At 60.3% G+C, this 42,472-nt stretch carries 33 protein-coding genes and 1 pseudogene (1 of these 34 only partly in view); 18 read left to right on the forward strand and 16 right to left on the reverse strand.

The features are described from left to right. Positions 1 to 475 precede the first annotated feature (475 nt). The 5 genes from FVQ81_04640 to FVQ81_04660 form a co-directional block, all read right to left on the reverse strand. Positions 476 to 1,222: a hypothetical protein gene (locus tag FVQ81_04640; protein MBW7995856.1), complete on the reverse strand. Its 747-nt coding sequence runs from the start codon at positions 1,220 to 1,222 to the stop codon at positions 476 to 478. 254 nt (positions 1,223 to 1,476) lie between these two features. Then, on the reverse strand, positions 1,477 to 3,537 hold the full coding sequence (gene metG, locus FVQ81_04645) for a methionine--tRNA ligase (GenBank protein ID MBW7995857.1): 2,061 nt from the start codon (positions 3,535 to 3,537) through the stop codon (positions 1,477 to 1,479). Between the two features lie 100 nt (positions 3,538 to 3,637). After that, positions 3,638 to 4,858 (reverse strand): methionine adenosyltransferase, encoded by a 1,221-nt coding sequence (locus FVQ81_04650; protein MBW7995858.1) that lies wholly within the window; start codon positions 4,856 to 4,858, stop codon positions 3,638 to 3,640. A 154-nt stretch (positions 4,859 to 5,012) separates the two neighbouring features. Next, positions 5,013 to 5,798, reverse strand: a complete 786-nt coding sequence (locus tag FVQ81_04655) for a glucosamine-6-phosphate deaminase (protein MBW7995859.1) — start codon at positions 5,796 to 5,798, stop codon at positions 5,013 to 5,015. Between the two features lie 63 nt (positions 5,799 to 5,861). Then, complete coding sequence (locus tag FVQ81_04660) at positions 5,862 to 7,253, reverse strand: hypothetical protein (protein ID MBW7995860.1); 1,392 nt, start codon at positions 7,251 to 7,253, stop codon at positions 5,862 to 5,864. 165 nt (positions 7,254 to 7,418) lie between these two features. On the opposite strand from FVQ81_04660, the gene FVQ81_04665 reads away from it, so the two are divergent. Both FVQ81_04665 and FVQ81_04670 read left to right on the forward strand, forming a co-directional pair. Continuing rightward, positions 7,419 to 9,506, forward strand: coding sequence for a family 10 glycosylhydrolase (locus tag FVQ81_04665; protein MBW7995861.1), 2,088 nt, complete (start codon positions 7,419 to 7,421; stop codon positions 9,504 to 9,506). A gap of 153 nt (positions 9,507 to 9,659) precedes the next feature. Further along, positions 9,660 to 10,613, forward strand: coding sequence for a sugar phosphate isomerase/epimerase (locus FVQ81_04670; GenBank protein ID MBW7995862.1), 954 nt, complete (start codon positions 9,660 to 9,662; stop codon positions 10,611 to 10,613). Between the two features lie 82 nt (positions 10,614 to 10,695). On the opposite strand, the gene FVQ81_04675 is transcribed toward FVQ81_04670, so the two are convergent. Both FVQ81_04675 and FVQ81_04680 read right to left on the reverse strand, forming a co-directional pair. Continuing rightward, positions 10,696 to 12,156, reverse strand: a complete 1,461-nt coding sequence (locus tag FVQ81_04675) for a cellulase family glycosylhydrolase (protein MBW7995863.1) — start codon at positions 12,154 to 12,156, stop codon at positions 10,696 to 10,698. An 85-nt stretch (positions 12,157 to 12,241) separates the two neighbouring features. Beyond that, positions 12,242 to 14,014 carry a DEAD/DEAH box helicase gene (locus FVQ81_04680; GenBank protein MBW7995864.1) on the reverse strand — a complete coding sequence of 591 codons (1,773 nt, stop codon included), beginning with the start codon at positions 14,012 to 14,014 and terminating at the stop codon, positions 12,242 to 12,244. 204 nt (positions 14,015 to 14,218) lie between these two features. Here FVQ81_04680 and FVQ81_04685 point away from each other — a divergent pair, with 204 nt between their 5' ends. Continuing rightward, a complete protein-coding gene (locus FVQ81_04685) occupies positions 14,219 to 16,126 on the forward strand; it encodes an ABC-F family ATP-binding cassette domain-containing protein (protein ID MBW7995865.1) in 1,908 nt (635 codons plus the stop codon). Between the two features lie 114 nt (positions 16,127 to 16,240). Here FVQ81_04685 and FVQ81_04690 read toward each other — a convergent pair whose 3' ends face one another. The 9 genes from FVQ81_04690 to FVQ81_04730 form a co-directional block, all read right to left on the reverse strand. Continuing rightward, positions 16,241 to 16,876 (reverse strand): hypothetical protein, encoded by a 636-nt coding sequence (locus FVQ81_04690; protein MBW7995866.1) that lies wholly within the window; start codon positions 16,874 to 16,876, stop codon positions 16,241 to 16,243. A gap of 54 nt (positions 16,877 to 16,930) precedes the next feature. Continuing rightward, positions 16,931 to 18,274, reverse strand: coding sequence for a hypothetical protein (locus tag FVQ81_04695; GenBank protein MBW7995867.1), 1,344 nt, complete (start codon positions 18,272 to 18,274; stop codon positions 16,931 to 16,933). A 211-nt stretch (positions 18,275 to 18,485) separates the two neighbouring features. Continuing rightward, positions 18,486 to 18,941 carry a GatB/YqeY domain-containing protein gene (locus FVQ81_04700; protein MBW7995868.1) on the reverse strand — a complete coding sequence of 152 codons (456 nt, stop codon included), beginning with the start codon at positions 18,939 to 18,941 and terminating at the stop codon, positions 18,486 to 18,488. A 119-nt stretch (positions 18,942 to 19,060) separates the two neighbouring features. Beyond that, positions 19,061 to 19,648 (reverse strand): 5-formyltetrahydrofolate cyclo-ligase, encoded by a 588-nt coding sequence (locus FVQ81_04705; protein ID MBW7995869.1) that lies wholly within the window; start codon positions 19,646 to 19,648, stop codon positions 19,061 to 19,063. 14 nt (positions 19,649 to 19,662) lie between these two features. Continuing rightward, positions 19,663 to 21,141 carry a glycogen synthase GlgA gene (glgA, locus tag FVQ81_04710; GenBank protein MBW7995870.1) on the reverse strand — a complete coding sequence of 493 codons (1,479 nt, stop codon included), beginning with the start codon at positions 21,139 to 21,141 and terminating at the stop codon, positions 19,663 to 19,665. 22 nt (positions 21,142 to 21,163) lie between these two features. Then, on the reverse strand, positions 21,164 to 22,129 hold the full coding sequence (locus FVQ81_04715) for a histone deacetylase (protein MBW7995871.1): 966 nt from the start codon (positions 22,127 to 22,129) through the stop codon (positions 21,164 to 21,166). Between the two features lies 1 nt (position 22,130). Then, the gene (locus tag FVQ81_04720; GenBank protein MBW7995872.1) at positions 22,131 to 22,781 is read right to left on the reverse strand and encodes a lysine transporter LysE; all 651 of its coding nucleotides are present in this window, start codon (positions 22,779 to 22,781) and stop codon (positions 22,131 to 22,133) included. Positions 22,782 to 22,785: 4 nt separating this feature from the next. Next, complete coding sequence (locus FVQ81_04725) at positions 22,786 to 24,009, reverse strand: divalent metal cation transporter (GenBank protein MBW7995873.1); 1,224 nt, start codon at positions 24,007 to 24,009, stop codon at positions 22,786 to 22,788. A 38-nt stretch (positions 24,010 to 24,047) separates the two neighbouring features. Then, on the reverse strand, positions 24,048 to 24,383 hold the full coding sequence (locus FVQ81_04730) for a DUF3467 domain-containing protein (GenBank protein MBW7995874.1): 336 nt from the start codon (positions 24,381 to 24,383) through the stop codon (positions 24,048 to 24,050). Positions 24,384 to 24,653: 270 nt separating this feature from the next. Here FVQ81_04730 and FVQ81_04735 point away from each other — a divergent pair, with 270 nt between their 5' ends. The 15 genes and pseudogenes from FVQ81_04735 to FVQ81_04805 all read left to right on the forward strand — a co-directional run. Next, positions 24,654 to 25,172 carry a hypothetical protein gene (locus FVQ81_04735; GenBank protein ID MBW7995875.1) on the forward strand — a complete coding sequence of 173 codons (519 nt, stop codon included), beginning with the start codon at positions 24,654 to 24,656 and terminating at the stop codon, positions 25,170 to 25,172. A gap of 4 nt (positions 25,173 to 25,176) precedes the next feature. After that, positions 25,177 to 28,002: a choice-of-anchor D domain-containing protein gene (locus FVQ81_04740; protein ID MBW7995876.1), complete on the forward strand. Its 2,826-nt coding sequence runs from the start codon at positions 25,177 to 25,179 to the stop codon at positions 28,000 to 28,002. Between the two features lie 229 nt (positions 28,003 to 28,231). Further along, entirely contained in the window at positions 28,232 to 29,656 is a 1,425-nt protein-coding gene (locus FVQ81_04745; protein MBW7995877.1) for a 4Fe-4S binding protein, read from the forward strand. 84 nt (positions 29,657 to 29,740) lie between these two features. Then, positions 29,741 to 30,805, forward strand: coding sequence for a hypothetical protein (locus FVQ81_04750; protein ID MBW7995878.1), 1,065 nt, complete (start codon positions 29,741 to 29,743; stop codon positions 30,803 to 30,805). A 343-nt stretch (positions 30,806 to 31,148) separates the two neighbouring features. Beyond that, positions 31,149 to 31,622, forward strand: a complete 474-nt coding sequence (locus tag FVQ81_04755; protein MBW7995879.1) for a DUF386 domain-containing protein — start codon at positions 31,149 to 31,151, stop codon at positions 31,620 to 31,622. 225 nt (positions 31,623 to 31,847) lie between these two features. Continuing rightward, positions 31,848 to 32,225 (forward strand): ACT domain-containing protein, encoded by a 378-nt coding sequence (locus tag FVQ81_04760; GenBank protein ID MBW7995880.1) that lies wholly within the window; start codon positions 31,848 to 31,850, stop codon positions 32,223 to 32,225. 3 nt (positions 32,226 to 32,228) lie between these two features. Beyond that, positions 32,229 to 33,587: a PFL family protein gene (locus FVQ81_04765; GenBank protein ID MBW7995881.1), complete on the forward strand. Its 1,359-nt coding sequence runs from the start codon at positions 32,229 to 32,231 to the stop codon at positions 33,585 to 33,587. 293 nt (positions 33,588 to 33,880) lie between these two features. Further along, on the forward strand, positions 33,881 to 36,427 hold the full coding sequence (locus FVQ81_04770) for a carbohydrate binding family 9 domain-containing protein (protein MBW7995882.1): 2,547 nt from the start codon (positions 33,881 to 33,883) through the stop codon (positions 36,425 to 36,427). A gap of 114 nt (positions 36,428 to 36,541) precedes the next feature. Beyond that, complete coding sequence (gene queA, locus FVQ81_04775; protein MBW7995883.1) at positions 36,542 to 37,567, forward strand: tRNA preQ1(34) S-adenosylmethionine ribosyltransferase-isomerase QueA; 1,026 nt, start codon at positions 36,542 to 36,544, stop codon at positions 37,565 to 37,567. A 29-nt stretch (positions 37,568 to 37,596) separates the two neighbouring features. Continuing rightward, on the forward strand, positions 37,597 to 38,736 hold the full coding sequence (gene tgt, locus FVQ81_04780; protein ID MBW7995884.1) for a tRNA guanosine(34) transglycosylase Tgt: 1,140 nt from the start codon (positions 37,597 to 37,599) through the stop codon (positions 38,734 to 38,736). Between the two features lie 103 nt (positions 38,737 to 38,839). Further along, positions 38,840 to 39,169 (forward strand): preprotein translocase subunit YajC, encoded by a 330-nt coding sequence (gene yajC, locus FVQ81_04785; GenBank protein ID MBW7995885.1) that lies wholly within the window; start codon positions 38,840 to 38,842, stop codon positions 39,167 to 39,169. A gap of 13 nt (positions 39,170 to 39,182) precedes the next feature. Beyond that, positions 39,183 to 39,713: a peptide deformylase gene (def, locus tag FVQ81_04790; GenBank protein MBW7995886.1), complete on the forward strand. Its 531-nt coding sequence runs from the start codon at positions 39,183 to 39,185 to the stop codon at positions 39,711 to 39,713. Beyond that, entirely contained in the window at positions 39,710 to 40,633 is a 924-nt protein-coding gene (locus FVQ81_04795; protein ID MBW7995887.1) for a methionyl-tRNA formyltransferase, read from the forward strand. The genes def and FVQ81_04795 overlap by 4 nt, the downstream gene beginning before the upstream one ends. Positions 40,634 to 40,712: 79 nt before the next feature. Then, on the forward strand, positions 40,713 to 41,882 hold the full coding sequence (locus FVQ81_04800) for a WG repeat-containing protein (protein ID MBW7995888.1): 1,170 nt from the start codon (positions 40,713 to 40,715) through the stop codon (positions 41,880 to 41,882). 2 nt (positions 41,883 to 41,884) lie between these two features. Beyond that, positions 41,885 to 42,472: pseudogene (locus tag FVQ81_04805) on the forward strand (thiamine phosphate synthase); it runs 75 nt beyond the window's last position.

Genomic DNA, 42,472 nt, shown 5'->3' on the forward strand with positions numbered 1-42,472 from the left:
CGTATCCTGGCTGCTGTGGCGGATGCTGAGATCCAGCCCGGCGCGCACCGTGAACCGGCGGCCGTCCCAGCGCGAATTTTCTCTTATCACGCTGAGCATAAACCACCCGTAGCGATTTATCCGCACCGTGCCCGTGCTGCCGTTGACCCAGTAGTAGGAGTAGGCGTAGCTGTAGCGCCAGCGCGCGCCGCGGGCCAGGGGGAGCAGCTCGAACGGGTTCAGCGCCGCCTCGGTGATTACAAATGCCAGATTGCTGTTCTGCATCGTGCTTGCACCTTCCCGGGGGATTTTTTATCGTTGCGTACATTGTTACTACCCATGAACCGCTAAGGGGGTTCCAAGCAGGATACGTGCCAGAGAGGGGTGTGCGGTGTAAGCGCTGTGATTTATGAAGATAGAAGGTTAAAGGCTGAAGCTTATATTGGTGGATTAAATATTGCGCCAATTACTGTTACTCCGTGAGTAACAGTAAATTTTACTTTATGCCGGGAGTATAGGAGAGCAGATTAATGTGGCTTCCATGTTTACCGCCGGATATTTCACCCTGAGTAGAGGCAGATGATAACTTTGTTAATCCTCCACTGTCTGGATTGAAAAATGCTTTTATCGTATGCATCCCCATGGAAATGTGGCGTTCTAAATAGAAGACATAACTGGAGTTATTTTGCCTAAGGAACGGCAAATCATAGCCGAAAGCAGTAAGATAACCGAAATTATAAAAATCGAGATATACGTGCGAGTTTTCTCCCGGAATTACAGGTAAGAAGTGTTGAAGAAAAATGGCGTTCAGCCGGCGTATTTCTCCATCGCGTTTTACCAGCGTGGCTACATAGGAGGTATCGAATATATTCAGTTGAACAAACGTTGTGTCCGGAGCATATCCCCAGTGGTAGATCGAGCGGCAACTGTCGATCAAAAAACTTACAGATAAGGAATAAGAATTCCCCTGCTGCTGGCTGCTGACTTCCATTACTTCCAGAAAAGCTTTTCCGTAGCGGGTATTTTGCGCGGTTTGTTCATATCCCCAGGAATAATCCGTATCGATCACACTGTACTCCCACTTGGCTCCAACCTCCAGAGGGAACATTTCAGGTGGAGTATAAACCGGTTTTGCCGGTGGCCCGCCGTCATCATCAGTAACCGGCCGCGTCGGTTCGTCCCCGCAACCGTTCAGCAGCAGAAACAGGACAAGCATGCCGATTTTGAATACTCTGGATTCCATTACCCCGCCTGCGTTGAATGTTCATGAAATAATATACGCAAGGTGGATGCCAATGGAGAATGAGAATGTAACGTATTTATTTTAAACGAGATAAGGCTTGGTTGAAAGCGGGAGGGATAATATATGTTACTAACACGGTAACAGTGGCGCAAAAAAGGGCGGACACATAGGTCCGCCCCTGCAACGAAATTTCGGATAATAAAACACCCGTAGGGGCGACGCATGCGTCGCCCGCCACAGAATTGGATTAAAATCTAGCTGATCCGCGTCCCCGGCGGGAGGTCCGCCTCCGGGTCGATCGTGGTCAGGCCGAGCAGCTCATCCTTGCCCTCGCCGGCAACCGCCGCCAGCACCATCCCCCGGCTCTCGATCCCCATCACGGTGCGCGGTGCCAGGTTGGCGCACAGCAGCACCTTGCGGCCCACCAGCGCTTCCGGCGTGTAATGTCCCTTGATCCCGGCGCAGACAGTGCGCTCTCCCAGTTCGCCGACATCCAGGGTGAGCCTGAGCAGCTTCTTGCTCTTGGGGATTTCTACGGCAGCGGTCACCAGCGCCACCCGGATATCCACCTTGATAAAATCATCGAGCGCGATTTTTGCCGAATCTTCCTTTCGCTGTTCTTTGTTACCCTGGTAGGTGGCTTCCTGGGCGCTGACCGCCTCGTCATCGATCTTGGGGAACAGGACCTCTACTTTGCCGATCTTGTGGCCCTCGGGTAATTTTGCGGAAAAATCCTGGCTCCACGGGTGATCGTGCCAGTCGTCGCTCAGACCAAGCTGCCGCCAGATTTTGACCGCCGAGAACGGCATGATCGGGTACATCGCCACGCTCAGCGCATAGACCGCGTGGGCGCAGATATTGAGCGCGGTGGCGCAGTCGTCGATATCGCTCTTGCGGCTGGCCCACGGGGCTTTGTCGTTGAAATACTTGTTGCAGAACCGGGCGAAATCGCCGAACGTGTCCGCAGCCTGGCGGAAGCGGAAATTGTCGATATGCTCTCCCACCTCGGCGGTGATTTTCTCCTGCCGCGCCAGCATCTCCTCGTCCAGTTCGCCCAGTTTTTTTGCACCCTGGCCGCGCGCGGGGATTTTTCCATCAAAATAGCGGCTGACAAAAGTCAGGGTCCTGTTGATAAAATTCCCGACAGTGTCGGCCAGCTCGTTGTTGTTGTGGGCCTGGAACTCGCGCAGATTGAAATCGGTGTCGCGGTTCTCGGGCATGTTGCTGCACAGGTAATAGCGCAGCGGGTCGGGCTCGAAGCGGTCGAGATAGTCGTGCAGCCAAACCGCGAAATTGCGGCTGGTGCTGAACTTGAGTCCTTCGAGGTTCAGGTACTCGTTGGCCGGCACGTTCTCTGGCAGCACGTACTTGCCGTAGGCCATCAGCGTGGCCGGGAACATCAGGGCGTGGAAGAAAATATTGTCCTTGCCGATAAAGTGCACCAGCCGGGTATTCTCCTGATCCCACCAGTATTTTTTCCACAGCTCCGGGTCGCCCTGCTGCTCGGCCCACTCGCGGGTGCTGGATATGTAACCGATAGTGGCATCGAACCAGACGTAGAGCACTTTGCCCTCGAACCCGTCGAGCGGCACGGGGATGCCCCAGCTCAGGTCGCGGGTGACAGCGCGCTCGCGAAGGCCGTCGGCCAGCATCCCGCGGCAGAAATTGAGCACGTTTTCTTTCCAGTAGTCCTTGCCGGCCAGCCACTTTTCAAGGCGCGGCTGGAGCTTGTCCAGTTTCAGGTACAGGTGCTCTGTCTCACGGACCACCGGTGTTGTGCCGGAGAGCTTGCTGCGCACGTCTTTCAGCTCCAGCGGGTCAATCGGCTTGCCGCACTTCTCGCACTGGTCGCCGCTGCACTCCTGGAAACCGCAGAAATTGCAGGTGCCCTCCACGTAGCGGTCCGGCAGGAACCTCTCCAGCTTCTCGTCGTAGAGCTGCTTCTCGGTGCGGGCGGCCATCAGGCCCTGCTCGTGGAGCTTGAGGAAGATGTCCTGGCTGGTTTCGTGATGGATCGGCAGGCTGGTGCGGCTGAAATGGTCGAAACTGATCCCGGCGCGAGAGAAAGTCTCCTTGATATGGGGATACCACTTGTCGACAACCTGCTGGGGCGTGATTCCCTGCTTGTCGGCGGTGATCGTAATCGGCACCCCGTGCTCGTCGGTGCCGCCGACATAGAGCACGTCGCGGCCGCTCAGGCGGCAGAAGCGGACGAAAATATCCGCCGGCAGGTAAGCCCCGGCCAGGTGGCCCAGATGGATCGGGCCGTTGGCGTAAGGCAGCGCGCTGGTGACCAGTACTTTTTTCTGTTCCATGCTGATATTCCCCGGCTGCAGCTGGTGAAAAAAACCGCCGCGGCCTGAAATTCCCCGGTGGCGGGGAGCGGGCCGCGGCGTAAGTCTGATTGAATCGATATTACATGCCGGCTGCGGACTTGAGCGCGTCCACCTTGTCGGTGCGCTCCCAGGTGAACGTGTCTTCCGTGCGGCCGAAATGCCCGTATGCCGCGGTCAGCTCGTAGATCGGCCGCAGGAGCTGGAGCGTGTCGATAATCACGGCGGGCTTGAGGTCGAACACCTCGCGGATCGCCGCGGCGATTTTCTCGACCGGCACATTATTTCCCTCGGCCTGGACGTAGACACTCACCGGTTCGGCCACGCCGATCGCGTAGGCCAGCTCGACCTCGCAGACAGAGGCCAGACCGGCGGCCACCACGTTCTTGGCCACGTAACGGGCCATGTAGGCCGCGCTGCGGTCCACTTTCGAGGGGTCCTTGCCGCTGAACGCGCCGCCGCCGTGACGGCCCATGCCGCCGTAGGTGTCGACAATGATCTTGCGCCCGGTCAGGCCGGCGTCGGCTTTCGGACCGCCCTCGCAGAAGGCGCCGGTGGGATTGATATAGACCTGGCGGCTCTCGACATTGTCCTTCTCGGCGTGCAGTTCCTGCTCGCTGACCAGTCCGGTGGGAGCCAGGACCGGGATCACCACCTGCTCCAGGATGTCGGTGCGAAGCTCGGCGAGCTTGTAGTCACGGGCGTGATGGCTCGAGACCACCACGTTACGGATCGCCACGGGCCTGCCGTCCTCGTACTCCACGCTCACCTGGGTCTTGCCGTCGGGATAAAGCTGGGGCAGCGTACCGTTTTTCCGGACATCGGTAAGACGGCGCGCGAGCTTATGGGCCAGGAAAATCGGCACGGGCATCAGTTCGCAGCCGCCATCAAGCGAGTCGCCCTCGCGGGTGGCGTAACCGAACATCATCCCCTGATCGCCGGCGCCCTGTTCCTTGAACAGCCCGGTCCCATCCACACCCTGGCTGATATCGCCGCTCTGGGGTTTCATCCGCACATCTACCTTGACCTCGTCGGCATGGAAGCCGATCCCGCTGGCCGTATAGCCGATCTTGCGGACCGTCTCGCGGGCGGTTTTCTCGAAATCGATGTTATCGATGCACTTCTGGCTGACCTCGCCGGTAACCACCACCAGGCCCTCGGTGGTCAGAGTTTCGCAGGCAACCCTGTTGCCCGGGTCAAGCCGCTTGGCCTCGTCCAGAACGCTGTCGCTGACCTTGTCGCAGACCTTGTCGGGGTGCCCTTCGGTCACCGACTCGGAGGTGAAAATATATTTGTTCGCCATTGCAAGTCCTTCCAATCCCGCGGATTGCCGATTGTATTAACAGGGACCCGTGAACGGGCGCCCATGAATTTCAATTCAGCCGTAAAGATATAAAGATAAAAGCCTTACTGCCAATAGGCAACAGTTAGCTCCCGGATAGCGGTCAGCAGCCGTTTCAGCCGTCCACCTCGAATGACGCGGGCAGGCTGTCCGGTCCCGGTTCCGGACGAACCAGCCCGGAGGCCGAATCGGCGTCGAGGTACAGGTGGCTGTCCGGATGACGCCGCAGGATCGTCGCCGGGCAGTCGGGATTTATCGCTTCGGACAGGGTTCGAGATACCGCCGTCGCCTTGCGCGCCTCGCCCACCACGCTGATAACTGTATTACAACGCATGATCCGGGTGATACTGATCGTAATCGCCCGCGCCGGGCAGTCCCGCCAGGAGTCGAACCAGCCCTCGCCGGCAAGCTGCCGGCGGCTCCTGCGGTCGATATCGATTACGCGAAATGTGCGCGGCTCGTCGAAATCAGCCGGCGGATCGTTGAGCGCCAGGTGGGCGGTCTCGCCGATCCCGGCAAAACAGATGTCGACCGGCTCGCGCTCCATCAACCCGGCGTAGCGTTCGCATTCAGCTTCGGGATCGGCGGCGTTGCCATCGATCAGGTAGTACTCTCCGGGCCTGGCCTTGTCGATAAAGCGTTCGTGAAGATAGCGGTCGAAACTGGCCGGATGATCGGTCGGCAGGCCGAGGTAGTCATCCAGGTGGAACATCACGGTCCTGTTCCAGGGGACGTCGGGCATGGAGCTCAGCTCATCGAGAAACGCGGCCTGGCTCATGCCGGTGCTGAGGATATACACCGCACGTCCGCGCCGGGCCACTGCCTCGCTGATCAAGTCCGCACCGAGCTCCGCGGCCGCGCGGGCCATATCTGTGTGAGTCGCGTATGCATTGACTTTCATCTGTTTTACCTTGCTTTCCGATAATTTCAGACTCAGGGTAAGCCGGAATTATCTTACCAGTGATTATTTGTACTCGCCCTCATGCCATAGAAACGCCCGGCCGGAGTTATGGAGCCCGTCGGCCCCTGCGTGAATTTTTTGCTGGATACTCTCCGGGCCGGTCCAGCCGTAGAACAGCAGCCAGCCGTCAACCGGCTCACCGGTGGCCGTAACGACCGGTGTCGGGTTATTGTAGTGCAATCCAGGCTGCGGCTCCAGCTCGTTCGCCAGGCTCCATGATCCGCCGTCATCGGTCGAGACCCACTGCTGAAGCCGGCCGCCCCCGTAGATCGGTACATTCACCGTGTCCCGGCTTACGGTCAGCCAGGCGCTCCAGTTGCCGGGACCCGTGCGGCGAAGGTAAGCGGCGGACCAGCTGCTGTTTGTCCGGACGACAGGGCGCATTGCCCAGTTTCCCTGTTCGCGCTTGATGAAGTATATCAGGTAGTCGGCCGGGCTGGCTTGGGAAACGGGCAGCAGGAACGCAGGCCGGCCGTGTTCGTCGAGAGCCAGCGCAGGCATGTTGGTCAGCCGGAACCCGGAATCGAACACCAGGCATTTTTCCGCGGATTCCCTGGTGACCGGCCTTTGTATCGGCTCTCCATCGATATTGAACAACTCTCCGCCGGCAATGTCCACCCGCAGGTAGTACAGGTTGTAGCGCTTGTCCTTGGAAGCTCGCATTTTGTAGCGCGGGTCCGGACCGCCGGAATCATCCTTGTAGACAAAACCGATATGCGCACTTTTCCTGTCGGGTCCGGGAATGATCGTGTGGTAGGAGCCCGCGTACGGGTCGAGGTGCCGCTGCGGCTGCTGGTCGAAATCCGTGACCGGCAGTGATGGACCGGACCAGCTTTGACCGTTGTCCGAGGAAAGCCGGTATGTCCAGTAGCCCATGTGCCCGAACACCCGGAAGTAGGCCAGCATGCCGCCGGCGACAGGCAGGAACCTCGGATAGCTGATCGATGGCGCGACCGGGGAGTCTTCTTCCCACTCGAGGATTGATAGTTCACCGGTGGCGCTCAGGTGCGTGCCGCTGGAGCCGTGGCAGCCGAACAGGATGTGGAGACGCTCCTCGCTGTCGAGCCAGAGCACCGGGGCGTAGTGATGATCGAACCGGGAGACCGTCCCGACCCGCACCGGCTCAGACCAGCGTTCAGCTTTGGTGTCGTAGCTGATAATGTGGGGATGCCCCAGGTTTTCATCTCTTCCCGCCTGGTAGACAAGATAGATCACGCCTTTATGCAAGATGGCCTGGGGTCCCATCCGCACATCATAGATCATCTTTTCCGAGCCGAAAACCGCGAACGGTTCGCCGCGCACCGGGCTGGCTTGCAGCTTTTCTCCGCCGGTAAAACAGTACACAGCCCAGGCCAACAGCAGAACCGAAAGGATTTTGGTATTTGGCGAGTTCAAGAAGACGGTTTCCTGGAGCTGTTGGAATTGTTAGAGTGAATCAACAAAAAATATCTACTTCGAGGAAGACGGGCAAGAGTTCAGCCGGGGCAGTGGTCAGGCAAATCTTGACAGCGCAGACGGCGGCTAGTACGCTTTTCATATACCCAGAACAGGGACCGTTCCGTGAAAATTCCAAGCTCAATTACCACACTTTTACTGTCGGCGCTGCTGCTGTGCCAGCCCCCCGCGGATTGCACCGCCGCGGACAGTAGTGACCGGCCCGGATGGTGGCTGGAAAACGGGATCTGTTTCGCCGGACACTGGGAGCCGCTGATCTTCCGGGTCAGGCGCGGACCGATCCCGACCGGTTATCTCAGGCGCTACGAATACGAGCACAGCCCGGAAGCGGTGCGCGGCCTGAAAACGGCCGGGGTCAACATGGTGATAACCCATTTCTACAAAGGCCTGGGGATGGAGTACGAGGCCGGGGAGCTGGCCTATACTGAAAAGCTGGCGCGGCATTGCCGGGAAAACGGGATGAAAGTCGGCGCCTATATCGGCTCGACCCTGTTCAACGAAACCCTCTACGCGGAGAAACCGGAGAGCCGCGACTGGGTGCAGCTGGACGAGAAGCGTGAGCCGGTAAATTACTCCTCCAGCCAGTATTTCCGCGACCGCGCCGACTGCACCCTGCCCGGTTACCGCGAGCATATCAAGGGCATAGTCACCACGGCGATAGAAGATTACGGGATGGACCTGATCCATTTTGATAATATCAGTTCCATGTTCGAGTTCCGGGCGGGTACGACAGAGAACATCCGCCACCGTTTCCGCGAATACCTCGAACAGACCTACACTGCCGAAGAGCGCCGGGAAATATTGGGATTCAGCGAGCTGGAGCTGATCACTCCGCCCCGTCTGGAGCGGGGAGCGATGGAACCGGTGTACGATCCGCTGGCCCAGGAATGGACGCGCTTCCGCGTTGCCGCCCTGACGGATTACGTCCGGGAACTCAGCGAGCATATCAAGGCCCTCGATCCCGAAGTGGTGATGGAGACCAACCCCCTGGGCCTGGCCGGATCAAACCGGGCATACACGAACGGGCTCTATCATCCCAGCCTGCTCGAGCACACCGATATTTTCTGGAGCGAGGACCCCGACCACGCCCGTTATTACCCGTCGGAAAACAGGCTGCTGAGCAAGATCCGCTCGTATAAGCTGGCACGCCGGTTCGGCAACGCGATGTTCAGTTACTCCAACAACCGGCTCGACCTGGTCGAGGCGATGGCGTTCAACCTGATGTGCCTGGGCGATGTCGGGTTCAGGATCATCCGGGACACGCCGGAGGATATGGACCTCGATGATTCCTACCGCTACTATTACACGCCCGAGGATACGCTGGACGACAACGACAGGGCCGAACTCAGCGAGCTGATTCATTTCTTCCACGACAACAAAAAACTCTTCCGCGGCTTGGAAACTATCGCAGACGTGGGTGTGATGCGCGATTTCGAATCGATGACCTTCGGCGGCTGGACTCCGTTCCTGAACACGATCCAGGCCGAGCAGGTCCTGATCCAGAACCGGGTGCCCTTCACGCTGCTCTTCGACAGGGACTGGGAGCGCCTGGAGCGCTGGAAAGTTGTCGTGCTGGCCTCGCAGGAGAACCTGTCCGACCATGAAATCGCCAGACTGAAAGAATACGTGGAGCGCGGCGGCGCCCTGGCGGTCGTGGGTTCGACGGGCACTTACGATGAGCGCCGACGGCAGCGCGGCAGCCGGGACAGTTTCAGTAGACTGCTGGGCCTCGGCGCTGCCCCGGCTGGAAAAGAGAAAAGTCTGCACGTGAACTTAGGGGCCGGCAGGGTGTTTTTTCTCGCCGGATTCACCGACCACCCGTCGGTCCGCAAAAGCACCGCCCAGGTCCACCCCGACAACTGGTATCTGCCGCTCAATTGGGAGGAATTCCTGGAGGGCCTGCGCTGGTGCGGCGGCGGCTCGTTCAGCATGGAGATCGAAACCCGGCCTCATGTGGTTGCGGCCCACTACAAACAGGGGAAATCTTTGCAGTGCCACCTGCTGAACTACTGGCCGGAACGGCCTGTCAGGCACATCCCGGTCGTTTTCGACCATCAGGGCGGCGAACCAGCCAGAGTGCTGCTCCATACCCCCGGCAGGGCACCGGTGGAACTGACGCCGGGTCCTTACCGGGGCAGGTGGTCGGTGATCGTTCCGGAACTCGTCCTGTACAGCATAGTTACGATCGATTGATTTGCCGAACAGGGGACTAAAGCCGCATGGGACTTACCCCGCGCCGCAATGCTGTTTATCTTTGTACAATATGGCGATTCAACCGCCGGAAAACAGATAAGATATCCCAGGCAAATTCTTACCCGTTAAACCAACCTTGAACGAGGAGTAATCATGCAGAGGGATGGCAAGGCAGGAAACGGCAGGCTCAGCCGCCGTCAGTTGATGGTAACCGGGATTGCCGGCGCCGGCGCGCTTGGCCTTAACGCAATCGGCGCCTGTCAGGCGCAGCAGGGCTCCCAGGCCAAGGAGGAGGGGGCGCTGGGCAAGCCGACCCGCAACATGAAACTCTCGCTGGCCGCCTACTCGATGCGTCAGGCGCTGAGCGCCGGCGAGATCGACCTGTTCGATTTTATCGACTGGTGCGCCGAGCTGGACCTCCAGGGCACGGAATTGACTTCCTATTATTTCAGGGAAAATGTCGATAACGCCTACCTGCACCAGCTCAAACTGCATGCGTTCCGCCAGGGTCTGGCGATCAGCGGCACCGCGGTCGGCAACAATTTCTGCCTGGCCCCCGGCAGCGCGGAGCGCAAAGAGCAGATCGACCACGTGAAACAGTGGATCGACTACGCCGCCGAGATGGATGCGCCGCACATCCGCGTCTTCGCCGGCCGGGCGCCCGATAATGTCGAGCTGGACATCGCTATCGGCTGGGCCGCCGACGGGATCAAGGAATGCCTGGAGTACGCGGAGAAACACGGCGTGGTGCTGGGCCTTGAGAACCACGGCGGAATCACCGCCCGGGCCAGGGACCACCTGGCGATCTGCGACCGGGTGGGCGACCACCCGAATTTCGGCGTGAACCTGGACAGCGGCAACTACCGCACGGACTGCTACGAGGAGCTGGCGATGGCCGCTCCGCGCTCGGTCAACGTGCAGATCAAGGTGACGGTCAGCGACAACGACCGCAACAGAGTACCGACCGACATGGCGCGGGTCCGGGATATCCTGGTCAACGCCGGCTACCAGGGCTGGGTCGCGCTGGAATACGAGGAAAAGGAAGACCCGAAAGTAGCGATCCCGCGCTATATCGCCGAGATGAAGAAACTGTACCTGGGCGTGTAAGCGGCTGAAACGAAGACAGTTAAGTAGTGAGCAAGAGGGGGCGGGCGCCCCGCCTTTATCGGCGGGGCATTTTTTTACCCGGTTACCTGTGCAGGTAAAGCACGGCGTGGCCGCCGAACGGGGCCGTAAGACTTACCCTCCCGCCGCCGTCGATCCCGAACCGGTCAGCCGTCACGCCACAGGTGGGGTCGAACCATTCGCCCTCCAGAGTGCCGGGGATGCCGCCCAGGTCGACTTCCACCGCGCCGCCGTCGGGCAGGTAGACAACCAGCTCCTCGCGTCCAGATTCAAGCACGGCCAGGCAGTAACCCGTACTGGCAAGCTCCGGGACAGGCTCGGCTGCCGTCAGGTCGATCCGCTCGGCGAACATGCGGGTAAAGCCCATGTTCCGGCGGATTTCCACGTATTCCGGCCAGTCTGGAATATTGTCTTCGCGCTGCTGCTGGGCGAACAGCGGTTCGAGCGGGTCCATGAACATCGGCTGAACTCCCCTGGTGAAACAGCGCCAGACCCACTTTCTGTTGCCGCCGATTCCCCACAGGTGGTCCGTGTCGGCGAGAACAATCTTCGAGCCGTCGGCAGGGGACGGGCCTTGACGGTACTCCTGATCATCGCCTGGATTGGGCGAGACCGCCTCGGCCGGACTGGCGAACAGCTCCGAGTTTTTCCCGCCCTGGTAGTGGAACGTCATCACCACCGGATGCTGCTTGGGTTTGGTTTTCTCGTACTCGTGGATATAGTCGATCATCGCGTAATGCCAGCCGGTGGAGTTCTTGTTGCTCTCGTTGCTGATCTCATAGAGGATATTATCCAGGTCGTTGAGCGTATCGACTACCTTGCGGATATAGGCCTGCTGGATGGCGGTGATCCGCTCGTCGGCAAGCTGGTGGATTTCCTCGCCCTCGCCGTTGCCGTTCAGGTCACCGTCAATCCCGTTGACATTGTTCGCGCGGTTGAACGGGTGACCCCACCAGGGGTTGCCGTAAGCGGAATCGCCCTTGTGGTTCCCCTTGCGCTCGATACTCCAGCCTTGGAACAGCATCACCATCACGTACATCCCGCGCTGCCCGGCCAACTCAACCCGCTCACGCAGCCTGTCGAAATAGACCGGGTTATAGCTGGTGACGTCGAATTTGGGCAGGCTGTCGGCCGCCAGGCCCGGTCCCGTGCGGCGGTAGCGGAACATGGGTCCGATCCGCGCCTTGGCCGTAGCGGGCGCCCAGCTGGCCCAGGCGGCGTTTTCCCAGGTCCAGAGACGGATGAAATTGCAGTTGTTGCTTTCCAGCAATTCCAGGTAGCCGTCGTAATCGAACGGCCGTGTGGAGTCGTCGGAGAACTCCTGAAGGTTGGCCCAGGTATGGAAGCCGGTCAGGTAGATCGCCTTGCCGCTGTTGTCGGTGAAATAACGCGGGTTGTCCGGATGGACACGCAGCGGGCCGGGGGAAGCATTAACCGGTTCCCGTGCAGGTCCGGCGCAGGCGGAGAGCAGGGCGAGAGTCAAGACGGTGATCAACTGAAGGAGATGGGATTGGAAACGGAGCATGACTGTCTCCTGGCGAGGTGGGTGGATTCCGCAAGAAAGTATCCCGCCCCGGATAATACCGCAGGCGGGTTGATCTTTTAAGCGGTCAACTGCCGCCGCCCCCGTCGCCGTCACCGACTTCCCAGTCCTCGATAAGTTTATTGATAAACGTCTCCACCTTGGTCAACTGCTCGCCCTCCCCGCTGGTAACGAACGTGAACGCCTTGCCGGCCGCTCCCATCCGTCCCGTGCGGCCAACCCGGTGGACATAGTCCTCGGCGTTGTCGGGGATGTCGTAGTTGATCACGTGGCTGATCCCGGTGATATCCAGTCCCCTGGCGGCGACGTCGGTGGCGATCAGGTGCTCGATCTTACCGGTGCGGAAATCGTCCATGATCCGCTCGCGTTTATTCTGGCTCAGGTCGCTGTGGATACAGCGGGCCTTGAATCCCTGCTTGCCCAGCCGCAGCGCCACCACGTCGCTCATCCGCTTGGTGTTGGTGAATACGATCGACTGGGTGGGGTTCTGCTGACGAAGCAGTCTGGAGAGCGTGTCCATTTTCCGGTTGCGCTCCACCGGGATGTAGCGCTGCCAGATCGATTCGACCGTGATCTCGTCCTTGCTGACATAGAGTTTCACCGGGTCGTGCATGAAACGCCGGCCCAGGTACTCCACGTTGTCGTCCATCGTGGCCGACAGCAGCATGATCTGGCGTTTTTCCGGACAGGCCTTGATGATCTTGATGATGTCGTCGCGGAAACCGATATCGAACATCCGGTCGGCCTCGTCCAGCACCAGCGTGTTCAGTTTGGACAGGTCGATATTCCGCTTGGAGATGTGGTCCAGCAGACGGCCCGGTGTGCCGACCACGATCTGCCCCGGCGTCTGCCGCAGCTCATCGATCTCGCTCTTGACCGAGGTGCCGCCGTAGATGCTCATCACCTTGAAGTCGAAACTGCGGCTGAACCGCCGCGCTTCCCAGCTCACCTGACGGCACAGTTCTCGGGTCGGCACCACGATCAGCGCCTGCACGGCTTTCAGGTCGTGGTCCAGGTGCTGGAATATGGGCATCAGAAAAGCGACTGTCTTGCCTGTACCGGTCTTTGCCTGGCCCAGAATATCCCGGCCCGCCACTCCCACCGGGATCACCTCGTGCTGGATATCTGTCGGCGTGCGGAACCGGTTGCACGCCAGGGCCATGACAATCTCGTCGCTCAGCCCCAGCGGCCGGAACTCGTTGTTGACGAACTGCTCGCTCTCACGGTCCAGATCCAGCAGCTCCGGAAATTCGATTCGCTGGGCTACGCCGCCCAGGTCGCTGCGTTTGCGGCCGCCGCTGCGCCGTATCCGTCCGCGGCGCGGGCCGCGCTTGTCGCCGCTCCTGGATTCCCGCTGCTGCCTGTGCCGCTCCCGGGAGTCGTCTCCGCCTGCGCTTTGCCCGTCGCCGGAGTACGCGCGTCCGCTCCGGCTCCTGTCTCCCCGGCCTCGTCCACGGCTTTTCCCGCGGTCTCCCTGGCGGCTGTCGCTCTCGCCGCTGTGACGGCCGTGTTCGGTCTGTTTCTGGCCGCTGGCCGCCTGGCTTCCCTCTGCGCCGCTACTGCGGTTTCCGCCCTGATTTTCCCGCTCGCGGTCCTGCCCGCCTCCTCCGGCAGAACCTCTGCCGCGCCCGCGGTTTCGGCTTCTCCGTCCACTCCGTCCGCCGCCGCGTCTACTGCTGGCGCTTTCCTGTCCGCGGCTGTCAGCCGATGAACTCTGCCGGCCGGGCCGCCGGTCGCCCCGGCTGTCGGCTTCGCTGTCTTTCTCACCGCCGCTTTCCCCCGCAAAAATGCCTTTAAGTTTCTGGTAGATCTTCAAACCTCTCACCTCTCCTGCAATCATGTGCCGTTACAGTTTGTCAATAGCGATCAACTTCTAAGAAAAAATTCGATAAGCTACTATTATAATATAACATGCGGTTTTTTGCACTGATTATTTCATCTGCCGCTCTTCGCTCAGCACCCGCTCCGTTGACACCCGGACTGGTAGCCGGTAGATTGTTTCCCGTCAACCAGATGCAACGAAACAGGAGACCATGTTTCTGCGATGTACGTACTCAAGGCCGAAAACATCTGCCACGACTACGGTGTCCGTCCGCTGTTCGACGGGCTGGATTTCAAGCTCGACGAGGGCGAGAAAGTGGGCCTGATCGGCGCCAACGGCTCGGGCAAATCGACCCTGCTGCGAATCCTGGCCGGGTTGGAACGTCCGCTGGAGGGCGAGGTGAGCTACCCTGCCGAGATTCCGGTCGCCTTTCTGGCCCAGGAGCCGTCGTTCCGGCCGGGGACCACTATCTACCAAGCGCTCGAGAGCGGCCTTGCCCATCTGGCCGGGATGAAACGGCGCTACACAGAAGTGACCCAGCGGCTGGACAGCAGCCTTTCCAATGCCGCGCGTACCGGACTTCAGAGCGAGCAGCAGCAGCTGCACGAACAGCTGACCACCGCCGATGGCTGGGACCTGCGCCCGCGGATCGAGGGCATGGCCTCCCGGCTCCGGCTGCCGGAGCTCGACGAGATCGTGGACAACCAGAGCGGCGGGACAGTCAAGCGGGTGGCCCTGGGTCAGGCTCTGCTGGCCGGGCCGAAACTGCTGCTGCTCGATGAGCCCACCAACCATCTCGACACCACCACGATCGACTGGCTCGAGAACCGGCTGAAATCATTCCGCGGAGCGCTGCTGATGATTACCCACGACCGCTATTTCCTCGAAGCCGTCGTCAGCCGGATGGTCGAATTCTCGTTCGGCCTGCTGAAAAACTACCCCGGCAACTACAGCCACTTCCTGGTAGAAAAGAAAAAGGAATGGGAGCTGGTCCGCAAAGGCGACGAGAAACGGGCCAAACTGCTGGCCAAAGAGATCGAATGGCTCAAGAGCGGCGTCAAAGCGCGCACCCACAAGAGCAAGGCCCGGATCGAGCGGATCAGGCAGTTGGCTAAAGTGCGCAGGACCAAAAAAGATAAGCCGGTTGAACTGCTGTTCGATCCCGAAAAGCGGCTGGGCCGGACGATCATCAAGGCCCACCGGCTGCACAAATCATTCGGAGACAAAGAAGTGGTCCGGGATTTCTCGCTGGAGCTGCTGGGCGGCGAGCGGATCGGGATAATCGGGCCGAACGGCTGCGGCAAGACCACGCTGATCCGGATGCTGGTCGGAGAAATCGAGCCGGACAGCGGGCACGTCCATGAGGGGGTCAACACCCGGATCGCCTATTTCGACCAGTACCGCGAGCAACTCGATCCGGGCGAAACTGTCTGGGACACGCTGGTGCCCGGCGGCGACCACGTGCTGGTTTCCAGCCAGCGCCTGCACAAGAAAGCGTTTCTGGAGAGTTTCCTCTTTCCGCCGGAGATGCACCGGATGCGCGTGGAGCTGCTTTCCGGCGGCGAGCGCAACCGACTGCTGCTGGCCCGGATGATGCTGGCCGGGGCCAACGTGCTGGTGCTGGATGAGCCGACCAACGACCTGGACCTGCAAACACTCGAGGTGCTGGAGGAGCAGCTCAGGGAGTTCACCGGCTCACTGATCATGGTCACCCACGACCGCTATTTTCTGGACAAGGTGGCCGAGGAGTTGTACACGTTCGAGCCCGGCGGCACGATCCGGCACTGCCCGGGCAACTACAGTTTCTACCTCCAGCGCACTGCCGAGCAGCGGGAACGCAGCGGGCGGGACAAGCTGAAACCGGCACAGCGGGCCGCCGAACCGGTAACGAAGCCAGCCGCCCTGCACTATCTTGAAAAGAAAGAACTCGATACTATCGAGGAGCGGATTCTGGCGGCGGAACAGGAAGTTGAACAAAGCCGTCAAGCTATGGACGATAAAAAAATCGCCGCGGATTCCCACGCGCTGGGTAAGGCTTACGAGCGGGTGCGCGATGCAGAGACCGAGGTGGAGCGGCTCTACGCCCGCTGGGATGAACTGGAGCGCAAGAAAGCGGGGGAGGGTGGGTAGCTGACACACCCCGACGGCTTCGCCGCCACCCCTCTCGAGAGGGGATTTCTCTCCCAGCTAATTGAAATCGACCCTAGGGGCGAACCTAAGTATTCGCCCGAAATTGGTGGAGCGCTATTTCAGCCGCTGAGAAAATCGCACCGCCCACCGTGTCAGCAGGTATTGTATTCCCATCAAGACCGGCAGCAGCAGCACCGCGCCGGCCAGAATTGTCTCCCGCCCCCACTCCACTCCCAGCATTCGGCCGATATTGCCGGCCAGGCTGTTGTCCAGCGCGGCCATCAGGATCGAGCCCGCCCCGAACAATCCGCTAACTCCGGCCGCCAGCAACGCCGTGCTTTTTGCCTGTTTTTTTGCCTCTTCCGGCCCGGCGTTGCCATTAGCCAGCCGCCTGCCCATGTAAATCCCCAGCGCTATCCCGGGCAGGGGCACCAGCACCGGCACGCCCATCGCCAACGCGAACGACACCACCGTGCAGCAGAAATAAACCACCGGCACAACCGGCCTGCGCACCGAGTAGAACCGGCCGGTCATCCTGCGGCCGAACACCAGGCAGGCCAGCAGTCCGGCGGCCAGGCCGCCATAGGCGAAAAACGGGATCATCCCGCCGGGCAGGGGCAGCAGGCCGTAAATATGGACCGCCGCCGCTGTCCACCAGCAGAGGATTCCGGTCAGCAGGGGCAGGGCTGTCCAGAGCGCGATGCGGACTGTCACCCGCTCGGTGCGGTTTGGGATGGGATGGACGGACATTTTACTGCTCCTGTCCCCACAACGCGGGGCTTTCGGTATTCTGGCATTCGTCTTTCAACCGGCAAACTTTTTCCCGGCTACGTACACTTCGCGCGGCTTGAACGCCGCCTCCGGGCCACCGGAGACTTCGGCCACCACCAGGTCGGCCTCGAACCCCTGCTCGAGCGCTCCCACCCTGCGGCCCCAGGAACCGTCGTACATCCCGCTCACCCGCGAGGGGACAGTGGAGCACATCACCGAGGCCAGCCGCACCGCCTCGTCCAGCGGATGGGCCGGGTGTCGGCGGACCCAGTTGCCCTCCAGCTCCACGCTCAGCAGCCCGACCAGATTGGTGAACACGTCGTCCATGTTGGCGATCGCCCCGTAGAGCACCGAGACGTCACAGGTCCTGGCCTCCGGAACCGGCATCGGGCGCACGTTACCCTCGCTGTCGCGGCGGCCGGTGACATAGATGTAGTTGTGCTCGCGGTCGATTCTGCCGAGGATGCCGTTGATCTCGAACTCTCCCTCGGGGCCGTCGGTGGGGAACATGCTGTCGCTGATCGCGATCACCCGTTCGGCCCCCTTGCGGCTGATCACGTCGCGCACCACCCGGCCGTCGACGTGGACCAGGTCGACTATCAGTTCCACGGCCAGACGGTCGTCGCGCAGGCAGCCCTGGAGGGTGCCTCCGTTGTCGAAACTCTTGGTGCTGCCGCCGGTGGGTCCGTTGAGCAGGTGGATGAAATAGCGCAGGCCGCACTCGACAGCTTTTGTGAGCTGGTCGGCGGTGGGCTTGCAGTGGCCCGCGCCCACAACCACGCCCCGTCCGGCGGCGTACTCGATCAGCTCCAGGCTCTCATCGCCGAACTCCGGGGCGATATTAACAAACCGCACGACCCCGGTGTCCAGCAGGCGGTCGAGAATCTCCCGGTCCGGGGGGAAAATATAGGCCGGGTTATGGGCGCCGCAGTTGACGGGGTTCATGAACGTGCCCTCCACCAGCGCGCCGCAGAGTTCCGTACCCATCGGCGATTGTTCCCAGCGGCGGCGGAACTCGGCCATGCCCTCCAGGTAGCCTGTCACTTCCTCGACAGGCGCGGCTAGTGTTGCCGGGAAAATCCCGGTCACGCCCAGTTTAACCAGGCCGCGGCTGACTTTCTCCAGCCTGTCCGCATGTCCGGCGGGCGATGAAATCCTGTTTAGCAGGGCCACCCCGTCGTTGATATGCATGTCGATCAGGCCGGGGAGCAGGTACGCGCCGGCCAGGTCCACCACTTCCGCTCCGTCGCTCGCATCCGGCGGGAATTCTCCCGCGCGCACTATCCTTCCGTCCCGCACCTCGACCGATCCCTCGATTACCCTGTCCGGCGTGACAACTTTTCCGCCGGTAAAAATGAGGTGTCCCGCTGCCGGCATTTATTCTCCCTCCGGAATTGCCTTATCCTGCCTTATTAATAAAAGCGTCAACATGATGCTAAACCTGAAATCCCCCTCAATTCCCCTTTTTCAAAGGGGAAGGCCGCTTCCCCCCTTTACCAAAAGGGAGGCCGGGGGGGATTTCAACTACAGGGCTGAGTCGGCATGAAAACAAAGTCTATTGACAGTTCAGTGTACAGAGCTATCACGTTCAGCCCTGCTGCAGCCTCTCGCGGACCATCGCGCTCACGACTTTCCCATCGACCCGGCCCTGCAGCTCGAGCATCACCGCCCCCATCACCCGGCCCATGTGCTCCGGTCCCTCGGCGGCCAGGTCTTCCACCACCTGTCCGATCACCTCGCGGATTTCATCTTCGTCGGCCTGGGCGGGAAGGTAGCGTTCGACAATTTCCAGTTCCCTGGCGTGCTGGTCGGCCAGGTCGGTGCGGCCGCCATTCTCGAACTGCTCTTTCGCGTCCCGGAGTTGCTTGGCATAGGTGGCGAACACCTGTACCACGGTCTCCTCGGTGAGCTCTTTCCGGCCGCCCTTTTTGGTTTTCTCGTTCATCAACTGGCTCTTGAGCATCCTCAGCACACCGGTTGTCAGTTCATCCCTGGCCTTCATCGCCCGCTTCAGGTCATCCAGTAACTGCTGTTCCACCGGCATCACACACCCCCTGCTGAACTGAAATTTCTCGAAAAAGAGAATTGGTTTATAGCCTGGACTGCCCGGAAATTAATAGTAAACGGCGCTTTTGCGGTTGTAAAGGGCGATGGGGCGGGAGGTCAGGTGCAGCGGATCAGCCGGCGCTCGGTAACCAGCATGTCCAGCGGAATGTCATGGGGCAGCGAGGGTACCGAGTCCAGGACCTGGAACTCGAACGCGAGCGCGACCCGGGGCGCGCGTCGCACGGCAAGCAGGCGGTCGTAGTAACCCTTGCCGAACCCGATCCGCCCGCCGTCGCAACCGAACGCCAGGCCTGGCACGAGCGCCAGGTCCCAGCCGATTTCATCGGGTCGCCGGGGCGTGCCTTCCGACGGCTCCAGGATACCGAAGTGGCCGGCGACAAGCCTGAAATCGCTTTCCAGCTCGACCAAATCCAGCTGCAGGGTGGATTTATCGATCACGGGAACACAGACTTTCTTGCCGCTGTCAAGGGCGGAGCGGATGATTCCCCGCGTGTTCACCTCGCCGGTTTTGCTGCCGACAAACGTACAGATGAACGTGGCGTCGAGCCACACGGGGAGGGTGGTCAGGCGGCGCTGGATCGCGCTGCTCATCCGCTCCTGATCGTCGGGATCCAGCTTGTTTCGCAGGGTGCCTATCCGTTGGCGGAGAGCCTGCTTCTGCCGCAATGCCCGGTCCTGGTCCATCGCCACCCCCGGGTTCAGTCGTCGTTGACAACTCGGCGGCGCTTGTCCTCGACCGCCCAGCGGTAAACCTCGAGGTGGCGGCGCGCGGAAACTCCCCAGCTGAAATCGGCCTTGAAGGCGTTATCCATGATTTTTTTCCAGCGGGCCTGGTCGATGGAATAGATCGAGATCGCCCGCTCCAGCCTGGCGACCATCGCCGCCGACTCGAACTCATGGAACTTGAATCCGTTGCCACCGGCAGGGTCCTCGTCCGCGTCGATCACGGTGTCGTCCAGGCCGCCGATGGCGCGGACCACCGGGACTGAGCCGTACTTGAGGCTGTAGATCTGGTTCAGTCCGCAGGGTTCGTAGCGGCTGGGCATCAGGAACATATCGCTGCCGGCCTCGATCAGGTGGCTCAACCGCTCGTTGAAGCCGATTACCGCAGCAAACCGTCCCGGCCAGCGCTCGGCGAAATTAAGCAGTTTGACACGGAACTGTTCCGCACCCAGACCCAGCACGGCGAACTGGATGTCGTGCTCCATGAGCTGCTCGATACCCTCAGCCAGCAGTTCAAGGCCTTTCTGCTCCACCAGCCTGGTAACCATCCCAACCAGCGGGACACCGGGGGTTTCGGTAAGTTTCAATTCCCGCTGCAGCTCGATTTTACAGCGGGTCTTGCCCTGCGGCGAGGTGCGGCTGTAGTTGACCGGCAGGTGAGGGTCAGTCTCCGGGTTCCAGCGGCTGTAGTTCGCGCCGTTGATAATACCGAAGAGTTTATCGCTGTGGCTGCGGATAATTCCCTCCAGCCCGAAGCCGAACTCATCGGTCTGGATCTCCTCGGCGTACTTGCTGCTGACCGCAATCACGGCGTCGCTGAACACGATCCCGCCCTTGAGGAAATTCATCTGGCCCCAGAACTCCAGACCGTCCTGGTTGAACAGCTGCGGACCAAGTCCGGCGGTGAACATCTCCGGACGGGGGAAGATCCCCTGATAGCCGAGGTTGTGGATTGTCAGCACGGATGCGCTGCCGCGGAGCCGGCGGGCGATCTCCTGATCGCGGGCCATGTAGACCGGTCCCAGGGCGGTGTGCCAGTCGTGGCAATGGACCACATCGGGCCGCGGCCGCACGGCGGCGGCAAGTTCCATGACCGCGCGGGTGAAAAACACGAACCGCTTGGCGTTGTCGGGGTAGTCGCTGTCGGTCGAGCCGTAGATTCTGTCACGGTCGAACAGGGAGGGCTGATCGACGAAAAACATCTCGACTCCCTCGTGGGTGGTGCTCCACAGCTTGTATTTCTTGTTCAGTCCGCCCACCAGGACCTTGCGCTCGGCGTCCCCGTACAGTTTCAGTTTCAGCCGCTGAGGATCGATAAAGCCGTAGCGCGGCAGCACGACCGCCACCCGCGCGCCCAGCGAGACCAGCGCCGGAGGCAGCGCCCCCAGCACGTCACCCATCCCGCCCGTGCTGGCGAACGGTTCCATCTCTGTGGCGGCAAACAGGACGTACATCGGTTTCTCTGTCAACTACGGTTCAAGGCATTTCCAACATTGTGGCGACGTGGTGGGAAGTGCAGTCGGCCAGCACGTCCAGGTCGTACCCGCCCTCGAGCACGGTCAGCACCCGTCCATCGCAGATTTCCGCCGCCAGATCGAAGACCAGCACATCCATTTTGTAATACGTTTCGGTTTCCAGCGCAAGCCCGGCAAGCGGATCATCGGTGTGGGCGTCGAAGCCGGCGGAGATCAGCAACATTTCGGGCGCGAAATCTGTTATCGCGGCCAGCGCCGAGTTCTCGAAAAGATCCAGGTACTCCCTACCACCGGTACCCGGCGCCAGGGGAATGTTCAGCACCGTACCCAGGCCAGCGCCCGTTCCGCGCTCGGAAGCGAAACCGGTGCCGGGATAGATGGTTTCGGGGTGCTGGTGGAGACTGACAAACAGGATGTCCGGATCGCTTTCAAAGGCGTGCTGGGTGCCGTTGCCGTGGTGGACGTCCCAGTCCAGGACCGCCAGGGGCCTGATCCCTCCGGCTTCTTTCAGCCAGGCGGCCGCGATGGCGATATTGTTCAACAGGCAGAAGCCCATCGAGCGGTAGCGCTCGGCGTGATGGCCGGGGGGGCGGACGGCGCAGAACGCGCGTGCGATCTCTCCCCGGGCGATCATCCCGGCGGCGGCCAGCACGCCTCCGGCGGCCAGGCTGGCGATCCGGCGGCTTGCCGGGCAGACCGCGCTGTCGGGCGTATCGATAAACGGGTCTCCGCGCTCGCAGACCTGCCGCAGCCGCTCCAGGTATTCACGGTCGTGGACCCGCAGAACATCCTCCTCACCGGCCTCGACAGGCTCGATCCGCCGGCAGCGGCCGGCGAGCCCGCGTCTCTCTAATTCCTTCCTGATCCGCTCGGTGCGTGAGGGGCGCTCCGGATGGGAGGGGCCGGTATCGTGGAGTTCGAAGACCGGGTCGGCGAGCAGGCCGACTTTTTGGTCCCGGTCGCCCATCTCAGACCGAAATTCCGTTCAGCCCGTACCAGCCGAAATAGACGGCGAAGAAGACCAGGCTAACCGCGCAGACCCGGATCATCCCGCGGTAGAGGCCATCTGAGAGCCAGCGTTTGCCCCCGGCCACCAGCGTGCTGACGATGGTGTACCAAACCAGGTCGGCCATCACGTGGCCCACCAGGAACGCCGCCAGACCCGGAATGCCGAGCTCGCGGGAGATAACCATGTAGCCCAGCCCGATCGTGGCCCACCACAGAATCCAGTACGGATTAGACAGGCTGGTGAGAATACCGGCCCAGAACGGATGGACCTGGACCAGGCCGCCAGAACCGGCTCCAGCGGATTCAGGGAACAGGGTCAGCTTGCCCGCGCTGCGCAGCATGTCGACGCCCATCCAGAGCAGCATGGCCCCGCCGGCCACGGCGATCACGGACAGCACGGCAGCATTCTTGAGAAACTCGGCCAGGCCCAGAATCACGGCGGCCACCAGGACGCTTTCCAGCATGCCGTGGCCCAGCACGGCGATCGGGCCGGTCCAGGCGCCGCGATGGGGACTCTGGCCCACGACCGCCACAAACATCGGGCCCGGCATCAGCGCGCCCGAAAGCCCGATAATGAACGAACCGATAAATATTCCGGCAAGCGAATCCATCAGCCTAGCCCATCATCCTGCCGATCAGGTTCCAGGCTGTATTGACAGCCAGCAGGCAGACCGCTATCAGCCCGAGAATTCCCAAAACGTTTACCCACCAGGCTGGCCTGGTGCCGCCCATGATTTCGCGCTTGTTGGCCAGCCAGAGAATCATGAACGCGGCCAGCGGGACCATGATGACGGTGACCGCCTGGGCGATAATAATCGAATTGATGGGCGAGAACTTACTGCTGGCAGCGGCCATGGCGGTGCCGATCAGCAGGACCATGATGGCGAACCGCTTGGTCCAGGGACTGGAGATTCTGCCGCCCAGGCCCAGGCCATCGGAGAGGATAGTCCCCGCCAGGATTGCGTTACCCAGGAACGAGCTGAAACTGGCGCCCCACAGGCCCAGGCAGAACAGGTACATCGCCGCCCGCCCCAGCAGTGGTTCGAGCTGAGCGGCCATATCCGCGGCACTGCGGACCTCGATTCCCCGGCTGCCAAGCACCGTGCTGGCGGTAATCATCACAACCAGACCGATCAGGATCAGGGCTGTGATCCCGATCGCGCTGTCGCGGATCCCCTCGCGCAACTGCGCCGGTCCCCAGTTCTTTTCCTGGACCAGATAGCACTGGAACAGGGCCGCGCCCACGGAAAAGGTGGTCGCCACCACCGCGGCGATCAACGGGATATACTGCATGTCGATAGCGCCGGGGACAAACCCGCGGACCACGCTGCCCAGATCGGGCCTGGCCACGGCAAGGTTGCTGACGAAGGCGACAGTCATGATCACCACCAGAGCAATCATCAATTTCTCGACAGCCTGGTAGAGGCTGCTGAAAAAGAACAGAAAGCTGATGGCGATCAGGGTGAATAACGCCGCCCAGACCCAGACAGGCCCGCCGAACACGGCGTTCATCGCCATGCCCACGCCCAGGTTGTTGCCCACCTGAAACCCCGCGCTGCCCAGGAAAGCCAGGATGCCTATCGTCACCGAAAGCCACTTGCCGTAGCGCTCCTTTACCACCGTGAGGAACGTCTTTTCGTTCATCGTGCCGAACCTGGCGGCCAGGGCGGTGTAAGTCAGCATGAACACGCCGCTGACAACCAATATCCAGAGCACCTTGGTGCGCAGGATACTGCCGATCGCCGACATCGAGGTTATCGAACCCGGCCCGAGCACGATAGCGGCTACGATCAGGCCCGGTCCCAGGCTGCGGCCGATTTTTTTCAGCGTATCGAGCAATCTCGAACCCTCTCCGGCGGGGGCGTTCCGGCCCGTGGTCAATGCATTTTCTTGTCGTCGTCCTTTTTCAGCGGTCCGTCCACGCTAACCCGCGCCGGAAGCTGGTCGCCGCCGGGTATCTGCCCGTTCTGCGTCTCGAACTTGGCGATATTGTCGGCTATCGCCCGCTGCAGGTTCTTGAAATTCTGGGGCGTCATCACGATCCGGGCCTGAATCCGCGCCTTGTTGACTCCAGGCATGATCCGGGCGAAATCGAGGATAAACTCGCTGCTGCTGTGGGTGATCACCGCCAGGTTGGCGTAGACGCCCTCGGCTTCCTGTTCGCGGAGTTCGAGGTTGATCGTGCGTTCCTGGGGCGGCTGCTGCTTGGACATGGTTCCTCCGGCCAAGATGCTCATCGTTTGCGAATCCGGTAATGTCGACCCAAGATGGTTGCCGCGGCGGTGAAAGTCAAGAGGACAAAGAGGAGAGCGCGGCCGGGCCGGCCGGGTTGCAAAACGTGGTTCCAGGGGTGTAAATTGAACAATTCTTGCAGGACAATCGATATCGTCCGGGGTAAAATAAAATCAGGGCAGGGGAGCGTTATGCAGAGGGAGTGCGTCAGGCAGGGTCTGTTGAAAATTTCATGGCCGTCCGGAATCGTGATGGCGCTTCTGCTGCTCGCGTCGATCCCGGTTTACGCGACAATCGTGCGGCATGTGCCGCTGGAGGAGCAGGCGCGCTCGGCCGACGCGGTCGTAGTCGCGGTAGCCGGGAATCAGAGCTGCTCGTTCGGCGCGGGCGGCGGGATAATCTACACCGATACCCGGTTCACGGTCGAACGCTGGGTCAAGGGGCAGGGCGGCGCCCGGGTCACCTCACGCCAGCTCGGCGGCGTGGTGGGCGATATCGGCCAGAGCGTTTCCGGCTCGCCGGTGTTCGAGACAGGGTCGCGCTACGTGCTGTTCCTGGAGGCCCGGGGCGACGGGTTCTACCGGGTGGTGGGGTTCAGCCAGGGAGCCTACCCGGTGGTGAATGCGCCGGGCGGCGGGCGCAGGGTGATGCCCAGGCTGGCCTCCGCCGCCGGCATGGAGCTTGTGGGAGTGGACCGCGACGGCCAGATGGCGCCGCAGCCACTGGAGGAATTCCTGGCCACCGTGCGCGGCTACCTGGGGGAGGACTGAGGTGATGAGCGGGCGGAAACTGGATAAGATCACGGAAACGATACCCTGGGCAATCGCGCTGGCCGCGCTGCTGATGGTGGCGGTTAATCCGGCCGCGGCCTATGTCTATTTTTTCACCCGGGAAGACGGCTACCGTCAGCACTGGGACCCGGATATCGATTTTCCGCTGCGATATGCAATCCACGATGGAAACACAAACGACGGGTTGAGTAATTCGGTGGTTGTAACAGGAATTCGGAGCAGCTTTCAGGCATGGAATAATATAGCATACGCCAATCTAGATTTTGACTATGCCGGCACAACTTCTCAGACTAACGTAAGTACCGGTAATGATAATATTAATCTGGTGATTTTTGATTCCTGGGCTACTGATTTTTCTATCTCTGATGGACCCGCCGGTCCTTCTGTCGTAGGGATTACAATAAACACTTATAGCGCCACAAACGGGAGAATTCTCGATTCGGACATAATTTTCAACGACCTGGAATACGTGTTCAGCACCACCCAGCCAACCGACCTGAGCCAGAAACGGATCAACCTGCAGGATGTGGCCACCCACGAGATCGGCCACATGCTCGGGCTGGACCACACCTGGATCGAGCACGCGACAATGTACCCGTACACCCGCGACGGCCAGAGTTCGGTGTCCGAGGACGACCGCGCCGGGATCAGCAGCCTCTACCCGGCGCCGGGCTTTTCCTCGGCCTATGACTCGCTGACCGGCACTGTGTACAACGTGGACGGGGATAAGGTGTGGGGCGTATACGTCTCGGCGATCAACGATTCCACCGGGATAGAGGAAGTGGCCGCCCTCAGTGATTCCGCGGGCCGCTACAATATCCAGGGTCTGCGGCGGAGCACGGAGTATTATCTTCGCGCCCGCACGGTCGATCTCAAGCACGTGGGCCAGTATATCCAGAGCAACTCCGATCTGACGGTCTATATCCCGCAGTATTTCGACGGGGTCAGCTCGATATTCGGCGCTGTGCCGGTGCCAACGGGCGGGTTCCAGCCGGATTACGATTTTACCCTGACCACCGCTACCCTGCTGGCGCGCTATGACATGAGCAGCTCATTGAATGTTTTGCTGTATTTAAGCGGCAACACTACCAATCATTACCTGGCGGTGCGCTTTCCGGCATCCAGCCTGCCCGTGGCCTTCAAAGTCCACGGGATGACGTTCCACAACAACGACCTGAACACGGCCTGGCCGAAAATCATGCTCACTTCGGGAACCGAATCCGCTCCGGACGCCGCTAACCCGATCCGCCAGGTTGTAAACTACCTGGGGGCGGAACAGAGTTTCACTAATATTGAATGGGAACCGGTCCAGCTCACTGATTCCAGGCCGATCTGGATCGTGTTCCAGTTTCCGGACAAGCAGTTTCAGACAAACGGTGACGGCCCGGCGCTGGGTGCAACAACCAAAAACATCTATTCCGATATATTCTACAGCACAACCGGAATTAACGGCTTCGCCCCCTATCCGTTCGACAACCAGTACGACCTTGCGGTTTACCTCACCACCGAGATCACCGACATCGCCCTGGTGCCGGCTGTGGAACTGGATGTCGACAGTATCGATTTCGGCCACGCCAAGGTGGGCCGCACGACTTACCAGACCTACCCGATCGGCAATACGGGAGCCAGTACCCTGGAACTGCTCAACATGTACAGCTCGAACCTGGCCTACACGGTTTCAGCAGACAATTCGCAGGTGGGGCCGGGCATGGTGGATACTCTGCGGGTAGCGTTCCGTCCTGCCAGCGCCGCCCTCTGGCGCGGCACGATTACGATCGAGACCAACGATCCGGTCCGCGAGGTGATCCAGATCCCGGTCGCCGGCACGGGGGTGCACCCCTCGGTCCAGCTCGCCACCACCGCGGTGGCATTCGACAGCGTGGAGGTGGGCGAATCCGACTCGGCCGGAGTGACGATCCGCAGCACCGGCGAGGTGCCCCTGCTGGCCTGGGGCTGGAATGTGGACAGCGGGCACTACGGCGTCTCCACCGCTGACACCCTGGAAATAGCCCCCGGCGACAGCGCCTCTGTCACTGTCCGGTTCGCGCCGCTGGAGGGCGGCGAGCATCCGGCGGTATTCTCGTTCACCACCGATGACTCCGCCCGCACGCTCCACCAGGTGGCACTCTCAGGCACGGCCACTGTCGGCGGAGTGGTGCTGAGGTGCGACATGACGGGCGATGGGCGCGCGGACATTATCGACGTGCTGTTTTTCCTCCTGCTCTCCCGTCGCAGCCCCGCCGACCCCCGTCTGGACTGGAACGCCGACGGGAGTTATACTATCGCCGATGTTGTCGCGCTGCTGAGGGATATCCGCGACGGCGCCTGCCCGGATGTCCGGTCCGGGGCCGTGCTGGCCGGGCAAAGGGCGACAGACGGCAACGCCTGGCTCGAATCGTTGAGCGCGGAGGAAGTCTCCTGGCTCAGGGATTACCTGGCAAGCGCCGGCCTTGGGGAGGACGACTACCGGGAGGCAATGGCCGCACTCGGCTCGGCGGACGCGGGTCGTCCGGCTCTGCCCAATGCCTTTTCGCTGGCCCAGAACCATCCAAACCCGTTCAACCCGTCCACCACGATCTCTTTCAGCGTGCCGGACGGCGGGACGGAGGGCCGGGTGAGCCTGAAAGTCTACGATATCGGCGGGCGGCTGGTGCGGGTGCTGGCCGAGGGGGAGCGTGCTCCCGGCGAGCACACTGTTTTCTGGGACGGCACGGACGAACGCGGCCGCGGGGTGCCGAGCGGAGTTTATATCTATCGTCTGCTCGCCGGCGGGCGGGCGTTCACCCGTAAGATGGTCCTGTTGAAATAAGTCAGGATCTAGTTGAGCCTTGATCAGCAGGAGGCTTGTGAGAAAGTCGTCCCAACCGGACTTCATAGCTAAAAACTTTAAAGAAGCTTTAATGTTGTTCAAGCTGGAATTGCCACTCGGATGTATTACGAAGCCTGTTTAACTGGATAAGAATCCCAGTAGGTTTCATTGTCTCAAGGTAGAAGACCTTGTGCCTGAGGATCATATTCTCCGGCGATACTAATCCCTTTTGAAAGTTATCGGAAAGTGTCAGGCTATGGTTTCTTCGCGTCGTGAACTGGGCCTATTGACTTTTCTTTTCGGCCGCAACTGGTTTCCCCTGGTTATTCAACTGTTGTTTACGGCAGTTTTCATTCTCTTGATATTTGGTGGACTAGGCGCGAACACAACCGACATGAAATTTGCCGGAATTCTTCGCAATACAAATCTCGCCAACCTGGTGGTCTGGTCTTATTGGTGGCCCCTTGTAATAGTCTCTGCGGTCATATTCGGCAGAATCTGGTGCGCGGTCTGCCCGATGGAACTGGTGACTTCGGGGCTGAGTAAATTCGGACTTAAAAGAAAAGTGCCCGGTTGGATGAGAAGCGGATGGTTGATTACCGTATTCTATGCTTTGATCCTTGTAATCGGGATCCATACATTCGCCATCCACAGGGTACCCTTCAGAATGGCTCTTTATCTAATTCTGCTTTTTGGATTGGCTGTCGTTTTCGGTTTGCTTTTTAAAAAAAGAGCGTTCTGTAACCACCTCTGCCCGATAGGTCCGCTGCTTGGATTTTACGGATTCTGCTCACCATTTGAAATAAGAGTCCGCGATCGGCAAGTCTGTCACGATTGCCGTGGAAAAGAATGTATCTCTTCCGGAAATTATTACAACTTTGTGGGACGTTCATGCACCAGTGAACTCTATCCGGCGACTTTATGGCATAACCGTGATTGTATCACTTGCAGTCAGTGTTTCAAATCCTGTCCCTTTGACAACGTTGGTGTTTTTGCCAGGATGCCTTTCAAAGACATCTTTTCCGGCCTCAGATTAACAAGTTCTCAAACTTTTCTTCTGTACATTATTTCAGGGTTCGTGGTCTACGAAATACTCTCGGAATGGCAAACCACCAAGGACATTCTAGCTTTTATCCCAAACCAGGTAGCAGATAAACTGGGCGTTGCAGATCCACACCTGACCGGATTGTTGACGGCGGTTGTTATCTTCCTGGGATATCCACTGTTGTGGTGGATAGTGCCGGCCTTTATAAACCGGTTCAGCAATCCCGATACCGGGGTCTGGGAATATATGAAGAGCACGGCTGTCTTTTTCGTTCCGGTGGCCGCCGGGGCACACCTGTTTAAGTCCATGCTCAAAACAACCAGCAGAATACCATTTATTGAACACAGTATCGATGACCCGAACGGAATTGAAACCGCCAAAGCTATTGCAGCCGGAACACTGTTTCTGGACAATAGTTTCGTAAGTGCAGTCCAGCCATACTTAACGTTTTGCGCGATCACCCTGTTTTTAATCTCGATAGCTGTTTCTCTAGCGGCGCTGACAAGAAAATGCCATGCCGGAGAGGGCATATCTGTTTTTCCCGCCGCAACAGGTGTTCTGACTTACTGCCTTATCTTTGTGATTACCATTGTCTGGTGGCGGTTTTAGTGTCGAGCGCCAAAGTAAAGAGTGTATAATTGCCTGGATGCTCCAGTCGTGGCGGCCGGTAAATCTTACACGGAGTCTAAAAAGATGAGACATATGCGGATTCTGCTGACCGTAACGTTTTCGCTGATGTTGGGAGCGGCGACGCTCACAGCCGATGACGACCCGGTCCGGCCCGCCCACTCCGACAGCGGCCTGGCCTGGTACGACGTCTCGGTGATCGGGGTGGAGGGCAAGGGCTGGACCGACACCAAGGCCTCCTACGACCGTCTCCCGGCCCGCGCCGAGGGTGTGGTCCGCAAGCCGGTCTGGGGTCTCAGCCGCGACGCAGCCGGGCTGTGCGTGCGCTTCGCCACCGACGCGCCCTCGATCAGTGTCGCCTGGGACGGCGGCGGGGGGTTGCAGCACATGCCCGCCACCGGACGCAGCGGCCTGGACCTGTTTGTGCGGCGTGAGGGCCAGTGGCGCTTCACCCGCGTGGCCCGTCCCGAGCAGGAATGGACCGTGCGCCGGCTGTTCGAGGGACGCTCGCAGCAGAGGCGAGAGTACCTGATGTATCTCCCGCTCTACAACTCGGTGAGCAAAGTGGAGATCGGCGTGCCGGACGATTGCACTCTCTGGCGACTGCCGAAACCGGAGGGCAAGCCGGTCGTGTTCTACGGGACCTCGATCACTCAGGGCGGCTGCGCCAGCCGTCCGGGCAACGTCCACACGGCGATCCTGGGCCGCTGGCTGGAGCGCGAGGTGATCAACCTGGGATTCAGCGGCAACGGCAGGATGGAGCCTGAGATGGCCGAACTTATCAGCGAAATCGACCCGGCGGTGCTGCTGATCGACTGTATCCCCAATGTCGGCGGGGATATCGGCACGCTGACCGAACCGTTCATGGAGATTTACCGCAAGCGCCGCCCGGATACGCCGGTGCTGCTGGTGGAGAATATCCGTCCCTCCGATGCCGCCGCCAACCGCCTGATGCGCGAGGCCTGGCAGCGGCTGATAGCCGCGGGCGATGAGCATATCCACCTGCTGGAGTGTACGATGGATGTCTGGCTGAACGGCGACGCCACGGTGGATGGGGTCCACCCCACCGACCTGGGGTTCCTGCTGATGGCCAAATGGATGCAGGGTCCGATTGGGGTGTTGTTGAAGTAATATTAAGTTCCAAAGGTGGTTGTACGAGGAAAGCATGTACAAGTATTTTTTAGAAATGGGAATTGTAAATAAAATCAGAGAGGGAAAATAACTTTACTAGTGTGGAGAGCTGTAAATAATATAAAAGACAACTGATGATAAATCCCCCTCGATCCCCCTTTACGAAAAGGGGATAACAACCCCCGCCTGCTACGCAGGCACTAAGGGGGCCTTGCTTCCCCCCCTTTGCCAAAGGGGGGCCAGGGGGGATTTCAGCTTGAGTTGATCGAACCATTACCAGAGCGTCGTATTTCTACATTTACGTCCGGGACACAACAGTAGCAACTTATATGAGGATACCACCATGATCACTGCCCAGCTTTCGACCCACCACCGCTACGAATCCCTTGTCCCCGGCCTGGCCCAGGCGTTCGCCTGGCTGAACGAGATCAAGGACAACCCGCCCGGGCCGGGCCGCTACGAGATCGACGGCGAGCGAGTGTTCGCCATCGTCTCTGTCTACACCACCGCCCCGCGCGTGGAGAAAATCCTCGAGGGCCACTACAACTACCTCGATGTCCAGTACCTTGCCAGCGGAGGCCCCGAGGCGATATATTACACGCCCGCGGAGATGGCCTCGACCCTGGAGGAGTACGACCCGGAGAAGGACTTTATCACCTACGAGCCGGACGCCGCCGACAGCATGCTGGTGCTGCACCAGGGCGATTTCGCGGTTTTCTTCCCCGAGGACGCCCACATGCCCGGCGCCGCGTTCGACCAGCCCGCCGCGGTGACCAAGATCGTGGTCAAGGTGCGGCTGCCGGAAGCGCGGGGCTGAGTTGCATGCGGTAACAAGAAGCTGTTTCATAACCTTGAAACGGGACAACCCCCGCCTGCTTGCGCAGGCACCCCCTTTGTTAAGGGGGAATTGTCCGGTCTCAGGCTTTTTCGTACGGTGGCTGGGGTTATCCGGTTTTAGTCCCCCTTCATTAAGGGGGGAAACAGGGGGTTGTGTTTTTGGGCTTACCTGCCAATGGGCGAAAGTTTGAAATAAAATCCAGTTATGAAACAACTTCTAATGGCTAAACGGGAAATCGGGAGGGAGCAGATGCAGGGAACCGATCCGCGCGACCTGAACCCGCGCGAACTCGACCAGGAGAATTCCGGCAAGGAAATCTCGTTTGTCACCGTCATGGGCCGCGACCAGCAGGGCATTGTCGCCCGGGTCAGCAGCCTGCTGTTCGAGCACAGGATCAATATCGAGGATATCGCCCAGAAAGTGATGCGGGGCAATTTCGTGATGATCATGATGGTCGATTTCAAGGACAGCCCCAGTGATCTGGAGGACGTAAAAGCCGCAATGGAAAAGTTGGCGAAAGAAATGGGTTTGATCGTGCAGATCCAGCACGAGGCCCTGTTCAAGACCATGCACAGAGTGTGAGCGATGACGATCAACGTCCAGGAAGTATTCGAGACAGTGCGGATGACGCTCTACCAGCATTTCGACATCCGCACCACCACGCTGGGAATCAACCTCAAGGATTGTATCCACAGCGATTTCCAGCGGTTCCGCGACAATGTCTACCGCCGGATCAACGGCAAGGCCTGCGAACTGGTGGAACAGGCGAAGGCGCTGGAATCCCTGTTCGGCGTACCGATAATCAACAAGCGCATCTCGGTCACTCCGATCAGCCTGATCATGGAGACCCACACGGAAGCCGGGAAGTTCCTGCAGATGGCCCGGACGCTCGACAGCGCGGCCGGGGATGCCGGGATCGATTTTATCGGCGGCTTCGGTGCGCTGGTCCAGAAGGGAATGACCCGCAGCGACGCCGCCCTGATCGAATCGCTTCCCGAGGTGCTGAGCAATACCGGCCGGGTCTGCTCGTTCCTGAACCTGGGCAGCACGGTGGCCGGACTCAACCTCGATGCGATACTCGCGCTGGGCCCGATCCTCAAGCGCACGGCCGAAGCCAGCGAGCGCGGGATCGGCTGCGCCAAGTTTGTCGCCTTTGTCAACGCGCCGGAGGACAACCCGTTCATGGCCGGTGCGTTCCACGGTGTGGGCGAGCCGGATTTCTCGGTCAATATCGGTGTCAGCGGACCCGGGGTCGTGCGCGATGTAGTCGCGGCCAACCCCGATTGCGACCTCACCGAGCTGGGCGAGATAATCAAGCGCACAGCCTTCAAGATCACCCGCGCCGGCGAGCTGATCGGCCGCGAGTTGGCCCGCCGGCTGGAGGTCCCGTTCGGCATCATGGATGTCTCGCTGGCCTCCACCACGGCCTCCGGCGACTCGGTGGCCAGCGTGCTGGAGGCGATGGGTATCGAGCGGGTGGGGGCGCACGGCTCAACCCTGGCCCTGGCGCTGCTGATGGATTCGGTGAAGAAGGGCGGAGCGATGGCCAGCGCGAGCGTGGGCGGCCTGTCGGGCACGTTCATTCCGGTCAGCGAGGACGAGCGGATGATCGCCGCGGTGCAGGAGGGTGCGCTCAGCCTGGACAAGCTGGAGGCGTTGACCGCGGTCTGCAGCGTGGGGATGGACATGTTCGGTGTGCCGGGCGACACATCGGCCGAGAAGGTGAGCGCGATTATCGCCGACGAGCTTTCGATCGGTATAATCAACCACAAAACCACCGCGGTGAGGATCATTATCGCCCCCGGCGCCGAGCCCGGCGACCTGGTCGATTACGGCGGCCTGCTGGGCCGGGTGCCGATCATGGCGGTCAACAAGTTCGGCTCGGTTAATTTCATCCGGCGCGGCGGCAGGATGCCCGCTCCGGTTACCGGGATGAAGAACTGATAAATCATCGGGAGACAAGATTCCACTCTTGAGAGGGGTGCCTGCCCAAGCAGGCGGGCGGGGATTGAATTTATTTCCCATGCGTATCAAGGAAAAGCTGAAAAGCACAACCCCCTGTTTCCCCCTTTTCTAAGGGGGAATTAAAACCTCGGAACCCCGCTGGCCGTGCTGACAGTCCGGGCCTGACATTCCCCTCTTGAGAGGGGTGCCTGCCCAAGCAGGCGGGGTGTGTGATTTTAATGACAATTAGAGATGATTCATTGATCGAAAAATATAGCTAAGCAACTACTACCGTGAAACCTCGTATCCTGAAATTTCTGCTGGCGCTGCTTGTCGCCGCCCCGTGGAACCTTGCCGCCCAGGTGGCGAACCAGTCCGCGGCCGCCGCGGATTCTGTCGATCTGCGCCGGCATCCCTCGCTGCAGGATGCGCTTAAAACCGCCTGGGCGGTGAAAGTCTCGAATCCGCCGATACTCGACGGCTACCCCGAGGACTCCTGCTGGACCCTCGCGCTGCCGATCGACGATTTCATCCAGCGCCGTCCCGACGAGGGCGAGCCGCCCACCGAGGAAACGGTGGTGCGGATTGTCTACGACGACGAGTCGATCTATTTCCTGTTCATCTGCTACGACAGCGAACCGGACCTGATCCGCGCCCGGCTCACTCCGCGCGACTATATCCAGAGCTCCGACAACGTCCGCGTCTATCTCGATTCCTATTTCGACCGCCGCACCGCCTTCCAGTTCTCGGTCAACGCCGAGAATGTCCAGGCGGACGCGCTCTGGAGCGAGGAAACACGTCGCGACGAGAACTGGAACGCGGTCTGGTTCAGCCAAGTGCGCAAGCTGAGTTACGGCTGGGTCGCCGAGATCGAGATCCCCTTCAGCGTGCTGCGCTTCGGCGGCGGCAAACCGTTCCAGACCTGGGGCCTGAACCTTACCCGCTATATCGAGCGCAAGAAAGAGTATAACCAGTGGCGGCTGATTCCCGAGAGCGAGCGGGGTTTCTTCGTCAGCCGGTTCGGGATGCTGGGAGGGCTGGAAAACCTGGACACTCCCACCCGGCTGGAGTTCCTGCCCTATGCGGTCGGTCAGCTTCAGGACAACGAGGTGCTTTCCGGCGACTTCACCCGTAATTTCGGCCTGGATATCAAGTACGGGATCAACTCCGGGGTCACGCTCGACCTGGCGGTCAACCCTGAGTTCGGCACGGTGGAAACCGATGAGGAGCAGCTGAACCTGTCCCCGTTCCCCACCTACTACCCCGAGAAGCGCCCGTTTTTTATCGAGTTTCAGGATGTGTTCCGCACCGATATCCGTCTGGTGCATACCCGCCGGATCGGCAGGCCGCTGAACAACGTGATCAACCCCGCCTCCACGATCCTTACCGGCGCGCGGATAGTGGGCAAGACCCGCAGCGGGCTGCGTTACGGCTTGATCGAGGCGCTGGTGGACGAGGAGAAGTACTATTTCGTCGATACCGACGGCGACGGCAGTTTCGACTCCGGCGAGGAGCGTGCCTACCACGGCATGGATGAGGTGCCGGGACTGGAGCGGGACCGGGTCAGGGAAAAATACCTGGACCCGCGGACCAATTTCCTGGTCGGCAGGCTGTCGAAAGAATATGACGACGGTTCGAGCCTGGGTCTGATCGGGACCAGCGTGATCCGCGATGACAGCCACCCCGATTTCGACTGGAGCCGCTATGCGTTCACCGGCGGCCTGGACTGGGACCTGCGGTTCAACCACACCTGGCAGTTATCCGGACAGGTGGCCGGCAGCGCTGTCGAGGATGCGGAGCGAAGCAGCTCTAAGGGCTACGGCCTGGAACTGAAACTCCGCAAGTTCAACGGCGAACACCTCACCTACGGGGTCAACTACGACAACTATTCCGACAGGTTCGACGTCAACGACCTGGGCTGGGTCTACGGCAACGACTACGGGACACACCGCGTCCGCGGCGACATCCGCTTCCGCGACCGCCCCCACGCCTCGGGGGTCCGCTCATATAACATCAACTTGGAACTGAACCGCAACTGGACCGACAGCTACCTTGACCAACTGGTGGGCAAGACGTTCGGTAACCGCTACGACATGGACCTGGGCAGCTATACGGGCGGAAACCTCAGTTCGGCCTGGGGTTCGATGAACGCGCGTGTGCAGTTCATGAATTACTGGAACTTGTTTGCCGGCACCTGGCGGGCGATAGAAAACAGCGAGGACGCCTTCCGGGCGGCGGATGACCACGATTTTATTTTCCGCTACCCCAAGGGACACGGATACTGGGCGGGAATAGCCAACGATTACAGCAGCCCGTTCAATGTCAGCTTGAACAACAATTTCAGCACCTACCGCGATGGCGACCGCTGGACCGGCAGTATCCGCTTCCGCCTCCGGCCCCGTCCAAACCTGGAATTGAATTTTGAACCGCGATTGCAGAGGAATACCGGATTCTCGGATTTCAGCGAGCCGGTCGAGACCGATGGCTTCGAGACGCCGGCTAAGATTCTGGCCCTGCGTGACACGCGGTTCGAAAGCTACGTTTTCCGCACCAGTTATACGATGAACAACCGGCTGGATTTCCGCTTGTTCGCCCAGTACACCGATTTCTCGTCAAACCGCCACACGCCGCTGGAGCCGGGGCAGTGGGTACTGAATTCTCCGCAGAACCTGCGCAGCACCCTGGGGATCCATTTCGTCACCCGCTTCGAGTTCCGCCCGGGCAGCTTTTTCTACCTGGTGTACAAGGAGAGCCGGTTCGACGATCACGAGACGGAAGGGTTCAGCCGTCCCGACCGCCAGATTATCGGCAAGTTCACCTACTGGCTGAGCAAGAGCTGAGCCGGCTCTGACCGGTTATCCTTTCACGCTGTTGACCTCCTGTTTATCTTTCGTCATTCATGCAGCCGCCAAACCGGCAGGATTGGTCCAGGCATATTGAGATGGAGAAAGAGTCTGCGTACCAGCGATTTCGACTATCAACTTCCCGCGGAGCTGATCGCCCAGCATCCGGCCTCCCGCCGTGACGGCAGCCGTCTGCTGGTGGTCCACCGCGAAACCGGAGAACTGGAGCACCGCGGGTTTTCCGACCTGCCCGGCTATCTCGCTCCCGGCGGCCTGCTGGCTCTGAACAACACCAAAGTGTTCCCAGCGCGCTTTACCGGCGCCCTGGAAGGCGGGGCGGAGTTCGAGGTGCTGCTGGTCCGTCCCCTGGAGGCTGAGCTCTGGGTGGCGCTGGTGAGGCCGGGCAGACGGATGAAAACCGGACGCTGGGTGGAGTTCGGCGGCGGGGAACTGCTGATGACGGTCGAGGATTTCGGCGAGGAGAAAGGCGAGCGGATCGTGCGGCTGGAAGCTCCCCGCGGAGGCGATATCAACGAGCTGATCGAGCGCTGGGGCCGGGTCCCGCTGCCGCCGTATATCGAGCGCACCGACACTGCCGAGGACCGCGAGCGCTACCAGACTGTCTATGCCAGCAGTCGCGGCGCGGTGGCCGCGCCAACGGCCGGGCTGCATTTTACCGCCGCTCTGCTGGACAAACTGACGGCGCGGGGTACAGAGCTGGTGGAGCTTACTCTTCACGTCGGCCCCGGCACGTTCCGTCCGGTGAGCGTGGAAGATGTCGCAAAACACCGGATGGGCCGCGAGTGGTACAGAATCGAGCCGGACGTGTGGGAGAAGATAGTCCGGGCGAGAAAAGCGGGTAGCAAGCTGACCGCCGTCGGAACCACCAGTGTGCGCACCCTGGAAAGCTGTGCGGACCGCGGCGGTCTCGAGGGTTTCACGGAACTGTTTATCACGCCGGGATTCGAGTTCCGCGTGGTGGACCGCCTGCTGACCAATTTCCATCTGCCGCGCTCCACCCTGCTGATGCTGGTTTCGGCGTTCGCCGGCAGGGACTTGATTCTGGAGGCCTACCGCGAGGCGGTGGAGCGTGAATACCGGTTTTACAGCTATGGCGATGCGATGTTGATCTTGTAGACCTGGAATTATTATCCGGGACGTTTTCTGTGACAGGGAAATTTTTCGAACTCCAGGCAACCGACGCTGCGGCGCGGGCCGGGGTGATCAATACCGGCCACGGCGTCGTGCGCACGCCGGTGTTCATGCCGGTGGGCACCCAGGCGACAGTCAAGACGCTCACTCCGGCCGACCTGGACGGGATGGGAGTGGAGATCGTGCTGGCCAACACATACCACCTCTACCTTCGGCCCGGCCACGAACTGATTCGCCAGGCCGGAGGGGTGCAGGAATTCATGGGCTGGCGCAAGCCCGTGCTCACCGACAGCGGCGGTTACCAGGTGTTCAGCCTGCTTGACCTGAACAGGATCAGCGAGGAGGGCGTGCGTTTCCAGAGCCACCTCGACGGCTCCTACCACATGTTTACCCCCGAGAGCGTGATGGAGGCTCAGGCTGCGCTGGGCGCGGATATTATCATGGCGTTCGACGAGTGCGTCCCGTACCCGTCGGAGGAAGACTACGTGCGCCTGGCCGCCGAACGCACGATCCGCTGGAGCGAGCGTTGCCGGGACTCTCTGGACGGGCTGCCCGGCGCTAAACGGCCGTCGTGGGCGCAGTACCTCTTCGGTATTGTCCAGGGCGGAATGTACCATCATCTCCGCCGGTGGTCCGCACAGCGGACGGTGGAACTCGGCCTGCCGGGATACGCCGTGGGAGGCTTGAGCGTGGGCGAGCCTAAGGAGTTGATGTTCGAGATGCTGGAATGCTCCCTGGAGCACCTGCCCGAGGACAAGCCGCGCTATATGATGGGCGTGGGTTACCCCGAGGACCTGGTGGCGGCGGTGGCCAGGGGAGTGGACATGTTCGACTGCGTGGTGCCGACCCGGCTGGGCCGCAACGGGAACGCGTTTACCAGCTCGGGACGGGTGGCGGTGAAGAATTCCTCGTACGCCGCCGATTTCGGTCCCCTGGACGGGGAATGCAACTGCTACGCCTGCCGCAATTTCACCCGGGCCTACATCCGCCATCTGATCAACACCGGCGAGATCCTGGGAATCAGGCTCACCAGCCACCACAACGTGCATTTTATCACCGCTCTTATGCGGCAGATGCGGGAAGCGATTTTCGACGGTACATTTGACCAATGGTCGCAACTGTTTTATAATAAGTACGATCCCGGCAGCCGGTAGGTTTGCGGTGCGCCGGTTTGTTTTTCCCGCCACCGGGTGGGGAATTGTCATTTCAGGCGGGTACTTTTTCCAGCGCTGAGGAAATTATCTCGAGGAGCAATCAATGGGTACGGATGTTCTCTATGCAATGGGTCGCGGCGGCGGGGGTCAGGGCGCCCCGGCGGCCGGTTTCGACGGTACGTTCTTTTTCATGATTATCGCCACGTTCGCGATTATCTACTTCCTGATCATGAGGCCGCAGAAGCAGCAGCAGAAACAGCACAAGCAGATGCTCCAAGAGCTGCAGAGGGGCGACGAGGTAGTGACCGCCGGCGGAATCTACGGTAAGGTTATCGATATCGAGGAGAACACGATAGACCTCAAGGTGGCCGAGGGGACCAAAATCAAGATCGAGCGGTCCCGGGTCGGCAGGGTAATAACCAAAGGAAGCTGAAGGGAAAACGGCCATGGCCGTTCTGCAATTGAAATACATGGGCGACCCGTTCCTGCGCAAGAAAGCGATGGAGATCGAGCCGGATGAAATCGACTCGGTGATGGACAAGCTGATCGGGGACATGATCGAGACGATGTACACCAAGGACGGGGTGGGCTTGGCCGCGCCCCAGGTGGGTGTCGGCAAGCGCCTGATTGTCTACGATAATGTCGAGGCCGGCTACCAGCTCGACCCGCAAGTGCTGATCAACCCGGTGATTATCGAGGAGGAGGGTTCCTGCCGCGGCGAGGAAGGCTGCCTCTCGATCCCGGAGATCAAGGAAATGGTCGAGCGCGCCGAGCGGATCGTGGTTCGGGGCCTGGACCGCGAGGGCGGCGAGGTGGAGATCGAGGCCACCGACATGGTTGCCCGGATTATCCAGCATGAGGTTGACCACCTGGACGGTATCCTGTTTGTCGACCTGTTGGGTGGTGTAAAGAAGAAGCTTGCTGTCTCGCGCTGGAAAAAGGTACGCAAGGAGTTGGAGGCGCGGCAGAGCGCATGAGGGTAATTTTCTGGGGTAGCCCGCAGTTTGCAGCCGGGCCGCTCGAAGAGATCTGCAAATCATCCCACGAGGTCGCCGGAGTTGTCTGCCAACCCGACCGTCCCAGCGGCCGGGGCCGTAAGCTCAATCCGCCTCCGGTCAAACGAGCCGCCGAACGTCTGGGCCTGGCTGTCCTTCAGCCCGAGCGCCCTCGCGGCGGCCAATTCCTGAGCGACCTCCGCTCGTTAGCTCCCGATATCTCAGTGGTCGTGGCCTACGGCCATATCCTCAGGCCGGAAATTTTTACCCTGCCACCCTATGGCTCTATCAACCTCCATGCATCACTGCTGCCCGCCTGGCGCGGAGCCGCGCCGATCCAGCGCGCCCTCGCCGCGGGTGATACCGCAAGCGGTCTGACCGTGATCCGGATGGACGAGGGGATGGACAGCGGCGAAGTTCTCGCCGTAAAGCGGATGGCAATCGGTCAATCCGAAACGTCCGGGGAACTGGCCGCACGGATGAGCGCCGCGGGCGGCCCGCTACTGGTCGAGACCCTGGACCGGATCGAGCGGGGCGAAGTCAGGCCCGTGCCGCAGGACCACAGCCTGGCCACATTCGCGCCCAAGATCGACCGCGAGGAGGCCCGGGTGGACTGGAGCCGTCCGGCGCGCGAAATCGCCAACTCGGTCCGCGCGTTCGACCCCGCGCCGGGGGCCTGGACAACCCGCGATAGCGAGCCGCTGAAATTATTCAGGCCCCGGCTTGCCGATTGCACAGGTGAGCCGGGGGCCGTGGCGCAGGCGCCCGGCGGCGGCCTGCTTGTCTGCTGCGGACAGGGCGCGCTGGAGTTTGCCGAGGTCCAGGCCCAGGGCAAGCGCCGGATGCCCGCCGCGGATTATTTGAGAGGCGCACCGGTTGCCGAAGGTGAGAAGCTGGAGTAGTGCTCAATAAAATTCTTCCCCCCAGGATTATTCGCCGGCGATCCCCCATATCGCTTTTTGTTGAATTGTCATCCGGACAATGGAGGACGGTATGGCTCGCACGATCAGTGTTTTTCTGGTATTGGGAATAGTTTCGGCAACCAGTATTCTCTGCGCGTATAATCCTTTCGCAAAAGAAAAGAACAAACTGTTTCCGGTTTATGCGGATTCCGGATATGGCTTTATCGACAAAACCGGCAAGCTGGTTGTAGCTCCTCAATTTGACGAAGTTGGCCGTTTTTCCGAAGGTCTGGTAAGTGTGCGCGTAGGCGATAAATGGGGCTATATCGACACTACCGGCGATCTGGTAATAGCTCCACAATATGACAGGGCTTGGTGGTTTTCCGAAGGACTGGCGAGTGTGAGTGTCGATACGAATTCAGGTTATATTGACACATGTGGCAGCTATGTTATAGAGCCACAGTACAGGTCAGCCTGGCCTTTCATCGAAGGTGTCGCCAGGGTGCAACGGGACCTAAGGGGCGCGAGTCTTTATATAGACAAGGCAGGAAACGAAGTGCTGAGTCTGGTGGGTACGAACCAGAGCAGGTCTTTTTCCGAGGGTCTGATGCGTGTGCAGCTTGATATGTTGAATTCCGGCCTTAAATGGGGATATTTCGACAAAAGCGGCGAGCTGGTGATCCCGGCCAGATATGACATTGCGGAAGATTTCTCTCAGGGCGTGGCCCGTGTCACGGTCGAGGAAAAATGGGGCTATATCGACCGGGAAGGCAAGTGGTTTATCGAGCCAAAGTACTTCAACGCCGCGGATTTCAGCGAAGGATTCGCTGCTGTGCTGGTGGGCCCCGGTTGGGGTTATATCAACAGGGCTGGCAAGCTTGTGGTGGAGCCTGTTTACATTACGAGTTCCGGTTTGAACAACACACTCAGCCACGGTTTCTTGGAGGGCCTGGCTAGTGTGGAAACAGACAACGGCTTCGGCTTTATTGACACCACCGGCACGATTGTTATCCCGGCCCGGTATGAGTTTGCCTGGGGTTTCCATGAAGGCTTTGCAACAGTTCTGCTGAACAATAAATGGGGCTATATCAATAAATCCGGCGAGCTGGTAGTGCAGCCGCAGTATGACAAGGCTGGATGGTTTGACAATGGCCTGGCCAAGGTGACAATCGGTAATAAAACCGGCTATATTAATACAAGCGGTAGTTATATCTGGCCGCTTACTGAAATACCAATGCGACGATATTAAGAATGGCCGCTGATAGTCACCACAATAAAATCGACTGGCGCAAATTCCCGGTCCACGCTGTGACCGATGACCGGGTTGTCCGCAGGTCAGGGTTCATCAAGGCCGCCGGGGCGGTGGCTTCTACCGGTATCGCTGCGATCAACCTTCGCGCCCACGGCCTGGGTGGGAGGCAACTGTTCGAGTTGGCTGTCAGGCTGCGAGAGATTACCGCCGCGATTGGCGCACCGCTGATTGTCGCCGGCAGGATCGATATCGCCTTGGCCGCCGCTGCCGACGCGGTCCAGCTGGGAGTGAACACTGTCCCGCTGGAGGCCGCCGCTGCCCTGTGCCGTGAGCGGGGCCTGGCGTACGGGTACTCCTGCCACAGCGTGGAGGAGGCGGTTGTTGCCGAGGGGGCCGGAGCCTCGTATCTGTATTTCGGCACTGTTTTTAAGTCCGCCGGCAAGCCCGGCGTTGCCCCCTGCGGAATCGACCTCCTTGCCAAATCAGCGGGGTCTGTCGATATTCCGGTGTTTGCAATCGGCGGGATCGAGACTGTCAACGCGCAGAGTGTGGCCGCGGCCGGAGCCGCCGGCGCCGCGGCGATCAGT

The organism is Candidatus Glassbacteria bacterium (genome assembly GCA_019456185.1).
Lineage (GTDB): Bacteria > Gemmatimonadota > Glassbacteria > GWA2-58-10 > GWA2-58-10 > JAJRTS01.

Excerpts from the sequence above, each read along its gene's own strand:
- FVQ81_04695 (MBW7995867.1), bottom strand. The coding sequence starts at position 18,274 with ATGCCGGCAGCGGGACACCTCATTTTTACCGGCGGAAAAGTTGTCACG.
- FVQ81_04760 (MBW7995880.1), top strand. The coding sequence starts at position 31,848 with ATGAAACAACTTCTAATGGCTAAACGGGAAATCGGGAGGGAGCAGATG.
- FVQ81_04735 (MBW7995875.1), top strand. The coding sequence starts at position 24,654 with ATGGCGCTTCTGCTGCTCGCGTCGATCCCGGTTTACGCGACAATCGTG.
- FVQ81_04650 (MBW7995858.1), bottom strand. The coding sequence starts at position 4,858 with ATGGCGAACAAATATATTTTCACCTCCGAGTCGGTGACCGAAGGGCAC.
- FVQ81_04670 (MBW7995862.1), top strand. The coding sequence starts at position 9,660 with ATGCAGAGGGATGGCAAGGCAGGAAACGGCAGGCTCAGCCGCCGTCAG.
- FVQ81_04715 (MBW7995871.1), bottom strand. The coding sequence starts at position 22,129 with ATGGGCGACCGGGACCAAAAAGTCGGCCTGCTCGCCGACCCGGTCTTC.
- FVQ81_04795 (MBW7995887.1), top strand. The coding sequence starts at position 39,710 with ATGAGGGTAATTTTCTGGGGTAGCCCGCAGTTTGCAGCCGGGCCGCTC.
- def (MBW7995886.1), top strand. The coding sequence starts at position 39,183 with ATGGCCGTTCTGCAATTGAAATACATGGGCGACCCGTTCCTGCGCAAG.
- FVQ81_04655 (MBW7995859.1), bottom strand. The coding sequence starts at position 5,798 with ATGAAAGTCAATGCATACGCGACTCACACAGATATGGCCCGCGCGGCC.
- FVQ81_04730 (MBW7995874.1), bottom strand. The coding sequence starts at position 24,383 with ATGTCCAAGCAGCAGCCGCCCCAGGAACGCACGATCAACCTCGAACTC.
- FVQ81_04685 (MBW7995865.1), top strand. The coding sequence starts at position 14,219 with ATGTACGTACTCAAGGCCGAAAACATCTGCCACGACTACGGTGTCCGT.
- FVQ81_04675 (MBW7995863.1), bottom strand. The coding sequence starts at position 12,156 with ATGCTCCGTTTCCAATCCCATCTCCTTCAGTTGATCACCGTCTTGACT.
- yajC (MBW7995885.1), top strand. The coding sequence starts at position 38,840 with ATGGGTACGGATGTTCTCTATGCAATGGGTCGCGGCGGCGGGGGTCAG.
- FVQ81_04680 (MBW7995864.1), bottom strand. The coding sequence starts at position 14,014 with ATGATTGCAGGAGAGGTGAGAGGTTTGAAGATCTACCAGAAACTTAAA.
- FVQ81_04640 (MBW7995856.1), bottom strand. The coding sequence starts at position 1,222 with ATGGAATCCAGAGTATTCAAAATCGGCATGCTTGTCCTGTTTCTGCTG.
- FVQ81_04765 (MBW7995881.1), top strand. The coding sequence starts at position 32,229 with ATGACGATCAACGTCCAGGAAGTATTCGAGACAGTGCGGATGACGCTC.
- FVQ81_04750 (MBW7995878.1), top strand. The coding sequence starts at position 29,741 with ATGAGACATATGCGGATTCTGCTGACCGTAACGTTTTCGCTGATGTTG.
- FVQ81_04700 (MBW7995868.1), bottom strand. The coding sequence starts at position 18,941 with ATGCCGGTGGAACAGCAGTTACTGGATGACCTGAAGCGGGCGATGAAG.
- FVQ81_04705 (MBW7995869.1), bottom strand. The coding sequence starts at position 19,648 with ATGGACCAGGACCGGGCATTGCGGCAGAAGCAGGCTCTCCGCCAACGG.
- FVQ81_04690 (MBW7995866.1), bottom strand. The coding sequence starts at position 16,876 with ATGTCCGTCCATCCCATCCCAAACCGCACCGAGCGGGTGACAGTCCGC.
- metG (MBW7995857.1), bottom strand. The coding sequence starts at position 3,537 with ATGGAACAGAAAAAAGTACTGGTCACCAGCGCGCTGCCTTACGCCAAC.
- FVQ81_04720 (MBW7995872.1), bottom strand. The coding sequence starts at position 22,781 with ATGGATTCGCTTGCCGGAATATTTATCGGTTCGTTCATTATCGGGCTT.
- FVQ81_04755 (MBW7995879.1), top strand. The coding sequence starts at position 31,149 with ATGATCACTGCCCAGCTTTCGACCCACCACCGCTACGAATCCCTTGTC.
- FVQ81_04740 (MBW7995876.1), top strand. The coding sequence starts at position 25,177 with ATGAGCGGGCGGAAACTGGATAAGATCACGGAAACGATACCCTGGGCA.
- glgA (MBW7995870.1), bottom strand. The coding sequence starts at position 21,141 with ATGTACGTCCTGTTTGCCGCCACAGAGATGGAACCGTTCGCCAGCACG.
- FVQ81_04800 (MBW7995888.1), top strand. The coding sequence starts at position 40,713 with ATGGAGGACGGTATGGCTCGCACGATCAGTGTTTTTCTGGTATTGGGA.